General features: G+C 71.1%; 50 protein-coding genes and 3 pseudogenes (2 of these 53 only partly in view). 29 read left to right on the top strand and 24 right to left on the bottom strand.

Annotated elements, in window-relative coordinates; genetic code table 11:
• Positions 1-53 (top strand): annotated as a pseudogene (locus tag BJF79_RS36905) (acyl-CoA carboxylase subunit beta); it begins 1,452 nt to the left of the window's first position.
• Positions 54-91: 38 nt separating this feature from the next.
• Here BJF79_RS36905 and BJF79_RS36910 read toward each other — a convergent pair.
• The gene (locus BJF79_RS36910; protein ID WP_075904377.1) at positions 92-865 is read right to left on the bottom strand and encodes an alpha/beta fold hydrolase; all 774 of its coding nucleotides are present in this window, start codon (positions 863-865) and stop codon (positions 92-94) included.
• 293 nt (positions 866-1,158) lie between these two features.
• Here BJF79_RS36910 and BJF79_RS36915 point away from each other — a divergent pair, with 293 nt between their 5' ends.
• The 7 genes from BJF79_RS36915 (at position 1,159) to BJF79_RS63435 (ending at position 7,630) form a co-directional block, all read left to right on the top strand.
• Positions 1,159-2,652 carry an MFS transporter gene (locus BJF79_RS36915; protein WP_075904379.1) on the top strand — a complete coding sequence of 498 codons (1,494 nt, stop codon included), beginning with the start codon at positions 1,159-1,161 and terminating at the stop codon, positions 2,650-2,652.
• Positions 2,649-4,073, top strand: coding sequence for a hypothetical protein (locus tag BJF79_RS66020; protein ID WP_316043514.1), 1,425 nt, complete (start codon positions 2,649-2,651; stop codon positions 4,071-4,073). Before BJF79_RS36915 ends, BJF79_RS66020 begins: the two co-directional genes overlap by 4 nt.
• Before the next feature lie 334 nt (positions 4,074-4,407).
• Entirely contained in the window at positions 4,408-4,965 is a 558-nt protein-coding gene (locus BJF79_RS66025) for an ATP-binding cassette domain-containing protein (protein ID WP_316043515.1), read from the top strand.
• A 171-nt stretch (positions 4,966-5,136) separates the two neighbouring features.
• Positions 5,137-5,772 carry an acyl-CoA dehydrogenase family protein gene (locus BJF79_RS63425; RefSeq protein WP_262403112.1) on the top strand — a complete coding sequence of 212 codons (636 nt, stop codon included), beginning with the start codon at positions 5,137-5,139 and terminating at the stop codon, positions 5,770-5,772.
• Between the two features lie 96 nt (positions 5,773-5,868).
• Positions 5,869-6,384, top strand: coding sequence for a hypothetical protein (locus BJF79_RS63430; RefSeq protein ID WP_262403113.1), 516 nt, complete (start codon positions 5,869-5,871; stop codon positions 6,382-6,384).
• A gap of 8 nt (positions 6,385-6,392) precedes the next feature.
• Positions 6,393-7,289 (top strand): hypothetical protein, encoded by an 897-nt coding sequence (locus tag BJF79_RS36930; protein ID WP_262403114.1) that lies wholly within the window; start codon positions 6,393-6,395, stop codon positions 7,287-7,289.
• Entirely contained in the window at positions 7,268-7,630 is a 363-nt protein-coding gene (locus BJF79_RS63435; protein ID WP_262403115.1) for a cytochrome P450, read from the top strand. Before BJF79_RS36930 ends, BJF79_RS63435 begins: the two co-directional genes overlap by 22 nt.
• Here BJF79_RS63435 and BJF79_RS36935 read toward each other — a convergent pair.
• Positions 7,617-8,612 (bottom strand): ketoacyl-ACP synthase III family protein, encoded by a 996-nt coding sequence (locus BJF79_RS36935; protein WP_262403116.1) that lies wholly within the window; start codon positions 8,610-8,612, stop codon positions 7,617-7,619. The two genes, BJF79_RS63435 and BJF79_RS36935, sit on opposite strands and share 14 nt — an antisense overlap.
• A 202-nt stretch (positions 8,613-8,814) precedes the next feature.
• On the opposite strand from BJF79_RS36935, the gene BJF79_RS36940 reads away from it, so the two are divergent.
• The 3 genes from BJF79_RS36940 (at position 8,815) to BJF79_RS36950 (ending at position 11,193) form a co-directional block, all read left to right on the top strand.
• Positions 8,815-9,351 (top strand): dihydrofolate reductase family protein, encoded by a 537-nt coding sequence (locus tag BJF79_RS36940; protein WP_075904383.1) that lies wholly within the window; start codon positions 8,815-8,817, stop codon positions 9,349-9,351.
• 145 nt (positions 9,352-9,496) lie between these two features.
• Positions 9,497-10,159 carry a class I SAM-dependent methyltransferase gene (locus BJF79_RS36945; RefSeq protein ID WP_075904385.1) on the top strand — a complete coding sequence of 221 codons (663 nt, stop codon included), beginning with the start codon at positions 9,497-9,499 and terminating at the stop codon, positions 10,157-10,159.
• 89 nt (positions 10,160-10,248) lie between these two features.
• On the top strand, positions 10,249-11,193 hold the full coding sequence (locus BJF79_RS36950; protein ID WP_075904387.1) for a TIGR03621 family F420-dependent LLM class oxidoreductase: 945 nt from the start codon (positions 10,249-10,251) through the stop codon (positions 11,191-11,193).
• 147 nt (positions 11,194-11,340) lie between these two features.
• Here BJF79_RS36950 and BJF79_RS36955 read toward each other — a convergent pair whose 3' ends face one another.
• From BJF79_RS36955 to BJF79_RS63465, 11 genes and pseudogenes are all read right to left on the bottom strand, one after another.
• The gene (locus BJF79_RS36955; protein ID WP_075904389.1) at positions 11,341-11,628 is read right to left on the bottom strand and encodes an acyl carrier protein; all 288 of its coding nucleotides are present in this window, start codon (positions 11,626-11,628) and stop codon (positions 11,341-11,343) included.
• 105 nt (positions 11,629-11,733) lie between these two features.
• Positions 11,734-12,849, bottom strand: coding sequence for a cytochrome P450 (locus BJF79_RS36960; protein ID WP_262403117.1), 1,116 nt, complete (start codon positions 12,847-12,849; stop codon positions 11,734-11,736).
• A 174-nt stretch (positions 12,850-13,023) separates the two neighbouring features.
• Complete coding sequence (locus BJF79_RS36965; protein WP_316043516.1) at positions 13,024-13,479, bottom strand: antibiotic biosynthesis monooxygenase family protein; 456 nt, start codon at positions 13,477-13,479, stop codon at positions 13,024-13,026.
• Positions 13,392-15,962: a type I polyketide synthase gene (locus BJF79_RS63440; RefSeq protein ID WP_262403118.1), complete on the bottom strand. Its 2,571-nt coding sequence runs from the start codon at positions 15,960-15,962 to the stop codon at positions 13,392-13,394. Before BJF79_RS63440 ends, BJF79_RS36965 begins: the two co-directional genes overlap by 88 nt.
• 227 nt (positions 15,963-16,189) lie before the next feature.
• Positions 16,190-17,830: pseudogene (locus BJF79_RS63445) on the bottom strand (acyltransferase domain-containing protein); the annotation flags it as partial.
• Positions 17,742-18,677 carry a polyketide synthase gene (locus BJF79_RS63450; RefSeq protein ID WP_262403119.1) on the bottom strand — a complete coding sequence of 312 codons (936 nt, stop codon included), beginning with the start codon at positions 18,675-18,677 and terminating at the stop codon, positions 17,742-17,744. The gene BJF79_RS63450 and the pseudogene BJF79_RS63445, both read right to left, overlap by 89 nt.
• 79 nt (positions 18,678-18,756) lie before the next feature.
• The gene (locus tag BJF79_RS36975; protein WP_262403131.1) at positions 18,757-19,761 is read right to left on the bottom strand and encodes a condensation domain-containing protein; all 1,005 of its coding nucleotides are present in this window, start codon (positions 19,759-19,761) and stop codon (positions 18,757-18,759) included.
• Entirely contained in the window at positions 19,719-20,123 is a 405-nt protein-coding gene (locus tag BJF79_RS63455; protein ID WP_262403120.1) for a hypothetical protein, read from the bottom strand. Before BJF79_RS63455 ends, BJF79_RS36975 begins: the two co-directional genes overlap by 43 nt.
• 37 nt (positions 20,124-20,160) lie before the next feature.
• Positions 20,161-20,388 (bottom strand): MbtH family protein, encoded by a 228-nt coding sequence (locus tag BJF79_RS36980; RefSeq protein WP_316043517.1) that lies wholly within the window; start codon positions 20,386-20,388, stop codon positions 20,161-20,163.
• Positions 20,389-20,413: 25 nt separating this feature from the next.
• The gene (locus BJF79_RS63460) at positions 20,414-21,319 is read right to left on the bottom strand and encodes a non-ribosomal peptide synthetase (RefSeq protein ID WP_262403121.1); all 906 of its coding nucleotides are present in this window, start codon (positions 21,317-21,319) and stop codon (positions 20,414-20,416) included.
• On the bottom strand, positions 21,271-22,146 hold the full coding sequence (locus BJF79_RS63465) for an AMP-binding protein (RefSeq protein ID WP_262403122.1): 876 nt from the start codon (positions 22,144-22,146) through the stop codon (positions 21,271-21,273). The genes BJF79_RS63460 and BJF79_RS63465 overlap by 49 nt, the downstream gene beginning before the upstream one ends.
• Before the next feature lie 299 nt (positions 22,147-22,445).
• On the opposite strand from BJF79_RS63465, the gene BJF79_RS36990 reads away from it, so the two are divergent.
• The gene (locus BJF79_RS36990; protein WP_075904396.1) at positions 22,446-23,246 is read left to right on the top strand and encodes an alpha/beta fold hydrolase; all 801 of its coding nucleotides are present in this window, start codon (positions 22,446-22,448) and stop codon (positions 23,244-23,246) included.
• A 171-nt stretch (positions 23,247-23,417) separates the two neighbouring features.
• On the opposite strand, the gene BJF79_RS36995 is transcribed toward BJF79_RS36990, so the two are convergent.
• Positions 23,418-24,041: a DUF899 domain-containing protein gene (locus BJF79_RS36995; RefSeq protein ID WP_262403123.1), complete on the bottom strand. Its 624-nt coding sequence runs from the start codon at positions 24,039-24,041 to the stop codon at positions 23,418-23,420.
• Between the two features lie 343 nt (positions 24,042-24,384).
• Between BJF79_RS36995 and BJF79_RS37000 the strand changes: the two genes are divergently transcribed.
• A complete protein-coding gene (locus tag BJF79_RS37000) occupies positions 24,385-25,932 on the top strand; it encodes a 4-hydroxyphenylacetate 3-hydroxylase family protein (RefSeq protein ID WP_158079408.1) in 1,548 nt (515 codons plus the stop codon).
• Positions 25,933-26,044: 112 nt separating this feature from the next.
• Here BJF79_RS37000 and BJF79_RS37005 read toward each other — a convergent pair whose 3' ends face one another.
• Complete coding sequence (locus BJF79_RS37005) at positions 26,045-26,980, bottom strand: methyltransferase (protein WP_262403124.1); 936 nt, start codon at positions 26,978-26,980, stop codon at positions 26,045-26,047.
• A gap of 329 nt (positions 26,981-27,309) precedes the next feature.
• Between BJF79_RS37005 and BJF79_RS63470 the strand changes: the two genes are divergently transcribed.
• The 5 genes from BJF79_RS63470 to BJF79_RS37025 all read left to right on the top strand — a co-directional run bounded on the left by BJF79_RS63470 (position 27,310) and on the right by BJF79_RS37025 (position 30,817).
• Positions 27,310-27,657 (top strand): hypothetical protein, encoded by a 348-nt coding sequence (locus BJF79_RS63470; RefSeq protein ID WP_262403134.1) that lies wholly within the window; start codon positions 27,310-27,312, stop codon positions 27,655-27,657.
• Positions 27,582-28,373, top strand: coding sequence for a VOC family protein (locus BJF79_RS37010; protein WP_262403132.1), 792 nt, complete (start codon positions 27,582-27,584; stop codon positions 28,371-28,373). Before BJF79_RS63470 ends, BJF79_RS37010 begins: the two co-directional genes overlap by 76 nt.
• Positions 28,374-28,488: 115 nt before the next feature.
• Positions 28,489-29,523, top strand: a complete 1,035-nt coding sequence (locus BJF79_RS37015) for a methyltransferase (protein ID WP_075904398.1) — start codon at positions 28,489-28,491, stop codon at positions 29,521-29,523.
• A gap of 9 nt (positions 29,524-29,532) precedes the next feature.
• Entirely contained in the window at positions 29,533-30,315 is a 783-nt protein-coding gene (locus BJF79_RS37020) for an alpha/beta fold hydrolase (protein ID WP_075904400.1), read from the top strand.
• Between the two features lie 157 nt (positions 30,316-30,472).
• Entirely contained in the window at positions 30,473-30,817 is a 345-nt protein-coding gene (locus BJF79_RS37025) for a YciI family protein (protein ID WP_075904402.1), read from the top strand.
• On the opposite strand, the gene BJF79_RS37030 is transcribed toward BJF79_RS37025, so the two are convergent.
• The gene (locus BJF79_RS37030; RefSeq protein WP_075904404.1) at positions 30,717-32,426 is read right to left on the bottom strand and encodes an MFS transporter; all 1,710 of its coding nucleotides are present in this window, start codon (positions 32,424-32,426) and stop codon (positions 30,717-30,719) included. The two genes, BJF79_RS37025 and BJF79_RS37030, sit on opposite strands and share 101 nt — an antisense overlap.
• 352 nt (positions 32,427-32,778) lie before the next feature.
• On the opposite strand from BJF79_RS37030, the gene BJF79_RS37035 reads away from it, so the two are divergent.
• The gene (locus BJF79_RS37035; RefSeq protein WP_075904405.1) at positions 32,779-33,459 is read left to right on the top strand and encodes a TetR/AcrR family transcriptional regulator; all 681 of its coding nucleotides are present in this window, start codon (positions 32,779-32,781) and stop codon (positions 33,457-33,459) included.
• 7 nt (positions 33,460-33,466) lie between these two features.
• On the opposite strand, the gene BJF79_RS37040 is transcribed toward BJF79_RS37035, so the two are convergent.
• Positions 33,467-34,123 (bottom strand): ScbR family autoregulator-binding transcription factor, encoded by a 657-nt coding sequence (locus tag BJF79_RS37040; RefSeq protein WP_083734527.1) that lies wholly within the window; start codon positions 34,121-34,123, stop codon positions 33,467-33,469.
• 210 nt (positions 34,124-34,333) lie between these two features.
• Here BJF79_RS37040 and BJF79_RS37045 point away from each other — a divergent pair, with 210 nt between their 5' ends.
• The 6 genes from BJF79_RS37045 (at position 34,334) to BJF79_RS37065 (ending at position 40,013) form a co-directional block, all read left to right on the top strand.
• Positions 34,334-34,903: a DUF5987 family protein gene (locus tag BJF79_RS37045; protein ID WP_075904408.1), complete on the top strand. Its 570-nt coding sequence runs from the start codon at positions 34,334-34,336 to the stop codon at positions 34,901-34,903.
• Positions 34,900-35,865, top strand: coding sequence for an FAD-dependent oxidoreductase (locus BJF79_RS63475; RefSeq protein ID WP_262403125.1), 966 nt, complete (start codon positions 34,900-34,902; stop codon positions 35,863-35,865). The genes BJF79_RS37045 and BJF79_RS63475 overlap by 4 nt, the downstream gene beginning before the upstream one ends.
• Positions 35,859-36,575: a GMC family oxidoreductase gene (locus BJF79_RS63480; RefSeq protein WP_262403126.1), complete on the top strand. Its 717-nt coding sequence runs from the start codon at positions 35,859-35,861 to the stop codon at positions 36,573-36,575. The genes BJF79_RS63475 and BJF79_RS63480 overlap by 7 nt, the downstream gene beginning before the upstream one ends.
• Before the next feature lie 128 nt (positions 36,576-36,703).
• Entirely contained in the window at positions 36,704-37,630 is a 927-nt protein-coding gene (locus BJF79_RS37055; protein ID WP_143220736.1) for a carboxymuconolactone decarboxylase family protein, read from the top strand.
• A gap of 219 nt (positions 37,631-37,849) precedes the next feature.
• Complete coding sequence (locus tag BJF79_RS37060; RefSeq protein ID WP_075904410.1) at positions 37,850-38,938, top strand: ParB/RepB/Spo0J family partition protein; 1,089 nt, start codon at positions 37,850-37,852, stop codon at positions 38,936-38,938.
• Positions 38,939-39,239: 301 nt separating this feature from the next.
• Positions 39,240-40,013 carry a helix-turn-helix transcriptional regulator gene (locus BJF79_RS37065; protein WP_075904412.1) on the top strand — a complete coding sequence of 258 codons (774 nt, stop codon included), beginning with the start codon at positions 39,240-39,242 and terminating at the stop codon, positions 40,011-40,013.
• Positions 40,014-40,090: 77 nt separating this feature from the next.
• Here BJF79_RS37065 and BJF79_RS37070 read toward each other — a convergent pair whose 3' ends face one another.
• Genes BJF79_RS37070 through BJF79_RS37085 form a run of 5 tightly spaced genes read right to left on the bottom strand, consistent with a single transcriptional unit; the run spans position 40,091 to position 48,246 of the window.
• The gene (locus tag BJF79_RS37070) at positions 40,091-41,473 is read right to left on the bottom strand and encodes a cytochrome P450 (RefSeq protein WP_075904413.1); all 1,383 of its coding nucleotides are present in this window, start codon (positions 41,471-41,473) and stop codon (positions 40,091-40,093) included.
• Positions 41,470-42,006, bottom strand: coding sequence for a flavin reductase family protein (locus tag BJF79_RS37075; protein ID WP_075904415.1), 537 nt, complete (start codon positions 42,004-42,006; stop codon positions 41,470-41,472). The genes BJF79_RS37070 and BJF79_RS37075 overlap by 4 nt, the downstream gene beginning before the upstream one ends.
• Positions 42,003-42,461, bottom strand: a complete 459-nt coding sequence (locus BJF79_RS37080; RefSeq protein WP_075904417.1) for an acyl-CoA thioesterase — start codon at positions 42,459-42,461, stop codon at positions 42,003-42,005. The genes BJF79_RS37075 and BJF79_RS37080 overlap by 4 nt, the downstream gene beginning before the upstream one ends.
• A gap of 2 nt (positions 42,462-42,463) precedes the next feature.
• Positions 42,464-44,464 carry a polyketide synthase dehydratase domain-containing protein gene (locus tag BJF79_RS63485; RefSeq protein ID WP_262403127.1) on the bottom strand — a complete coding sequence of 667 codons (2,001 nt, stop codon included), beginning with the start codon at positions 44,462-44,464 and terminating at the stop codon, positions 42,464-42,466.
• Positions 44,440-48,246, bottom strand: a complete 3,807-nt coding sequence (locus BJF79_RS37085) for a type I polyketide synthase (protein WP_262403128.1) — start codon at positions 48,244-48,246, stop codon at positions 44,440-44,442. The genes BJF79_RS63485 and BJF79_RS37085 overlap by 25 nt, the downstream gene beginning before the upstream one ends.
• Positions 48,247-48,759: 513 nt before the next feature.
• On the opposite strand from BJF79_RS37085, the gene BJF79_RS37090 reads away from it, so the two are divergent.
• The 3 genes and pseudogenes from BJF79_RS37090 (at position 48,760) to BJF79_RS63490 (ending at position 52,926) form a co-directional block, all read left to right on the top strand.
• Positions 48,760-49,695: a hypothetical protein gene (locus BJF79_RS37090; RefSeq protein ID WP_262403129.1), complete on the top strand. Its 936-nt coding sequence runs from the start codon at positions 48,760-48,762 to the stop codon at positions 49,693-49,695.
• 312 nt (positions 49,696-50,007) lie between these two features.
• Positions 50,008-50,972 (top strand): annotated as a pseudogene (locus BJF79_RS37095) (DUF1702 family protein).
• A gap of 1,726 nt (positions 50,973-52,698) precedes the next feature.
• Positions 52,699-52,926 carry an ASPIC/UnbV domain-containing protein gene (locus tag BJF79_RS63490; protein ID WP_262403133.1) on the top strand — a complete coding sequence of 76 codons (228 nt, stop codon included), beginning with the start codon at positions 52,699-52,701 and terminating at the stop codon, positions 52,924-52,926.
• A 1,146-nt stretch (positions 52,927-54,072) separates the two neighbouring features.
• On the opposite strand, the gene BJF79_RS37110 is transcribed toward BJF79_RS63490, so the two are convergent.
• Together BJF79_RS37110 and BJF79_RS37115 are read right to left on the bottom strand one after the other, a co-directional pair.
• Entirely contained in the window at positions 54,073-54,771 is a 699-nt protein-coding gene (locus BJF79_RS37110; protein WP_075904422.1) for a DUF899 domain-containing protein, read from the bottom strand.
• Positions 54,772-54,827: 56 nt separating this feature from the next.
• Positions 54,828-55,118, bottom strand: coding sequence for a hypothetical protein (locus BJF79_RS37115; protein WP_075904424.1), 291 nt, complete (start codon positions 55,116-55,118; stop codon positions 54,828-54,830).
• A 232-nt stretch (positions 55,119-55,350) separates the two neighbouring features.
• On the opposite strand from BJF79_RS37115, the gene BJF79_RS37120 reads away from it, so the two are divergent.
• Positions 55,351-56,896, top strand: the 5' portion of a protein-coding gene (locus tag BJF79_RS37120; protein ID WP_262403130.1) for a Tn3 family transposase. It continues 1,490 nt past the right edge of the window; the window shows 1,546 of its 3,036 coding nt (coding positions 1-1,546); the start codon lies at positions 55,351-55,353; its stop codon lies beyond the right edge, outside the window.

A 56,896-nucleotide genomic window follows, 5' to 3' on the forward strand; every position in this document is an offset into this window, starting at 1 on the left:
GGGACAAGGCGGATCCGCCGCCGCCGCGCAAGCACGGCAACGTCCCGCTGTGAGAGCGGACGCCTCCCCCCGGCGCGAGCCGCCGCCGGGCTCAGCCGCGCAGGAAAGGAACGAGCACGGGCTCGAGTTCGTCCGGGCCCGCGTCGTGGGGCGGGCCGTCCACACTGGCGTGCTCGCCCGCGGGCAGCGCCTCCGCGGCCTTCTCGGCGGTGTGCCGGAGCCACGGGGCGCTCGCCGTGCTCGCGATGACCAGTGCGGGCGATTTGAGGCCGGCCATCCTGTCGGCCGGCCACGAGCGGTCCCCGACGAGCGCGGCGTCGTAGGGAAGCGTGTGCGAGATCGCCTCCAGCCCCGGCCACATGGGCATCTGGCGCATGTGCTCGACGCCCTGCGGCGGGATGTTCATGGCGGCCGTCAGGAAGTGCTCGACCGTCTCGGCACGGCGGCCCTCGGAGGCGAGCCGCTCGAGCCGCTCCCGAAGCTCCGGGTCCGGCCGCGGGCCCTCGTCGAATCGGTAGGGAGGCTCGAACACGGCGACCCGCGGGAGGGGGTTCCGGGCGGCGACCTCCAGGGCGAGGCAGCCGCCGGACGAGTTGCCGTACAGGGCGGCGGAACCGCCGAGCGCCTCGTTGAGGGCTTCGAGATCCTCGATCTCGCGTTCCACGGCGTACGGGGGCGTGTCGCCGCTCGCGCCGCGGCCGCGCCGGTCATAGGTCACCACGGTGAAGTGCGCCGCCAACGCCTCCGCGAGGGCGGCACCGGTGTTCCGGTCGGCGAACGCGCCCCCGACGATGATCACCGGTGGTCCGTCGCCGGACCGTTCGTAGGCGATCCGGGTGCCGTCCCGTGAGATGACTTCCTCCATAAGAACCCCCCGATTTGTCCCGTATGTCGGAATTAGTGCGTCCTGTTGCGCCGCACGATGTCCGGCCGTTCTTGATCAACTTCCCGTCTCACGTTAGTGCATCGCCGACGCGCGATACCGGGAAACACCAGGTAGGCGCACGATTGCGGAGACAAATCCGCGTGTGTGCCGATTTTTTCCGGAAGGTCTGCTCGAAGGCTGTCCATCTCGCGCGTCCCCGTTCGTCGTGCAGGTGGGAAGACGTAACTCCCCTCACGACACTCACGCAGGACTTCGAGTGAAAGGGACAGACGATGGATCCCGTGACCCCGCGGGCGGCGGACGCCCAGCCCGAGCCTGCCCCCGATCCCCGGCGATGGACCGCGCTGTGGGTGCTGTGCCTCATCCAGTTCATGCTCACCCTGGACATGACGGTGGTGAACATCGCGCTGCCGGCGATCCAAAGCGACCTAGAGGTGTCCGATTCGGGGCTGGCCTGGGTCGTGAACGGTTATGTGCTCATGGCCGGGGGCCTCCTCCTGCTCGGCGGCCGGTTCTCCGACATCTTCGGCCGACGGCTGATCTTCGTCGCCGGGGTGGTCACCTTCGGAGTGGCGTCGGCGATCTGCGCCGCCGCGGTGAACCCCGGCATGCTGATCGGCGGCCGGTTCCTGCAGGGCGCCGGAGAGGCGCTGGCGGCGCCCGCGTCGCTCGGGCTGATCGCCGTGCTCTTCACCGACACGAAGGAGCGGGCGAAGGCGCTGGGCATCTGGGGCGGCGTCTCCGGGCTGGGCGGCGTGCTCGGCACGGTCCTGTCCGGGGTGCTGACCGACTTGGCGAACTGGAGATGGGTCTTCTACATCAACATCCCCGTCGCCCTCATCACGCTGTTCATGGCCTCTCGGGTGGTTCCGGAGAGCCGCATGGCGGACCGCTACAGCCGCATCGACTTCCCCGGCGCCGTGCTCGGCACCAGCGGCCTCGTGGCCATCGTCTACGGGCTCCTGCAGGCGTCCACCCACGACTGGGGGGCGTGGCAGGTCCTGTTGCCCCTCCTGGGCGGCGTGGCTCTGCTCGCGCTGCTGGTCCTCGTGGAGGTCCGCACGCGCGAGCCGCTCATCCCGCTCCGGGCGCTCGCCAACCGCACCCGCGCGACGACCAACTTCATCACGCTGTTCCAGGCGTCCGGGTTCTTCTCCTACGTCTTCCTGCTCACCTTGTTCGAGCAGCAGGTTCTGGGATATTCGCCGCTCGAGGGCGGGCTCGGCTACCTCCCGCTCGGTGTCGGCATCGGCGTGGGCGTCGGCATCGGCGCCGGGATGATGGCGAACCTCGGAGTCAAGCCCGTCCTGGCGATCGGCTTCTTCGGATCCGCGGTGGGGCTGCTCATGACGACCTTCATGGTCGACGCCGACAGTTCGTACCTCAGCGGGGTGCTCCCGGGGATGGCGGTGTTCGGCCTCTTCAGCGGGTTGTGTTTCCCGACCACCGCCAACGCCGCCCTGCACAACGTCACCACGGAGAACGCGGGACTCGCGTCCGGAGTGCAGACCGCGATGCAGCAGGTGGGCGGTGCGATCGGCCTCGCCTTCCTGGTGACGCTCGCGCTCCGGGAGACCGCCGATCAGATCGGCGCCGGCGTGGCCCCCGGCGACGCCGCGGCCGACGGGTACTGGATGGCGCTTCGTGTCGCGGCGGTGATGCTCGTCATCGGCGGCGTGCTCATCCTCGCCCTCTTCGAGTCCGTCAGCGGCCGTCCGCGCAACGCGCTGGGCGAGTACATGCCCGAGAAGGAGGCGACCTCATGAGCGGCGGCACATCGCACCGGCGGGACCCGGCCCCGGAGGCACAGCGGAACGGTCCCGGCATCCGCGTCGTCGGCGCCCGCGAGAACAACCTCAAGGACGTCTCGCTGGTCGTCCCGCGCGATCGGATCACCGTCTTCGTCGGCGTGTCCGGATCGGGCAAGTCGTCCCTGGCCTTCGACACCGTCGCGGTGGAGGCGCAGCGCCAGCTGAACGCGGCCTTCCCCGTATCGGTCCGCAACCAGCTCCCCAAGTACGAGCGGCCGCACGTCGAGGCCGTCCTGAACCTGACGGCCCCCATCGTGGTCGATCAGCAGCCGCTGACCGGGAACGCCAGGTCCACCGTCGGGACGATCACCGATGTCTACTCGCTGATCCGGGTGCTGTTCGCGCAGCACACCGAGCCCGGGCCGGTCCATCCCTCCCTGTATTCCTTCAACGCTCCCAACGGGATGTGCACGGGGTGCGAGGGGATCGGGCGCGCCCTCCGGCCCGACCCCGACCTGATGCTCGACAGCACGAAATCGCTCGACGAGGGCCCGATCCTGGTGCCCGGTTATCCGGTCGGCAGCCCCGGCTGGCAGTACTACGCGAACTACGAGGGACTGGACGCGAAGAAGCGGCTGAGCGATTACTCCGAGGAGGAATGGCACACGCTGCTCCACGGCGTCGAGGGCACCGTCGACCTCACCTACAAGAACGGCCGGACGCAGACCATCAAGTACGAGGGACTGGTCGCCGCCTTCACCAAGAAATACCTGAAGCGCGACATCGAATCGCTGGGCGAGAAGACGCGCGAGATGGCCAAGCGGTTCATCGCGGAAGGCCCGTGCCCGGACTGCGACGGTGCCCGGCTCAATCCCACGGCGCTCGCCACCCGGATCGGCGGCCGGAACATCGCCGAATGGTCCCGGATGCAGATCAGTGACCTCGCCGAGCTCCTCGCGGGACTGGACGACGGCGTGCGGGGACCGATGACGGAGACCGTCCGCGAGTCGCTCGTGCGGATCGAGGCGATCGGGCTCGGCTACCTCAGCCTCGACCGGGCCACCACGTCCCTGTCCGGGGGCGAAGGCCAGCGGCTGAAGATGGTCAAGCACCTGGGAAGCGACCTGACGGGGCTGACCTACTTCTTCGACGAGCCGAGCGCCGGGCTGCACCCGCGGAACGTGGGGCAGCTCAACGCGCTCCTGCGCGCGTTGCGGGACAAGGGCAACACCGTCCTGGTGGTGGAGCACGATCCCGACGTCATCGCGATCGCCGATCACGTCGTCGAGATCGGCCCGGGCGCGGGCGACGCCGGCGGCAGGATCGTCTTCGAGGGGCCGGTCGAGGAGCTCCTGGCGACCGAGACGGTCACCGGGACGAGCCTGCGCGGGTCGGGCAAGGTGAAGACCGACTGCGCGAGCCGGACGGCGTCATGAAGATCGAGAACGCCTCGCTGCACAACCTCAAGAACGTCTCGGTCGACGTTCCGTCGGGCGTGCTCACGGTGGTCACCGGGGTCGCCGGCGCGGGCAAGAGCTCGCTGATCCTCGGTGCGCTCCGGGCCGCGCACCCGGAGGCCGTCTTCGTGGACCAGTCTCCGATCGCGAAGTCCTCGCGCTCCACGCCGGCGACCTACCTCGGGCTCATGGACCCGATCAGGAAGCTGTTCGGCAAGGCGAGCGGCGTCAAGGAGAGCCTGTTCAGCTTCAACTCGGACGGTGCCTGCGAGGAGTGCCAGGGGCGCGGTGTCCTCATCACCGAGATCGCTACATGGACCCCATCACCACGCACTGCGACACGTGCGACGGCCGCCGTTTCAAGGAGGAGGTGCTCGCCCACCGCCTCCGCGACCGTTCGATCGCCGACGTCCTGGACATGTCCGCGGCCGAGGCCGCGGAGTTCTTCACCGAGAAGCAGGTCCGCTCGAAGCTGGACGGCATGCTCGAGACCGGGCTGGCCTACCTGGGGCTCGGGCAGTCGCTGAGCACCCTGTCCGGCGGAGAGCGGCAGCGGATCAAGCTCGCCGACCAGCTGGCGAAGACCGGCGGGCTCTACATCCTCGACGAGCCCACCGCGGGACTGCACATGTCCGACATCGACATGTTGCTGAACCTGCTGAACGGCATGGTCGACCGGGGCAACACGGTCGTGGTCATCGAGCACAACCTCTCGGTGATCGCCCAGGCGGACTGGGTCATCGATGTGGGCCCGGGCGGTGGCCGGGACGGCGGAGAGATCATGTTCACCGGGACGCCGGACGAGCTCCTCGCGGCCGAGGCGCCGCTGATCAGCGAGCATCTGCGGGAGTACCGGACGGCCGCGGGCTGAGCCCGCGGGCCCCGTTCCGCCCCGGCCGCGGTCGGTCGGCGGCGGAACGGGGCGACCGGGCCGCACGTGGTTTCCCGGGCCGGAATCCCGGGCGCAATCGCGGAGATGCGCGCCGCGAGGCGGCGATGTGACGCTCGTTGTGAACTTCCTGCACTGTGAAGGAGATGCGCGATGGCAGGCCGAACCACCGTGTGCGGACGAGGGGCGCACGTTCCGCCCGAGCCGGACCTCGCGCCGAGTGAGATCATCGCGCGGGCGGAGGCCATCGCGGCGACGCTCGTCGAGCGGCAGGCGGAGACCGAGAAGCGGACCTACTGCGCCCCCGACACGCACGAGGCCATGGTGAACGCCGGCCTCTACCGGATTCTCGTACCGCGCCGCTACGGCGGATACGGGTTCGGGATCGAGACCTTCCTGCGGGTGTCGATGGCGCTCGCGCGCGGATGCCCGTCCACCGGCTGGATGTACAGCCTGGGCGCGGCGCACGCGCTCAACGTGGCGAGCCTCTTCGGGGAAGAGGCGCAGGAGGAACTCTTCGGCACCGGGGACTTCATCTGCCCCGCGGTGGCGGCACCGGGCGGCAAGGCCGAACAAGGCCCCGACGGACGATGGCTGATCAGCGGAACGTGGCGCTACTGCTCCGGCGCGCCCTACGCGACGCACTTCCTCGGCCACACGCTCGTCTCGCCCGGCGCCGGCTCCCTCCGGAACCGATGGCGTTCATCGTGCCGCGAAGGGACTGGCGGCTCGCCGAGGACTGGGGAGACCACCTCGGGCTCAGGGGAAGCGGGTCGCACAGCATCGTGATCGACGGGGCCAGCGTCCCGGAGCATTTCGCGCTCAGATCCGTGCACGTCGTCAACGCCGACGTGTCCGCGGGCACGCCCGGCCTCGACGTGCACGGTGACCGCCAGTACGCGGGCGGCCTGCTCAGCACATGTGCCTCGGGCTTGCCGCGCTCGCGGTGGGCATGGCGCAAGGCGCCTGGACGCCTACGAGGAGCTGCTCCGCGACCGGCAGACGTTCTTCCCACCGATCACCGGCCGGTCCGACAGCCCCGACTACCAGCTCTGGCACGGCGAGGCGATCGGGACGATCGCCACCGCGGAGGCCGCCGTGATGAACGTCGTCCAGCAGTGGCACGACACCGCCGGACGGGAAGGCGCCTTCACCGGGGACGCGGACCTGCGCCTCGCCGTGATCTGCGGCCAGGTCGTGTCGATGTGCTGGCGCGCGGTGGAGCACCGCCTCTTCCGCACGGTCGGCACGGGCTCCCTGCGGAACGGCGGCCGCATCGAGCGCATCTGGCGCGACCTGTCCATGGTGCACACCCACGCGGGCCCGGTCTTCCTGTCGTCCGCCGCGAGCCGGGAGCTGTCGAAGGCCCGGATGGGCGTGGACGCGGCGCCGATCGTGTGACGGACGGCATGGGCACGGCAGCCGGGATCGACCTCGTCGACCCGGACTCGTACGCGCGCGAGGGGCCCCCGTACGATCACTTCGCCCGGCTGCGCGAGCACTCCCCGGTTCACTGGCACGAGACGGGAGGCGGCGATGGGTGGCCCGGATTCTGGGCCGTCACGCGGCACCGCGACATCGCGCGGGTCTCGCGGGACACCCGCGTCTTCTCCTCGCACCGGCGCCTGGCCCTGTTCGACGAGCTTCCCGCGGAGGCGGCCCGCCGACAGCGACTGATGATGATCAACATGGACCCGCCGCGGCATACCGTGCAGCGCGCCCTCGTCGGCCGCATGTTCACCCCGCGGGCCGTCGACGGGCTGCGGGAGCGGATCGGCGAGATCTGCGCGGGCCTGCTCGATACGGCGGCGCGGCGGGGCGCGGCCGACTTCGTCCGCGACATCGCGGCGCCGCTCCCCGCGCGCGTGCTGTGCGAGCTGATCGGCGCGCCGCGCGACGAGCACGGCCTGTTGGCCGACATCATCGGCCGGCTCGCCGACGAGTCCGGGACCACCGGCGGCGGCCGGGCGGAGGGGGCGGCGGGCCCGGGCGCGTTCCGGCGGGACGCCGCCGCGCAGCTGTACGCCTATGCCGCCGACCTGGCCGAACGCCGCCGGGAGGAGCCGCGGGACGACATCGTGTCGCGACTGCTGGCCGCCGGCGAGCACGGCGAGGCACTGACCACGGACGCGTTCTTCATGATCGTGCTCATGCTGGCGATCGCGGGGACCGAGACGACCGCGCACGCGGCCGCGGGCGGATGCTCGCCTTCTTCGAGCATCCGCACCAGTGGCGGCGGCTGCTGGGCGACCGTGCCCTCCTTCCGGCCGCCGCGGAGGAGATCGTGCGGTGGACGAGCCCGGTGAACCTGTTCCGCAGGACCGCGACGTGCGCGACCGAGGTGGCGGGGCGGCGGATCGCCGAAGGGGACAAGGTCGTGCTCTTCTACAGCTCGGCCAACCGCGACGCCGACGTCTTCGCCGACCCGGCCGCCTTCGACATCGGGCGGGACCCCAACCCGCACCTCGGGTTCGGCGGGGGCGGCCCGCACTTCTGCCTGGGGCGGCGGCTCGCCCTGCTCCAGTTGCGGACACTGTTCGGGCAGCTCGCCGACCGTGCTCCCGGGATCGCCCCCGACGGACCGGCGCGCAGGCTCCGGTCGAGCTTCACGAACGGGATCGAGCGGCTGCCGGTCAGGTTCGGTTGAGCCAGGAAGGAGTGTCCAGGATCCGGACGACGGCGCCGGACAGCAGAACCCCCGGGCCGGTACCGAGCATCAGCAGGTGGTCACCGGGGTGCAGCCCGCCCGCGCTCAGCAAGTGGTCGAGGGCCAGGACCTGGTCGCTGGCGCCGCAGTGGCCGACCGTCGCGCCGAAGTCCCACGTCGATCTGGACATCGGAAGGCCGAGCGCCGCCATGCAGCGCTGCTCGACGATCTCCTTGGAGACGTTCATGAAGGCCACGCGGGTGACGTCCGCGATGGAAATGCCGGACTCGGCCAGTGCCGTGTCGACGACTTCCAGCGTTCTCCGCTGGATCTCGAGCAGCGCGGTGGTGCCGAGGGGCCGGTTCCGCGCTCGCCGCAGGTACTCGGCGTTGCGCGCCCCGAAGTCGAGGCCCCGCCCGAGCGTGATGCCCGGAGGGAACAGATCCTCGTCTCCGCGGTGCATCTCCTCCGCCGAGGAGACGGTGGCGGAGCACACGGAGAGCAGCTCGGCGAATCCGGGCTCCCTGGTGAGCAGCATCGCGGTCGCCGCGTCGCCGGCGATGTACCCGCGGCCCATGTCCCACCGGTTCACCAGCGGCGTGCCGTAATTGTCGGACGCCACCAAGAGGGCGGCGTTCCCTCCCGGCTCCGCCCGGAGGTGGGACGAGGCCAGCCGCATCGCGGTGAACATGCCGTTGCAGCCTTGGCGTATCTCGGTCGCGGGGACGCCGTCGCCCACCAGATGGCGCTGGAGATAGGAATGCGGCAGCCAGCCCTCGGGCCCCTGATGCCAGGTGGTGGCGTACAAGAGCAGGTCCAGGTCCGGGGCTTCGTGCCCGCAGCGCGCGAGTGCTTGCCCGGCCGCCCGGCGGGCCATTTCGGGAGCCGGTTCGCGGCCCGCGACGGCTACCGACGTGATGCCGTGCAGATCGAGTTCGTCGGCGTCATAAAGTCCCTGGGCAACGGCACTTTCGGTGCTCATTCTCTCGGGCAGGTGGATGCCGATGCCTTTGATGTGGGTGCCTGCTAGTCGCACTCGATGTTTCCCCGATGCTCCGGTGGGCATGGTGGGCGGCGGCCGCACCAACCCGATGTTGGACGTCGTGCGACTCGCCCGGCATCCTCGGGCGTGCTCTTCGCCGATTCGGTGGGAAAAATGATCGGCCTGTAATACCCTTGAGTCCATGAGAAAGCTAGCCGCAGGAATGTCAATCACCCTCGACGGCGTCGTGGACGGAGAGCCGGAGTGGGTCGGTCCGTATCACAGCCCGGAGTTCGGTGCGACGATCCGCTCGCTCATGACGGCCGGGGACACGATGCTGCTGGGCCGCAACACCTATGAGTACTTCGCCGGTGTCTTCGGCGGCCAGAGCGGCCCGGAGGCGGAGTATCTCACCAACGTTCCCAAATTCGTCGTCTCGCGCACGCTGAAGAGTGCGGACTGGAACAACTCCACGGTGATCGGCGCGAACCTCGCCGAGGAGGTCGCCGAGCTGAAGCGGCAGCCCGGCACGAAGATCAACGTGAGCGGCAGCATCACCCTGGTGCAGTGGCTGCTGGCGGAGGGGCTGCTGGACGAGCTCCACCTGCTCCTCTTCCCGGTCGCGGTGGGCAAGGGCCGCCGCCTGTTCGAGGGCCTGGCCGCCAAGACGGCCTTCGAACTCGCCGACACCGAGACCCTCCCGAACGGCGTCCAGCACATCACCTACAACCTGGCCTGACCGCGCTCCCCTCATCGTCGCCGTCCGCTCCCCCGCCCGGCCGCCGCGGCCGCTCCCAGCGCATTCCGAAAGATGCCCCCCGGCATTCCCGATGCGATCATAAAACCGGCGGCCAATCCTGATCCGCGACACGGGCGGGGGATCGATGAGACTTCAAGTTATTCTGAACGACACCCTGCAGGATTATATATCCGCCGTTTCGTTGCGTGAATCGGAACTCCTCCAGGAATTGCGGGAGAAGACTGCGGACACGCCTTTCGGGCTGATGCAGGTACCTCCAGAAGAGGGACAGTTCCTGAGCGTTCTGGCCATGGCCTCGGGTGCTCGGCGAACCCTGGAGATCGGGGTTTTCACGGGCTACAGCCTGCTGTCCACGGCATTGGCGATCCCGGAAGACGGCCTGGTGGTCGGCCTGGAGCAGAATGAAGAATGGGCCGATATGGCGTTCGACTTCTGTGAACGGGCGGGCGTCGCCCACAAGGTCGACCTGCGGATCGGTGACGCCCGGCGGTCGCTCGCCTCCCTCCTCGCGGAGCGAGGGGCGGCCGAATCCTTCGACCTCGTCTTCATCGACGCCAACAAAGAGGACTATCAGACGTACTTCGAAGGAGCCCTGGTGCTGTTGCGGAGGGGCGGGTTGATCGTGGTCGACAATGTCCTGTGGCACGGTGCCGTGGCGAACGCCACCGCGCGCGACTCGGAGACCCGAGCACTGCGCGAATTCAACGCGCGGCTGCACCGTGACGAGCGTGTCGCCATCAGCATGATTCCTTTCGCCGACGGAATGACGCTGGCCGTCAAGCGCTGACGGGAACCCGCCCGGCGGGCCCGGACGGGGTACCGCACGCCGCGCACGGCGCGGCGGACATCTACGACACGCCCAGGGGAGGCGGCAGCATGCGCGACTTCAGATTCAGCTGCAACATCTTCGCGATCCGGTCCGCGGACGGTTTCACCGAGTACTGCCGCGCCGCGGAGGAGCACGGCTACGACGCGATCTTCAGCTCCGACCACTTCGAGTCGCCCGCCCCGTTCTCACCGCTGGTCGCCGCCGCCGCGGCCACACGCCGCGCGCGGGTCGGCACCCTGGTCGTCAACATCGGCCTGTGGAACCCGCACGTGCTGGCCCGCGAGGTGGCCACCGCGGACCTGCTCACCGGCGGCCGGCTGGAGCTCGGCGTGGGCGTCGGTCACATGCGCTGGGAGTTCGACGAGGCCGGCCTCCCGTGGGGGCGGCTCGACGAGCGCGTCGACCGGCTCGAGAGCGCCCTGGACGAGCTAGAGAAGATCTTCGGTTCGGGGGGCTACCCCCAGGGCGAGCAGGTCCGGACGATGTTCGACTTCCCCGCGCTGGCCCCGCAGCAGCGACACGGACTGAACGGCACGGGCCCGCCGCTCATCGTCGGCGGGATGGGCGACCGGATGCTGGATCTGGCCGCGCGCAGGGCGGACACGGTGTCGCTGAGCGGGCTCGTCCCGCTCGCCGGAGAGCCCGGGGCCCTGCGGGTGGCGACGGCGGCGGAGGCCGACGAGCGGATCCGCTTCGTCCGGGAGCGGGCGGGCGGCCGGGCGGACGACATCGAGCTGCACCAACTCGTCCAGGCGGTCGTGGTGACCGACGACCGCGTCGGCACGGCGCACCGGATGGTCGAGCAGCAGATGCCGTTCTTCACCGCCGACGAACTGCTCGAGACGCCCTTCATGCTGATCGGGACCGTCGACGAGATCGCCGCCCGGATACGGGATAACGCCGACCGGTTCGGCTTCTCCTGCCTCACCGTGCTCGAACCGCACATGGAGGCGTTCGCGCCGGTCATCGGGCGCTTCCGGGGCGACACCTGATCGTCCCCGCCCCCCGAGCCGGGCGGCGGGCCCGGGGGGCGGGGACCGGCCCGCCGGTCCGGCCCGCCGGTCCGGCGGGCATGGACGTGCGGGCATGGACGTGCGCCCGAACGGGCTCCGGCTCCGTTCGGGCGCACGTCCTCGCGATCAGTCCAGTCCGCGCCCGTCACCGTCCCGAGGCGAATCCAGGAGGCGGCCCACCACGGCGGCGATGCTCCGCACGTCCTGGAAGTTCCGGTACTCGATCATCAGCGGCGGGACCCGGACGCCGTGGCGTTCCCGGATGTGGTTCAGCAGCATCGCCGTTTTCAGCGAGTCGAGCACACCCATCTCGAGGAGCGGGCTGGTTTCGCCGATCGGCCCGATCACGCCCGCGGGCAGCAGGTTCTCCTCGATGTATTCGATGAGGCCGGAGGCCACGTCGTGTTCGGGCATCGGTCGTCCTCCGCCGGTCTCGGTGGGCAGGGCGGGGTGTTCAGCGGGGCGTGACCGCCGTCGGCAGGGCACTGAACCCGTGCACGATGGCACGGCGCACGCGCTTCACGCCTTCGGAGTCGATCTCGTAGTCGGCGACGCGGCGGCGAGTTCGGAGAGGGTCGTCTTGGCCAGCCGCCGGGCGAGGAGGTGTCCGACGCAATGGTGAGGCCCGCCGCTGAAGCTGAGGATCGGCGCCGCGTCCCGGTTCAGGTCGTACCTGTCGGGGTCGGGGAAGACATCGGCGTCACGGTTTCCCGAGGCGATCAGCAGAAGCATCTGCGCCCCCTCGGGGATGGTCCGGCCGTACATCTCGACGTCCTCGGTGACGACGCGGATCGCGAGCTGAACGGACGAGTCGTACCGCAGCGTCTCGTTCACCCAGCCGGGGACGACCTCGCCGTCCAGGGCCGGCTTCCGCTGGTCGGGATGCCGCCACGCCCAGTACCAGGCGTTCCCGAGCATCTCGATCGTGGTCTCGGTGCCGGCTCCCCCGAGCAGATGGAGAAGGGCGACGACCTCGCGGTCCGTCATCCGCTTGCCTTCGACCTCGGCGGCGAGCACGTTCGACAGGAGGTCGTCGCAGGGCCGCCGCCGGCGTTCGGCGACCAGCCCGGTGTAGTAGGCGGTCAGGTCCTCGAAGGCCTGCATCTGCTCCGGGGTGATGAAGTCCGCCCCGTCCTCGCGGTGGATGGTGCCGTCCAGCATGCGCTGCATGTGCGGCCGGTCCTCCTCCGGGATCCCGACGACCATGGCCAGCGCGTCCAGCGGGATCTTCTTGAAGACGTCGGTCATGGCGTCGAACTCGCCTCGCTCGACCGCCTCGTCCACGTACCGCTTCGCCCGCTCCTCGATCTGCGGTTCCAGCGCCGTGACGGCCCGCTGGGTGAAGCTCCCCGAGATCAGCTTCCGGTAGACGGTGTGCCTGGGCGGGTCCATCGCGACCAGGGAATGCATGCCATCCGAATCCGGTTTCCAGAAATCCTTTTCCATCAGCGGCCCGTTGCGGTTGGAGAACCGGGTGAAGTCGCGCAGGCATTTCTCGATGTCGCGGTAACGGGAGAGCGCCCAGAAGTCCAAATCCTCGTTGTGGTAGAGCGGCGCCTCCTCCCGGAGGCGGGCGTAAACGGGATATGGATCGTCCTGAGTCCGGTACTCCAAGGGATTGAACACGAGGTCCATGTGGAACTCCGCTCGGTCAGGATCGGTGGCTTGCCCGGGGCCGGCCGTACCCTGGCCGCCGGCCTTTACAGATTCATGATTGCCAACCGAAAGCCGCGCGGCATCTCCCGAATTGCCTGCCGCTCCCCTCCCCGGGGCGGCCGGACCCGGACCGGCCGCCCCGGGGCGCCGGGGTCAGACCGGCCGCGGCGCGCCCTGGTCACGGAACGGAGGGCCGACGGCGCCGATCTCGTACATGTGGACGTCCGCCCTGAAGCCCTCCGGCTTCGGCGGCGGGTCCGCGACCGCCCGCCAGGCGTCGAGCTCCGCTTCGGTCTCCCAGCACTCGTACATGTTCACGCGATCCCTTTCGAGCGGGTCGGCCGACAGATAGAGGTCCACGCATCCCGGCATCGCCCGGGCCCGGGTTATCGCGTCGCGATGGTCGGCCACCCAGCGGTCTCGCACTTCCGCCGGCACGTACATTTTCCCGGCTATGATCACCATGCGTCGTCTCCCTGCTCTCTGTCCGACGGTGTCCCCCGCATCACATGTTCTCCGCATCATGCCCCGGCGCCGTTGTCCGCGTCCGCCGCGGAGAGCAGATCCGCCAGGTATTCGGCGATGGCGGCGACGGTCGGCCGGTTCCATAGCAGGGTGGTGGGCAGGCCGACCGCGAACCGCCTTTCCAAACGGCGCCGGATCACGACGGTCATGATGGAGTCGAGCCCCTGCTCGACCAGCGGGCGCCGGGAGTCCAGCTCCCGTACGGGCAGCCTCATCTCTCCGGCGACCTGAGCGGCGACGTCGTCCAGCAGCCGCGAGCGCAGCTCCTCCGGCGCCAGGTCCGCCCACCACTGCGCACCGCCCCCGTCGCCGGAGCCCACCGGGCCGGACCCGTCGGCCGGGCGCTCCGGATCCGGGTCGGCGGACGGCCCCAGTTCACGCAGCAGCGGCGGGCGCCGCCCGCCGCCGGACGGCGCGGCCAGGCCGAGCACCGCGTAGTGGGCGCCGCCCCGCGCGGCCGCGTAGTCCCACGCGGCGAACGCCTCGGCCGCCGAGACACGGGTCACGCCGCGTGCCTCCAGCTCCATGCCGACGATCTCGCCGGCGCCCATGCCCATGCCGCGCCACGACGTCCAGCCGAGGCTCATCGTCTCCCCGCCGCCCTCGGCACGGCGGTGCGCGGCGAGGGCGTCGAGGAAGGCGTTGGCGGCACCGTAACCGGCTTGGCCCGGGAGGCCGAGCAGGTGGCCGCAGGACGAGAACAGGACCAGGAAGTCCAGGCTGCCCGGGGGGAAAAGGCGGTGCAGAACCCATGCGCCCTCGACCTTGGGGCGCATGACCCTGCGCAGCGACTCCTCGTCCACGTCCATGACCGGCCGGTCGTCCAGGACCCCGGCGGCGTGCACCACCCCCCGGATCGGGGGCAGCCCGAGGGCGTCCGCCGCGAGGACGCGCGCGGCTCGCGGGGCATCGGCGATGTCGAGGGCCACCGTCCGCACCACCGCCCCGAGCGACTCCAGCGCACGGACGGCGTCGACGCGCGCGCGGGCCCGCTCACCGCCCCGTCCGTCCGGGGACTCGGCCGACGGGGCTCCCCGGCGGCCGGCCAGCACGATGTGGCGGGCGCCGCGCTCGGCGAGCCGTCGCGCCACCTCCAACCCCAGCGCTCCGAATCCTCCGGTGACGAGGTACGTCCCGTCCGGGCGGCATTCGACCGGCGCCCTCACCGGCGGCGCCGCCGGACGCACCAGCCGCGGCACGGTGGCCGTGCCGCCGCGGAGGGCGATCACGTCCTCGTCCGCCGGCGCGGACCGCAGGACACGCAGCAGGAGTTCCGCCGAGGCGCCGACGCGGTCCGCGGGAAGGTCGATCACACCGCCCCACAGTTCCGGGTGCTCGCCCGCGGCGACCCGGCCGGCGCCCCACAGCGGGGCGTGCGCCAGCCGGGACGGCGACGCGCTCTCGACGACGCCGGTCGTGACGCACCACAGCCTGGCCGGGAATTCCGCTCCCAAAGCGGTGAGCCGCCGGACGGTCTCGACGAGCAGCGACGTCGACCGGATCGCCGCGGCCGGGACGCCGTCCCCCGAAGCCGGGGCCAACAGCAGCACGTTCGCGGATTCGCCGCCTCCCGCCGGGACGCGGCCCAGGGCGGCCGGGTCCGGCAGGACCGTGCACGCGGCGCCGACCGCCGCCAGCCCCGCGCGAAGCTCCTCCGCCGCGTCGGGGTCGGGGTCGACGAGGAAAAGCCGTCCGGACGGGCGGCCGTCCTGAGCCTCCGGCAGCGGCAGCGGACGCCAGACCGTCTCACCGACCAGCTGCTCCGGGCTCCGGGCGATCCGGCCGCGGTCCGGTTCCGCGTACCGGACACCGACCAGCCGCGCGACCGTCCCGCCCGCCCGGTCGGCGATGCGGACGTGCACCGTGTCGCCCGCGGCCGGATCCGCACCTATCTCGATATCGGCATCCGCCGGCGGCGGCCCGCCTACGGAGACGCCTTCGACGTGCGCCACCATCCGCAGCACGGCCTCGCCCGGGAAGACGGTCGGTGCGATGGAGAACGCGGCGTCCAGAACCGGGGCCCAGGACGGCGGGGCGCCGGGCGGCGCCGCCGCCAGCACGCGGGCCCGGGTACGCCCGTCCACCCGCACCAGTTCCTTGATCGTCCAGTCGAAGGCCATGTCCGGGACGCCCACCGAGGCGAGGTACCGCCGCACCGACTCCGGATCCTGCGGCACCGCGCGGTCTGCGCTCGCGACGAACGGTTCCGGCGCCGCCGCGCCGAGACGGTCCGCGACGGCGGCGGTGGCGTGCGTGATCCATGCCCGGTCCCCGTCGTGGCCGTCGTCCAGTGCCCGGGAGGCCACCCGCAGGCCGCCCGCCTCGCGCAGCACCTGCACCTCCCGCCGTCCGGCGACGGTGAGCGGGAACCGCAGCGACACCCCGGTCAGGGGCGGCGGCCCGCCGTCCGACGCCGCCGCGAGGAGCACGTCGAGCAGTGCCGCGGCCGGGACGATCTCGACGCCGTCGATCGTGTGGCTGCCCGGATAGGGGCGTCGTTCGGCGTCCAGCACCGTCCGCCAGAGCCGCGGCGAGCCGCCGGCGATCTCGATCTCGGAACCGAGCAACGTGCGAGCGCCCCGTCGTCGGCCATGCCGTCGCCCTCGCTGTCGCCCGTGGTGCGGGGCGCGCCCGCCGGTGTGCTCTCCCGCCAGAGGCGACGGCGCCGCCAAGCGCCTCCGGGCAGATCGACGAGGCCGCCGCCGGGATGCAGAGCGGCCCAGTCGAGCGGCACCCCGTGGCAGTGCAGTGCCGCGGCCGCCGCCGCCAGCGCCGCGTCCGCCGACCGGCCCCGCCGCAGCGACGCCCCGACGAACGCGCCGGTGACGCCCCGCGCGGAAAGGGTCTCGTCGATCGAGTGGGCCACCACCGGATGCCCGGATATCTCCAGGAACGCTCGGTGACCGTCCTCCGCGGCCGCCTCGACGGCCGCCGCCAGCCGCACCGGGTCGCGCAGATTGGCCGCCCAGTAGACCCCGTCGCCCGTCACCGGCGCCCGCGGGTCGGACAGGGTCGTGGAATACATGGGGATCTCCGGCGGCGCGGCGGCCAGGTCCGCCGCCGCGGCGGCGAGCTCGCCCAGCAGCGGCTCCATGTGCGCGCTGTGGAAGGCGACGTCCGAGGCCACCCGGTGGACGACGACGCCCTCCTCCCGCCACCGCGCGACCAGCTCCCCGACCGCGGCGGCGTCCCCCGACACGACCGTGGACGACGGGGAGGGCACGATCGCCGCCACCACGTCGTCGCGCCCGGCGAGCCGCTCCCGCACCCGGTCGAACGGCAGGACGGCGAGCGCCATCGCCCCCCGGCCCGCCGCACGGCGCAGCAGCCGCGATCGGCGGCAGATCAACCGGGCGCCGTCCTCCGGCGTCAGCACTCTGCACGTGACCGCGGCGGCGACCTCCCCCACCGAGTGGCCGATCACCGCGTCGGGGGCCACCCCCCATGACCGCCACAGCCCGGCCAGCCCCAGTTGCACCGCGAAGATCATGGCCTGCACCTGGTCGACCGCGACGAGGTCACGGCCGTCCAGGAGCCGCCGAGGCGAGACGCCGAGCTCCGCGCGGTAGACCGGCTCCAGCGAGTCGAGCACGGACGCGAAGGCGGGCTCCGCCTCCAGCAGCTCACGGCCCATGCCGTCCCACTGCGACCCGTGACCGGAGAAGACCCAGACCAGACCGGGCGGACCGTCCGGGGCGGAGCCGACGAACGTCTCGGGGCCCTCCTCACCGCGGGCGACCCGCCGCAGGCCGGTCGCCAGCTCGCGCGCGTCGCCCGCCACGACGACGGCGCGGTGCCGCAGATGGGATCGCCGCCGCGCCAGGGTGTGCCCGACCGATGTCATCGGAACGCCGCCCTCCCATCGCGAAATCCGGTCCGCGAGGCGTTCGCAGTGCTGCCGCAGGGCCGCGGGCGACGCCGCCGACACCGGGACCGGGCGGGCGGCCGTGGTCGGCCTGCCCTGTTCCGACTCCCCGAGCGGGCGCTCTTCGGACGAGTCCTTCTCCGGTGGCGCCTCCTCCAGCACGACGTGGGCGACGGTTCCGCCGTAGCCGAACGCGGACACCCCCGCCCGGCGGCATCGCCCGCCGCGCGTCCAAGGCGTGCGCTCGGTGACGACCCGCAGCCCCGCCGCGTCCCAGTCGACGGCCGGGTTCGGTTCCGTGACGTTGAGGCTCGGCGGAATCTCGTCACGGCCGAGGGCGAGGACGGCCTTGATGACGCCCGCGATGCCGGCGGCCGCCTCCAGATGCCCGATGTTGGGCTTGACGGAGCCGACCAGGCAGGGACGGTCCGGCGGCCGCCCCGCCCCGTAGACCGCGCCGATCGCCGCGGCCTCCAGCGGGTCACCGAGCCGGGTGCCGGTGCCGTGCGCCTCGACGTAGTCCACCGTCTCCGGCGCGACCCCCGCCTGCAGGCAGGCGCGTTCGATCACGCCGCTGCGCCTCCCCGCTCGGCGACATGATGCCGTCCGTGCGGCCGTCCTGGTTGACCGCGCTGCCGCGGACGACCGCGAGAACCCGGTCGCCGTCCCGCCGGGCGGCGGTGAGCGTCTTGAGCACAAGGACGCCGCAGCCCTCGCCGCGTCCGTACCCGTCGGCGGACGCGGCGAAGGACTTCGAGCGCCCGTCCGGGGCCAGCGCGCCCGCCGCGTCCAGCGAGACGGTCTGCCCCGGTGAGACGATCAGGTTGACGCCCGCGGCGATCGCCAGCGGGGCCTCGCCCGCGCGCAGGCTCTGGCAGGCCAGGTGCAGCGCGACCAGCGACGCCGAGCACGCGGTGTCGACGGCGAGGCTGGGCCCGCGCAGATCCAGCACGTGGGACACGCGGTTCGCGGCGGCGCACAGCGCCGCGCCGATGCCGGTCCACGCCTCGATGCGGGGCAGATCCTCGAGCATGCGCCGGCCGTAGTCGTCCGAACCGATTCCGACGAACACGCCGGTCTCGCCGCCCCCGAGGCTCAGCGGAGGGACACCGGCGTGCTCCAGCGCCTCCCATGCCACCTCCAGCAGCAGCCGCTGCTGGGGGTCCATGAACTCGGCCTCGCGCGGGGATATGCCGAAGGAACCGGCGTCGAAGTTCTCGATCCCGTCGAGGAAACCGCCCCAGGGCGTGGCGCGGTGCAGCGCCGCGGCGAACTCCGCGCCGCGGTCCGCGTAGCCGCTCCACCGGTCCGGCGGAACCCGGGTGATGCCGTCGCGGCCGTTCTTCAGCAGATCCCAGAACGCGTCCGGGGAATCGGCGCCTCCGGCGAACCGGCAGCCGACTCCGATCACGGCCACGGGTTCCGCGCCGCGCCCCGGCGCCCGCACGGACGGAGCCGCATCGACCATCGGGTCTCCCACGTCGTACGGGACCGCGTCAGACGGCCGAGTCCGGGGTGGTGACCACGCGCCTGAGCAACCGCTCGAATCGCTCGACCAGACCGGCGGGGCCGGACTGGTCGAACTCGTTGCGGTCGTAGCGCACGCAGCCGAAGATCTCACCGGACGGGTCGATCTCCATGGTCCACAGCGCACCGTCCGGGATGTCCGACCCGGTGGACTGGAAGAGCACCCTGCGGCGCAGCTCGGTGTACTCCACACTTCCCATCCGGCCGCCGTTGGGCCCGTTCTGGAACGCCTGGAAGGCGCACACCGCGACGCCGTCGTCCCCGAACGTCTCCATCAGCTCGGGCGCCTCCGCCAGGATGTGGGCGAACGGAATCTCGTGGGTCTGCGCTTCGATGCACGTCGCGCGGGTGCGGGCCAGCACGTCCCGGACGGTCTCGCATCCCGTGAGGTCGGTCCGCAGGGGGACGAAGTTGAAGAACGGGCCGACCGTGTCGTCGAACCGGGGATGACCGCGGCCGAACGTGATCGTCGGGATGACGATGTCGGCGTCCCCGGTCGTGTCGCGCAGAAGCAGGTTGTAGGCGGCCAGCAGCACCATGAACGGCGACGAGCGGCCGTTGCGCGCCGCGGTCAGGAGGGCGCTGGTCAGCTCGGCGTCGAACACGAAGCGGTGCACCGCGAAGACGGGCGTCGCGTCCTCCGGCCGCCGCCGTCCGACCGGCACCCCGAGCATCCGCGCCCCGTGGAGCTTCGCGCGCCAGTACTCGCGGGCCGCCGCCAGCGACTCCTCGCCGAGGTCCGCCTTCTGCCATGCCGAGTACTCGCGGTACTGGGCGACGTCGGCCGGGGCGGCGCCCCGCCCCGCGCGCGCCGAGTACGCGGTGACCAGGTCTCGCATGATCAGCTGCATCGACCACCCGTCGATGGCCACATGGTGGGCCTGGAGGGCCAGCACCGCGTCGCGCTCGTCGAACCGTCCGAGCACGGCTCTCATGTGGGGGATCTCCCGTGAGCCGAACTCGGTGTCCTCCAGCCCGTTGAGGAACTCCTCCGCCGCCCGCTCGCGGGACGCGGTGCCGTCTCCGGGAGGTCCCGGACCAGCAGCGCCGGGCTGCTCGGCGGCTGGATCTCCTGGCGCCAGGAGTCACCGTCCTGGTACATCAGGGTGCGCAACGACTCGTGGCGCGCCACGACGTCGTCGAGAGCGCCGCGCAGCAGCCCGAGGTCGAGCTCGCCGTGCAGGCGCAGCCCCCTGACGACGTGGTACCTCGGCCCGAACGAACCGGTGTCCCCGCCACTGCTGAACATGGTCAGGAACTCCTGCGTGAAGGAGAGCGGGACGTCCGAAAGGCCGCTCCGCGTCTCCGTCGCCTGGGCGTCGCTCATGGTGATCATGCCTCCGTGTGAAGTTCCGTGGGTTTGCGGCGCGGCCTCAGCCGCTCGCGGCCATGCGGGCCGCGAGCGAGCGCGGCCTGATGTCGGTCCAGTTCGCGCGCACGTACTCCAGGCAGGCCACGCGGGTGCCGGGGCCGTGCACGAGGTGCCAGCCCGCCGGAGGCACGCCGGCCTCCGGCGTCACGCCGGTCGGCCAGAGCGAGTGCTGGCCCTCGTCGTTGGCGAGCACGAGGAACGAGCCTTCCTCGTCGTCGAACGGATTCATCGGCATAGTCCTCGGTCGGTGCGGATCACGCGGAATCGCCCGTGTGCGCCGCCACGAGCATTTCCAGCCGCCGGGCCAGCAGGGCCGGAGTCGGGTTGTCGTAAAGGTCGGAGACGTCGGGCCGGGTGCCGAGTTCCTGCTCGATCCGCATCGTCAGCCGGATGGCCTGCATCGACTGGCCGGACAGTTCGAAGAAACTGTCGTCGATGCCCACGGACGGCACGTCCAGGACGCTCTGGAAGATCGAGCAGAGGGCCTGCTCGGTCGCGTTGCGCGGTCGGCGCGCCGCGGGTCGCCGATCGGGGTCGGGAACCGGGAGCGCGTCCCGGTCCAGCTTCCCGTTGAGAGTCAGGGGCAGGGCGTCCAGGACCGTGTACGACGACGGGAGGGCGTAGTCCGGTAGGAGGCCGATCATGTGGGACTCCAGAGCCGCGACGTCCACTCCCGCCGACTCCGGGACGACGTACGCGGCGAGCCGCTTCTCGCCGTCCCGGGCGCCGTGCGCCGCGACGGCGACGTGCGCCAGGCCGGGGAAACCGGCCAGCGCCGCCTCCACCTCGGCCGGCTCGACCCGGAATCCTCGGATCTTCACCTGCTGGTCGGCGCGTCCGACGAAGTCGACGAGGCCGTCCGGGGTCCAGCGAGCGAGGTCGCCGGTGCGGAACATCCGCTCTCCGGGGCCGCCGAACAGGTCGGGGACGAACCGTTCCGCCGTCAGGTCCGGACGGCCGAGATACCCGCGAGCCACGCCCAGTCCAGCCATGTACAGCTCGCCGATCGCACCCTCCCGGACCGGCCGCAGCCGCTCGTCCAGGATGTAGGCCCGCATCCCGTGCATGGGACGGCCGATCGGCACGCTGGTCCCGGCGCGGAAGGGGGCGATCATCGGCGAGTGCGTGGCGAACAGAGTGGTCTCCGTCTGCCCGTACATCGCCCGGACGACGATGCCGGGGCACGCCTCGAACACACGCGCACGGCGCCGGGCGAGATCACGTCTCCGCCGGTCATCACCTCCCGCAAGGGGGCTAGCACCGCCGGATTCTCCTCCGCGACGACCCGGAACAGCCCGGCGGTCAGGTGCACGACCGTGACCGCCTCCTCCACGATCAGGCGGTGCAGGACCGCCATGTCGAGATCTCCCGGCGGGGCCGCGACGATCAGGCCGCCGCGCAGGAGCGGGACCCACAACTCGTAGGTGGACATGCCGAAGGCGTACGGCGCGACCATGAGGACGCGCTCGTGGGCCCCGCCGTCCCAGCACGGGTCGAGCGCGAGACCGAGGGCATCGCGGTGGGTGACCGCGATGCCTTTGGGCTCGCCCGTGGAACCCGACGTGTACATGACGTAGGCCAGATTCGCCGCCGACGTCTCGACCATCGGGTCGGGCACCGGTGACGGCGGGGCCGGCTCGTCGGCGTCCACCAGAACGACCCGGCACGTCTCCGGCAGAGCGCCGCGCGCCCGCGTGTGCTCGTCGACGAGCAGCAGCGGGCTGCCGACCTGGTCCGCGATGCGCCGATGCCGGTCGGGCGGATGCGCCGTGTGCATCGGCACGTAGAAGCTCCCGGTCTTCAGCACGGCGAGCGTCGCGACGACGAGTTCGGCGGAGCGCTCCATCAGTACCGCGACCGGGATTTCCGGCCCCGCGCCCAGTTCGAGCAGCCGGTGCGCGAGCCGGTTCGCCCGGTCGTCCAGTTCCCGGTAGGTGTATCTGTTCTCGCCGGAGACCACCGCGGTCGCGTCGGGAGCCCGAGCCACCCGGTCCGCGAAAAGCCGCTGAATGGAACTCGTCGAGGACATCAGATCTCCCATCGGTGTCGCAGAGCACCCGGAGGTGCGTTCCGCAGGACGGCAGCCGGGAATCCAGAATGCATCGCGTTCGGGCGGCGGCCATCTCTTCGGTTGCTGAACCGACTCGTCGCGATCCGACGGCCCTGCCGAATCCGCATGGCGGAAGATGCGGCCGCCGGGCATGGTGACCACGCTTATTCCGTATAACGCGGAACGTGCGTCGACGAGGAACTGGAACATTCATGAGCGGGTACCCAGTAGAACCCATGTACAGCACATCTTCGAAGGACGGCACATTCATCGCCTACGACAAGGTCGGAGAAGGGCCGCCACTGATCCTGGTCGAGGGGGCGCTCAACGACCTTTCCACCACTCTTCCGCTCGCGGCCCAGCTCAAGAACGATTTCACGGTGTACGCCTATGACCGGCGCGGTCGTGGAGCGAGCGGGAACACCGATCCCTACTCCGTCGAGCGGGAACTCGAGGACCTCGACGGCGTCATCGCGGCGGCCGGCGGTTCGGCACTGGTGTTCGGGAACTGCTCGGGCGGGGTACTGGCCCTGCAGGCGGTCGCGGCGGGTCTCGATATCGCCGGGCTGGCGATGTTCGAACCGCCGTACATCGTGCCCGGCACACGTTACCGCCCGCCGGATTACGGTGAGCGGCTCGCCGCCCTGCTCGCTTCCGGCCGGAAGGAGGACGCGGTCGAATTCTTCATGCGATTCGACGCCGTGCTCCCCGACGAGCAGATCTCGATGGTGCGCGGCTCGCCGATGTGGCCGGCGCTCGCCGATCTCGCCCCCTCGCTCGACAATGACGCGGCCGTGCTCGGCGACAGCGTCATGCCCCCCGCCGACTGGATCGCCTCGATCAAGGTGCCGACCCTGGTCGTGGACGGCGGGAACAGCAACTCCTGGGCGAGGGAGTCGGTTCGCGTCCTCGCCGAGTCCCTGCCGGGAGGCCGGCGCGTCACCCTCGAAGGTCACGACCACGTCCTGGCGCCGGAGGCGCTGGCGCCCGTCATGAAGGAGTTCTTCGCCGCCCTGCCGGCTCCGGCCGGGGAATGAACGAGCAGCCGACTCCGGGACCGCCCGTCGGCCAGCAGGCGGGCGGCCCCGGTTCCATGGCCGTGTACCGGTCCATGGTGCCCGTTCGCTGTGCCCGGGACCGGTGAGGTGCCTGGACGAGGGCCGGGACGCGTCCCGTCGAGCGGCGGGACGCGTCCCGGCGGCCGCTTCCTACGAGAACTCGTACTCGTCGTGGTAGTGGACCCAGTCGTGTTTCCAGGCGAGTCCCTCCTCCTGCCGGCCGAGGGGCGTCAGGTCGAGGTAGTGGTAGGTCCCGTTGAGCATCTCGCCGCCGTACTCCAGCGTCGAGTAGGTGTGGTAGACGCTTTCGCCGTCGCGCGCGAAGACGCTGATCCCCGGCATCATCACCTTGCCGTCCGGAGAGGTGAAATGCAGATCGCTGTAAAAGTCGGTTCCGGCGGAGGAGACGAAGGGGAGCGTCCAGCCCATTCGTTCCTTGTGGGCGAGGATATCGTCCAGGGGTACCGGGCAGTCCACAACCACAGAGGTGTCGCGCGCGTGGAAGTGCGCGAGATGGCCGATGTTGTCGATCCAGAACGAGCAGGACACGCAGAACTTCCCGCCCGTCATGGACGGAAGCATGAAGTGGTAGACGATGAGCTGTTTCCTGCCGTCGAACAGGTCGAGGAGCGTCCGCTCGCCGTCCGGTGCCTGGAAGACGTACTCGCGGTCCATCTTGACCCACGGAAGTTCACGTCGCTCCGCGCTCAGCGAGTCCCGCACGCGGAGGAGTTCTTCCTCCTTCGCGTAATGCTCCAGGCGGCTTTCAGCCATTCCTCTCGTGTCACCGCTTCCGGTGGGCGCAAGGCGACCTCCAAGGGGGTGTTCGGGGACCGCCGGACGGGCGGCCCACGGGCCGGTGCCCGTGCGGTAATCCCACATCAAGGGTAGTTCCGGCCGCATGCGGCGTCTTGTTCTAGATTGCCTCGCCCGGGAACGGGCGGCCGCGTGGTGCCGCAAAATTCCCGAAGCGCTGTTCAAGTGACTGAAAAATACTATCGAGCAAATGAGAAGAAGTTCACGGAAAAGGGTCGAATATATGCTGCGGCCGTCGGCTCGCCGGTACCACGGTCACCGGAGCACGCCGGTCCGCGCACCACCACCGGAAGAGGGATCCATGCCCGAGAGCACGCACTCCACCCGCCCGATGACCGGTGACGAGTACATCGAGAGCCTGCGCGACGACCGGGAGATCTACCTGTACGGCGACCGGGTCGGGAACGTCACCGCGCACCCGGCCTTCCGCAATCCCGCCCGCATGGTCGCCCGCCTTTACGACGCCCTGCACGACCCGGCGAAGCGCGAGGTGCTCACCGCGCCCACCGACACCGGCGGAGCCGGCTACACGCACCGCTTCTTCACCACTCCGCGCAGCGCCGAGGACCTGGTGGCCGCCCAGCGGGCCATCGCCGAGTGGTCCCGGATGAGCTACGGCTGGATGGGGCGCAGCCCCGACTACAAGGCGTCGTTCCTCGGCACGCTCGGAGCGAACGCCGACTTCTACGAGCCGTTCTCCGACAACGCCCGCCGCTGGTACAAGGAGTCTCAGGAGAAGGTCCTTTTCTGGAACCATGCGCTCGTCCACCCGCCGGTCGACCGCAACCGGCCCCCGGAAGAGGTGGCGGACGTCTACGTGCACGTGGAGCGGGAGACCGACGCGGGGGTCGTCGTCAGCGGCGCGAAGGTCGTTGCGACCGGGTCGGCGCTCACCCACTACAACTTCATCGCCTCCTGGGGGCTGCCCGTCAAGGAGAAGCGGTTCGCGCTGGTGGCCACCGTGCCGATGGACGCGCCGGGGATGAAGCTGATCTGCCGCCCTTCGTACAGCGCCGCCGCGGCGGTGACGGGAAGCCCGTTCGACTATCCGCTGTCGTCCCGGCTGGACGAGAACGACAGCATCCTGATCCTGGACGAGGTGCTCGTCCCCTGGGAGAACGTCTTCGTCTACGGTGACATCGGCAAGGCCCAGATGTTCACCGGGTACTCCGGGTTCAACGAGCGTGCCATGTTCCAGGGATGCACGCGGCTCGCGGTGAAGCTGGAGTTCATCGCCGGGCTGGTGGCGAGGGCGCTGGAACTGGCCGGCACGATCGACTTCCGCGGCGTGCAGACGCGGCTCGGCGAGATCCTGGCCTGGCGCAACCTGTTCTGGGCGCTGTCGGACGCGGCCGCGCGCAACCCGATCGAGTGGCGCAACGGGGCCGTCCTGCCCAACCCCCAGTACGGCATGGCCTATCGCTGGTTCATGCAGATCGGCTACCCGCGGGTCAGGGAGATCGTGCTGCAGGACGTCGCGAGCGGTCTCATCTACGTCAACTCCAGCGGCGCCGACTTCCGGAACCCCGCCATCCGTCCCTACCTCGACCGGTTCCTGCGCGGATCCGACGGCAGCGACGCGGTGGAGCGGGTCAAACTCATGAAGCTGCTGTGGGACGCGGTCGGCACCGAGTTCGGCGGCCGGCACGAACTCTACGAGCGCAACTACTCCGGCAACCACGAGAACACCCGGGTCGAGCTCATGGTGTCGCAGATGGTCTCGGGCCAGGTCGAGGCGTACAAGGACTTCGTCGCCGAGTGCATGGCCGAGTACGACCTCGACGGCTGGACGGTCCCCGACCTCGGCTCCTTCGGGGACCTGCCCAACCTGCGCGACCTCGGCCTCTAGCGCTATTTGCGGCCGACGACGAGGGTGTGGCCGAACCCGAGGTTCTCGTGACGCTCGGAGGCGTCGAAACCGGCGGCGAGCACGGTGCGCTCCATGTCGGCGGCGGAGTAGATCATGCCCTCGCCGGAGGCCAGGCTGAGGAAGTACGGCGACAGGAGCCCCGCGCGCAGCGGCCCGGTGCCGGCGCGTCGGAAACGAAGTTGTAGACCAGGCACACGCCGCCGTCGGTCAGCGCGTCCCGGCACTTGCGCAGGAGGGCGGCGTTGCGCTCCAGGGACCAGATCTCGAAGATGTGGAAGTACATGATCGCGTCGGCCCCGGAGGGCAGCGGGTCGTGGAACAGGTCACCGGGGTGGAAGTGCACCCGGTCCTCCACGCCGGTGCCCGCGACCCGTTCCCGCACGATCCGTTCGAGGCTCGCGTGGTCGTAGACGGTCACGTGGAGGTCCGGGAACCGGCGCGCGAGTTCCAGCGCGCTGGTCCCGTCTCCCCCGCCGAGATCGATGACGTGCCGCACCTTGGTGAAGTCGTAGCCGTTGAGGACGTTGTCGAAGACGGCCGCCGAGACCTCGCCCATGTTCGTGTAGAAGACCTCCTGCAGCTCCGGGTGCCCGGACAGCCGCTCGTACAGCGTCGTCCCGGTGCCGCTCAGGGAGCGCAGGCCGACGTTGGTGTTCCTTCGTAGCGACTCGCCGAGGTCGGTCAGGCCGGCGTTCATGACCCGTCCCTGGAGCCGGACGAAGGAACCGAGGTACCTGGTGCCGGAACGCAGCAGTCGGCGCCTGGTCATCTCGGTGTTGACGTACCGGGAGTCCCGCTTCTCAAGGAGGGACAGTGACGTCAGGCCCAGCAGCAGGATGCGGGCGGGCTGCTCCTCGATCCCCAGCGCGGCGGCCGCTCCCGGCACGTCCAGGCCGTCCGCCTCCTCCACGCGCTCGAACAGTTCCAGTTCCAGACCCGTGTGCAGCAACTCGAACGCGGTCGTGCCGAAACTCAGCAGGCGCAGGTAATCGGCTTCTCTCAGGGTGACGTCGCCGCTGCCGGTCATCCACTTCTCCTCTGCCGATCAGGCGGGTGCCCTGACCAGGGCACGTCTTCGCACAGCCGAGCATCGTTCGCGTCCTCCGTGTCCCGCATCTCGCCGAATGCTCGGTAGGGCCCTGACAGCACTACCGGAGTTGCCGCCGCGATCGCGCCGATGTGACGGTCGAATCGCGCGCCGCGCCGGCTGGGTGGGCCGGACCGCTCGACCGCCCCCGTCGCGACGGTCGTGGCGGACCTGGCGGTCCCCGGGCGCGGCGTCCGCGCCTCCGTTGAAGCCGACGCACCGGACGGACCGGTTCTCGGTGCCGCCCATACCTGGAGATGTGACACGTGATGACGGTGGACACGATGACGGCGGACAAGGACCCCTTCGCGAACGTGGCCGTGGACCATGTCAGGTTCTTCGTCGGCGACCTGGTGGCGGCCAGGGAACGGCTTGCCGCGGGTTACGGCTTCGAAGTGCTCTCCGCGTCGGCCAAGACCGAGGCGCGCTCGGCGCTGCTCGGCCAGGGCTCGATCCGGCTGTCGCTCGTCCAGCCGCTGGCGGACGACCATCCCGGAGCGCCTACCTGGACGAGCACGGCGACGGGGCGGCCGACATCGCGCTGCGGGTCGCCGACGCCGCGGCCGCCTACGACCTGGCCGTCCGGCGCGGCGCTCGCCCCGTCTCGCCCCCCGTGACGCGGGCCGGGACCACGACCGCGACGATCATGGGCTTCGGGGACGTGACGCACACGTTCGTGCAGCGGTCCGGAGGCCGGCCCACGCCGGTGCCGCCGGCCCGTTCCGGTGCGGGCCCCGGCCTGACGGCGCTCGATCACGTCGCGGTGTGCCTCGAGGCGGGTGCGCTGGGGCCGACCGTCGAGATGTACCGGGCCGTTCTGGGCTTCGACCTGGTCTTCGAGGAGCGCATCTCGATCGGGGCCCAGGCGATGGAGTCCAAGGTCGTGCAGAGCGGCAACGGCGCCGTCACGCTGACGCTGCTGGAGCCCGACGTTTCCCTCGAGCCGGGGCAGATCGACGAGTTCCTCAAGCAGCACGGCGGGTCGGGCGTGCAGCACCTCGCCTTCAGCGCCGCCGACATCGTGCACGCCGTGGCGACGATCGCCTCCCGCGGGGTGGAATTCCTGCCGACGCCGGGCGCGTACTACGACCGGCTGCCGGAGCGGCTGCGCCTCTCCCGGCACACGATCGACGAGCTGCGGCGGCTGAACGTCCTCGCCGACCAGGACCACGACGGGCAGCTCTACCAGATCTTCGCCCGGTCCGTTCACCCGCGGAGCACCTTCTTCTTCGAGCTCATCGAGCGGTTCGGTGCCCGTACCTTCGGCGGCGGCAACATCAAGGCGCTGTACGAGGCGATCGAAGTGCAGCGGACCGCCGGCGACCGCCTGTAGCGGTGGACGGCAGGACGGCACGGCGCATGACGGGAGATGCCCCCGGCGGAGCCGTGACGGACGCTGGACGCGGCACAGACGGCCGCGAGATTCCGACGACCAGCGGGGAGCCCAGATGACCGTTCCTAGCCAGGTGGCCTCCGGCCCGGCCAATGACGTCCAGGCCCTGCGGCGCCTGAACGAGATGGCCGACTACATCGTGCCGTTCACCCTGCGCGCCGTGTGCGACCTGCGGATAGCCGACCATCTGGCGGACGGCCCGCGGACGATCGACGAACTGGCCGAGCTGACCGGCACGCACGCCCCGTCCCTGTACCGCGCGATGCGGGTGCTCGCCACCAAGGACGTCTTCACCGAGACCGGCCCGGGGGTGTTCGGGATGACGCCGCTGGCCGAGCCGCTGCGCGGGGACCACCCCCAGTCCCTGCGCGACGCCTATCCGCTGCTGGCCCCGGACGTCCGGGCATGGGCCCTGCTCGCCCACAGCCTCCGTACCGGGGAACCGGCCTTCGACGAGGCGAACGGCAAGGGCGCATGGGAGTACTTCGCCGAGCATCCCGAGGAGAGCGCGCGCTTCGACGCTTCCCAACGCGCGGTCACCCGCCGGGAGATCAGGGCGCTCATCCCCGCATACGACTGGGCCTCCCTCGGCAGCGTCGTCGACGTCGGCGGCGGCAACGGGGCGTTCGCGGCGGCGATCCTCGCCGCGCATCCGGGGCTGGCCGGCACGGTGTTCGACCAGCCGCACGTGGTGGCGGGGGCGGACCCGGTCCTCACCGAGCACGGGGTGGCGGGCCGTTGCGCGGTGGTGGGCGGCGACTACCGGCGCTCGGTGCCCGAGGGCGCGGGCGGTTACGTCCTCAAACGCGTCATGTACAGCATGGACGACGAGCAGGCGGTGGCCGTCCTGCGGCTGGTGCGGGCCGCGATGCGCCCGGACGGCCGCGTGCTCGTCATCGAGCCGGTCGTGGTCCCCGGCAACGACTTCGACTGGGGGAAGCTGTACGACCTGCTGCTGCTGACCATGAGCGGAGGCGGCGGGCGGACCCGCGAGCAGATCGAGCGGGTGCTCGGCGCCGCGGATCTGGAACTGGTGCGCGTCATCTCGACCAAGAGCCTGCCCATCATCGAGGCCCGGCCGATCCAGTGAGGAGATCCCATGCAGAACCTGGTGTCCAAGGACGGGACCGTTCTGGCGTACGACCGACAAGGGGAGGGGCCGCCGCTCATCGTGATGGGCGGCGCCCTGAACGACAGGCAGATCACCGCGCCGGTCGCCGAGGCGCTGGCCCGCCGGTTCACCGTGTACAACTACGACCGCCGAGGGCGGGGAGCCAGCGGCATCACGCTGCCGTACCGGATCGACGATGAGGTCGACGACCTCGATGCGCTGATCGCCGAAGCCGGCGGTTCCGCGATGCTGTTCGCCAACTGCACCGGCGGCATGCTCGCACTGGAGGCCGTGGCGCGGGGATCGGCCGTCACGAAGCTCGCCCTGTACGAGCCGCCGTACATCGTCGGGGAGAACCCGCTCCGGCTGAACGAGGAGTTCCGGACGGAACTGGCCGACCATCTGGACAACGACCGCCCGGGCGACGCCGTCGCCCACTTCCTCACCCGGACGGTCGGGCTGCCGCCCGAGGTTCTGGTGAAGTTCCAGCAGTCCCCGATGTGGGGGGCGCTGATCGGCATGGCCCCGTCGCTGCGCTACGACGTGGAGATCGCGCGCGACAACTCGATTCCCGTGCAGGACCTGTTGGACCGGATCGCCCTGCCCACGCTGGCCGTCCGCGGCCTGGCCAGCCCGCAGTGGCAGGTCGACTCGGTCAAGGTGCTGGCGGACGCGCTGCCCAACGCCCGCTGTCACTCCCTGGAGGGGCAGAACCACAACCTGGACGCCGAGGTGGTCGGCCCGCTGCTCGAAGAGTTCTTCGCGGACTGAGCCGTCCGGCCCGGGCGAGGGCGCGAGCCCTGCCGCGGGACGCCGCCTGCGGCGTCCCGCGGCATGATCGTCTGCACGGGTTGACTGTTCCGGCGGGGGCTGGAGACCCTTGTCCGGTGTGTTCCCGGCCCGGTCGGGGACCGGCACGGGAGGCGCCATGAAGTACATGCTGATGTTCTGCAGCGACCAGGCTTCCGGACTCGAACCCGACGAGGAGGAGTCGACCGCGATGGCCGGCTGCGACGAGTGGGCGGCCGAGATGCAGCGGCGCGGGATCCTCCTCAGCAGGGAGGGACTGCAGCCGGTCAGCGACTCCACCACGCTGCGCGTCCGCCAGGAGCAGGTGCTGCTGTCGGACGGCCCCTTCGCCGAGACGAAGGACCAGATCGGCGGTTTCAGCCTCATCGAGTGCCCGGATCTGGACGGCGCCATCGAAGTGGCCGCCAGCCACCCCTGGGCGCAGATCGGTCAGGTCGAGATCCGACCCGTCTGGCAGCCCTGACCCGGCGCCCGCCGCCGTCATCGGGCGGTCCTGCCGGTCGGCCCCGGCAGGCCCCGCCGAGTTCGCCGACCGTGATGTCCTCCAGGCTGCGGCGTCGCGTCTCGACGGCGACGACGATCGCCGCCGCCGTCGCCAGTGCCATGGGCGCCGCACCGATCGCCGCGGTCGCCCGCAGCGAGGGAGTCGCGACGGCCGCCGCGACCGTCGCGAGGATCAGGACGCCCCCCGCCTTGGTCATTCCCGCCGCCAGCCCGCCGCCGCGTGAGCGGATCCGGGTCGGATAGACCTCCGCGGCGTAGGCCGACAGAACCGCGACGACCGAGCTGGAGCCCCAGATGGGGATCACCAGGAGCGCGTGCAGGACGACCCTGTTCTCGGCGACGGAGTCCCCGAGGACGGTGAACACCAGCAGCGCCGCGGTGACCAGCGCGCTCAGGCCGATGAGGGTCCACCGGGTGGAACGGTGGTACAGATAGGCGACCGCGAGGTTGAGCGGGAAGCCGATCAGCGCGGAGTCGCGCAGAACGCGGTCGGCGCTCACGCCGTCGTAGCCGAGCTGGCGGAGGTTGCTGGGCAGCCACATCTGGAAGCCGTACAGCATCAGGCCGATGCCGGCCCCGAGCAGCGCGAGCACGGCGGTCAGGCCGAGGAAGGGCTGCCGCAGCAGCTGCGAGTAACGGCTGCCCACCGTCTCCTCTGCGGCCAGTTCCGACCGGTCGATGCTTACGATCTCGGCGTGGTAGCGGGCCAGCACCTTCCGTGCTTCGTCCTCCTTGCCGACCGAGAGCAGGTAGCGAGGGGACTCGGGCACCCAGCGCGCCAGGAAGATGAACAGCACACCGGTGGGGATGCCGATCAGCCACAGGACGCGCCAGCCGTAGGTGGGGGTGAGCGCCTCGGACGCCCAGCTGGTCAGCACGTATGCGCCCGCGACGTCGCCGCCGATGAGGACCATCAGCCAGCCTCGGTGGCGTGCCGGGATGGTCTCCGACAGGAGGGTGAAGGCGACCGGCAGCATTCCGCCCGCGCTCAGCCCCATGACGAAGCACATGATGACGTTCCACCAGAAGCTGGGCATGGTGCCGCAGACCGATGTGCCGACGAACAGGATCCCGGCCAGCAGCATCGCCGCGCGGCGCCCCATCCGGTCTCCCAGCCAGCCCCAGATCAGCGACCCGAGCACCGTCCCGGTGATGCCGCTCAGCGGCAGCAGAGCGACCGGGACGCCGCCGTCCGGATGACCAGGGGAACGGAGACCGTACTCCTCGGCGACTCCCGGTGCCACGAACGCCAGCGTGGTCGGCTTCATCACGTCGATGGTCACCGCGGCCGCCAGCACGAGCAGCAGGCCGACATGGGTCGCGCCGATCCCCGCGTCGTCGAGCGCGCGGACCTTCAGCAGAGCCGCCCGCTCGTGAACGGCGCGCCGTGGCACGAGGCCCCAGGCCGCCACCACCGATCCGATGACGATGAGCCCCATGCCGGCGAGCATTGCCGCGTCCATCTTCATGCCCGCCATGCGGTAATGCATCTCGGCGGCCTCGACGTACATCGGGAGGTGCAGAACCGTTCCCACCGTGACCAGGACGGTGCCGAGCCAGAACGCCACGGGGCGGCGGCGGGCGTCGGTTCCGCCGAATTCGTGATGTGAGGGGTCCGGCGGGGGACGATGTGTTGTCATGGCGGTGAAAATAACAGCATTATGCTAACCAAAATAGGCTTGATGGGGCATTGGGGTCATATCGAGCAATATGCAATAAAAGGGAAATGGGATCGCGGTGCCGGGCCGGCGCGCCCGCGGCCGGCGGTCCCTGCACGGGCTCGTCCGACCCGTGCGGGTAAGCATCCTCGAAGCAGAAGCCGCCGACCTCGCTCCGCTACCCTCGCCTTGTTGATCAGCTTCTTCGGCCGCCGGCGGTAGGGGAGGTCGTGGTGGAACACGCGAAGGCGAGGGACCGTCGATGAGCCCGCGTCGCTCCGATCCCGGCGTGCGTCCCGCGATGGTCGAGATCGCCGCCCGCCTGATGCACGAGGAGGGGCCCCGTGCGCTCACCGCGCGGCGGGTCGCGCAGGAGACGGGGCGTTCGACGATGCTGGTGTACACACACTTCGGCGGGATGAGCGGCCTGGTGCGCGAGATCGTCCACGTGGGCTTCGCCAGGCTGGAGGAGTACTTCGCGCGGGTGCCCGACTCCGCGGACCCGGTGGCCGACATGGCACTGTTCGGCCGGGCGTACCGGCACAACGCGATGGTGAACCCGCACCTGTACAGCGTGATGTTCGGTGCGTCCTCGCTCCCGGTGTTCTCGCTGTCGGAGTCCGACCGGTTGTACGGCCGGTACACGCTGGTCAAGGTGGCGCACTGCGCGAAGCGCTGCGTCACGACGGGCCGGTTCCGCTGGGACGACGCCGACCTGGTCGCCAACCACATGTGGATCGCCGTGCACGGCCTGGTGAGCCTCGAACTCGGTGGCTACCTCGCGGATCCCTTCGACGCCGACCGCTGCTTCGAGGCGCAACTGGCCGCGCTGATGGTCGGCGTGGGCGACGACGAGCGGGCCGCGCGGGAGTCGGTGCAGGCCTCCCGTGTCCGCTTCGAAGCCGAGTTCGGGCCGGGGCGAGACGCCGAAGGCCTGCTGTAGCGGCGGTTCACCCCCGGACGGGCGCGGGCGGCGACGTCCGCACTCTCTCGTCGAGGAGGGCGACCAGGCCGGGGAGCCGATCGGAGCGGACCAGGCCGGGCAGCATGCAGCGCCACATCGCGGCGACGCACTCGTCGGGCGACGCCCCCGGTCCGCCGTCCGCCATCGCGACCTGCTGGAGCCCGGTGAACGAGGCCACCATGAACCACGCGACGTTCGCGACGTCGACGCCGGGCGCCAGGTCGTCCTGCCGGGCGGCCTCCTCCAGCATCTCCTCGATGCAGGCGGTCCAACGCTCGTAGGGCGGCGGTGTCCGGGATTCGTACAACCGGGTCTCCAGTACCAGGCGGATGCCGGCCCTGGCCATCACATCGTCCCGGAAGGCCGCGCCCACCGCCCAAGAAAGCTCGATCAGCAGCTCGACCGCGCGGGGGTGGCGCGGACGGAGCCGGTCGGTCAGCCGTTCCCAGAGCCCGGAGTACTCCCCGACGATGGCGGCGGCCAGCGCCTCCTTGGCGGAGAAATGAAAGTACAACGCCCCCTTGCTGACGTCCTCGCGAGCGGTGATGTCCTGGAGTCGCGTCGCGCCGTATCCGTTGACCTCGAAGGCGGCGGCCGCCGCCCGCATGATGGCCTCGCGAGTGCGCTGTGCTCGTTCCTGCATCGGCTACCGACCACATCCAGTTCGGTTCTGCAAGCCAGACGTAATGGAGGCAAGGAAGCGTGTTCGTGAAGTTTTGAGGGTGGTTCGCCATTGTACGGCCAGCGTGCTTGACCCGTCAATTACTCGGCGGCAATTTCAGAGATGCGGTCGCCGTCCGGGGAACCGGATGATTTACCTGAATTGGACGCTGGGTGGAAGTGGGAGGTTCGCATGGAATCGGCGGATCCGACCGGGCGGGACGGCAGGACGATGACCCTGGAGGCGTTCGCGGACACCATCGTCCCGGGTGAGAGACGCACGCCCGGCGATCGGGCGGTGGTGGGCGCCGCTCCCGGTCCGGGCGCCGTGGCGGCGGGCGCGCTGGAACTTCTCCGGACCCCCGCCACCGGGATCACCGACGGGCTCGACGGATACACCGACGCGCTCGACGGGCACGCCACCCGCTACGCGGCCGAGCACGACCTGACCTTGGACGCCTCCGTCCCGCCGTTCGTCGCGCTGGAATACGCCGATCGCGCGGCGCTGGTCCGCTCGCTCACGTCCCCGGGGCATCCGGAGAAGGAACTGTGGGTGCTTCTGGCGCTGTTCAGCATCATGGCCTTCGACACCGGTGCGCACATGCGGACCACCGACGCGATCGCCGCCGGACATCCGGGGCTGGCGACCATGCGGTTCGCGTCGCCGGACGAGGACGGGTTGTGGCGCTTCCCGGAGTTCTCGTACCGGCGCGAGCTGGCCCGGCTCCACCCTGACACGGCGGACAACGGGAGCCTGGCGTGAGCGGCACGGAACGCGGAGGCGCGACCCCCGAGAAGACCGACGTCGTGGTCATCGGCAGCGGGTTCGGCGGCGCGATCGCCGCTTACCACCTGGCCGCGGGCGGAGCGAAGGTGGTCCTGCTCGAACGCGGTCCCTGGGTGGCCAGCGATGAGTTCGAGCACGACTTCCTGCTCGGCTCCTCCTACACACGGATCTTCGACTTCGTGGTGGGCGACGGGATGAGCGTGCTCGGCGGCAACTGCGTCGGGGGCGGCAGCGTCGTCTACTTCGCCGCGATGCCGCGCGCCCCGCGGTTCGTGTTCGAGCGGGCCGGGAACATCGGGCGCCGCATGTGGCCCGCCGCGATCGACCGCGACGCGCTGGAGCCCTGGTACGACCGGGTCGCCGAGGCCCTGCCCATCATCAGGCAGGACTGGAACGACGTCACCTACTCGGGCGGGCTGTTCGCGGCGGCCTGCGCGCACGCCGGCCGCACCGCGAACCCGGCACCGGCCGCCATCGACCGTGAACTGTGCACCAACTGCAACTGGATGATGGCGGGCTGCCGGTTCGACGCCAAGCGGTCGCTGCTCCTCAACTACCTGCCCGCGGCGGTGGCCCACGGCGCCGAGATCAGGCCGCTGCACGAGGTGCAGCACCTGTCCCGCACGGACGACGGCGGCTACCGGGTGCACTACAACGTGATCGACGATGAGGACTACCGGATCACCGCGGGCGGAGGCACGCTCGACGCCCGGCTCGTGGTCGTGGCGGCCGGCGCCGGCGCGACGCCGGTGATCCTGCAGCGCTCGGAACACGCGCTCGGCCCGATGCCGCCCGCCGTCGGCCGGTACTTCTCCGGCAACGGCGAACGGCTCAACACGGCGTCTTCGACGAGGAGAAGATCCGGACGGTCCTCGGTCTGGACCGGGGAGGCGAGGCGTACGCGGCCTCGCAGATCGGCAAGGGACCCTGCGTGGTGAGCTGGGACCGGCTCGATCCCGCGCTGCCCGAGTACTCCCGCTTCACCCTGGAGCAGCTCTACTTCCCGCCGGGCTTCGGCACCATCCTCGCGCAGGTCCCGGGCGCGGACGGCCGCCCCGCCTGGTTCGGCCCGGAGAAGAAGGAGATGCTGAGCCGCTGGCAGTCCTGGCTGACCGTCTTCACCATGAGCGAGGACGACAACGAGGGCGTGTTCGGCCCGCCGCCTCCCACCGGGAACGCCACCAGGATCTCCCAGCAGATGCTCGGACGGGGAGCGCTGCGGTACGCCCCGTCCGCGAACACCCTCCGGGGCTGGATGGAGTCCGACGCCGAGGTGAAGGACATCCTGGAACGCGACGGTCTCGCGCAGGTGCTGCCGTGGACCAACGACCTGGTGGGCGCCTACACGGTGCATCCCCTGGCGTCCTGCCGGATCGGCGACGACCCGGCCACCTCCGCGCTGGACGACCGGCACGAACTGCGCGGGCATCCGGGCATCTTCGTCACCGACGGGTCCGCGGTCCCGGGCGCGCTCACCGTCAATCCCGCGTTCACCATCGCCGCGCTCGCCGAGCGCGCGATGCCGGGGATCGTGCAGGCCGCACGGGAGCGGGGCGTCGACGTCCGGTACGGGGCGCCTTCCCCCGAGGGCGCCACCAGCGCCCGCCGGGCGGCGGCTCCGCTCGTCCCCGGCCTGGTCCGCGGCTAGCGGCTTGGAGACCCGGTGACGAGCAGAATGCTCCAGCGCGCGCTCGGCAGGTCGCTCGGCCAGATCAGGTACGTCTCGCCGGTCCGGCCGCGGCCGCCGACGGCGTCGTCGCCGCCGTCTACTCCCAGATGGAACGGGACTTCGGAATGCTCGCGCCGCCGGTGGCGCTGCACTCCCCCGCACCCGGGACGACGGCCGCCGCGTGGATGATGCTCCGCGAGACGCTGGTGGCCGGGGACCCGGCCGGACGACCGGACCGGGAGGCGATCGCGGCCGCGGTGTCACACGCGAACTCGTGCCCTTACTGCACGGCGGTGCACGAGGCGGCGCTGGGCGCGCAGACCTCCCGCCGTGCCCCGGCTCCGGCGGACGGCCCGCGCCGGGAACGGATCGTCTCCTGGGCTCTCGGCATCGGGCGGACCGACGAGGAGCGGACCCCCGTCCCGTTCGATGAGGAGCACGTACCGCGGTTCCTGGGGGTGGCGGTCACGTTCCACTACCTCAACCGCATGGTCAACGTGTTCCTGGCCGACTCGCCCGTTCCGGCGGAGGTGCCCGTCCCGGTTCGCCGGCCCATGATGTCCCTGCTCGGGCGGATCATGCGCGAGTCGTCGGTGGCCGGTCCCGAGCCCGGTGCCGCATTGGACCTGCTGCCGGAGGCGTCCCTGCCCGACGACCTCGCCTGGGCACGCGGCGACCGGTTCGTCGCCGCGGCCTTCGCGCGCGCGGCGGCCGCCGTCGAGGCGGCGGGCCGCCGCACCGTGCCCGAGCCCGTCCGCGAGCTGGTCGCGGACCGGCTGGCTCGCTGGGACGGCGGGCCGCCCGGCCTCGGGCGCGGCTGGGTCGACGAGGCGGTGCGGGGCCTGCCCGACGACCAGCGCCCCGCGGGCCGACTTGCGTTGCTCACCGCGTTCGCCTCCTACCGGGTCGGCGTGGCCGACGTGACGGCCTTCCGCCGGACCGATCCCGGCGACCGGGCGCTGGTCGAGCTGACCGCGTGGGCGGCTTTGACGGCCGCCCGACGGATCGGTGCCCTGCCGAATAACGCCAGGTGAATGGTCCACTCAGAGGTTCTCCCAGGTTCACCGGAGACGAACCGGTGTTGCGTCGAATGCGGCCGGGCTTGAAGTCAAGGCTTGAAGAAAACCGGTTCGTCGGTTTGTATTGAGCAGTGGAGACCGCCGACGGATCAATGGGGGCGCGGTCAACTCCGCGCTTGCTCTGTCGACTGGCACCATCTTTTGTAGCCATTTCGATCGAGGTGGAGGGCAACGATGGAGGGCGGCGCCGTTTCACGTTGTCCCGGTTCCGGGAACGCCGAAGCAGGGGGCGGTACCGCGGGCCAGGGGGAAGGCGTCTATTCCATCGCGATCCGGTCGCTGCTGCCGGCTGACTCCGCCCGGCTCGAAGGTGAGGACAGGGACCACATTCTTCGCCTCACCGAGGTGGGGACGCCGTTGCCGCCCATTCTGGTGCACCGCCAGGTAATGCGGGTGATCGATGGGATGCACCGGCTGCGGGCGGCGATGCTGCGCGGCGAGGAGGACATCGAGGTCACCTTCTTCGACGGCAGCGCGACCGAGGCGTTCGCCCGCGGGGTCGAGATGAACGTCGCGCACGGCCTGCCGCTGACGCACGCCGACCGCCGGGCCGCGGCCGTCCGCATCATGGCCGCGCAGCCGCAGCTGTCGGACAGGGTGGTGGCCGAACGGACGGGGCTGGGCGCGCGGACGGTGGCGTCGCTGCGGCGTTCGACCGCGCAACTCGCGGGGTCGGACAGGCGGGTCGGAGCGAACGGTCGTTCGTGGCCGGTCGACCAGGCGCGGGGACGCCGGCTGGCCGCGGAGTTCATCGCCGCACACCCGGACGCCTCCCTGCGGGAAATAGCCAGGGCCGCGGAGATCTCCCCGTCCACCGCGCAGGACGTGCGCAAACGCCTGCAGCAGGGGCGCGATCCGCTGCCCCGCGGGCGCGCGTCCTCCGGCGCGTCCCCGTCTCCGGCCGTGCCCGAGTCGGGTGCCGTGCCGCAGGCGCCGGCGGTGCCCGAGGTCCCCGCCCGGCCCGCGTCCGCATGGTCGCCCGACTCCGGCACCGCGAAAGTCTGGCGCACGGCGGCCGAATGCGGCCTCGCGTGCGCCGACCGCCCGGAGGTCATGCGCCGGCTGATGAAGGACCCGTCGCTGCGCCACACGGCGCACGGTCGTGAACTGCTGCGGATGCTGAACGCCCAATTCGCGAACGCGGGCGACTGGAGCGGGCTGGCCGACACCGTGCCGACGCACTGCGCGGAGGCCGTCGCCGGCCTGGCCCGCGAGGCCGCGGCCGCCTGGGAGCGGTTCGCCGAGGCGCTCGACCACCGCTAAGCGGCATTTCAATTACCGCTGCCGTTCCACCGGGTTACATTCGCGTGACGCGCGCCTTGAGCGCGCGTCACTGCCTTGCGAAATAACGCAGCGAATTTATTCCGCTACTCTTTGAAACTGATTTCGGTCACGGTTCTATTTTGGTGTGGCCATATCACGACGTTATTGTTCGGGCCGTTAGCGTTGACCCCATCGGATCACCCCTTTAGCGTTATCACGACCGAGTCAAAGGGCCGGCAGGGCTGGAATGTGTGATTCGCCGCCGGGTAATTCTGTCCGCCCAGGATGAAGGGTTGCTCCAATGGAATTGGTTTCCGACCAGGCCGTAGAGCGCGTCGTCCGTACCATGTACGAGAACTTCGGCGAGCAACTCACCATGGACGACATGGCCCGAACCGCGCTGTTCAGCAAGTTCCATTTCTCGCGGGTCTTCCGGCAGGTCACCGGCATCTCTCCAGGGCGTTTCCTGTCCGCGGTACGGCTGCAGGAGGCCAAGCGCCTGCTGATCTCGACCTCACTGACCGTCGCAGAGATCAGCAACCGGGTCGGCTACACCAGCGTGGGAACCTTCAGCACGCGTTTCAAGAACAGCGTCGGGGTCGCGCCCACCCTGTACCGGCAGAACGGCGGGTATCGGCCGCTCATCCCCATCGACCCGCGCCGGGACGGATGGGGCTCCCGCTCGGTGACGCTCGGAGGGCGGGTCTCCCCGCTGCCCGGAGGCGACGCCGGCCCGGTCTTCCTCGGCCTCTTCCCCGACGCGATCCCGCAGGGAGCGCCGGTCCGCTGCTCGGTCCTCGAAGAGCCCGGCGCATACGAACTCGCGAACGTCCCCCAGGGGACCTGGTACCTCCTGGCGTACTCGGTGTCGCAGGACGACGACGTGGTGGTCCCCGATCCCACCGTCACCGATCCCGCGCCGTGGGTGGGGTCGCGGGGGCCGATCACCGTCGGCGCGGACACGGACGTCCTCTCGGTCGACGTGGAACTGCGACCGATGCGCGTCATCGACCCGCCGCTTCTGATGGCCCTGTTCGACCCGCGGATGGCGAGGGTGGACGCGACCGGGAGCTGACGGCCTCTTCTCCCGGTGCGGAAACCCGCGCCGGGCCCCGGACGTCCTCCGCGTCCGGGGCCCCGGCGGTTATGGAGTCAGGAGGGGTGAACGGTCATGGGCAGCCCGCCCCGGATCCGCAGGGAGAGCATGGGCTCCGGGGTCACCCGGCGGCCCGGCACTCCGACCAGGCGGAGATCCCGGGAGACGAGCGCCAGGACGAAGGTGGCCTCCATCAGGCCGAGATTGCTGCCGACACAGAACCGCGGACCGGCGCCGAACGGGATGTAGGCGTACCGCGGCCGTTCCCTGGGACTCCCCGGCTCCCCTGCGTTCTCCGGGGCGAAACGCTCAGGGACGAAACTGTCGGGCTCCTCCCAGTAGTCGGGGTGGCGGTGCAGCGTGTAGGGGCAGATCAGGACGTCGGACCCGGCCGGTACCCGGAAGCCGCCCACCTCGTCGTCGTTCACGGCCTGCCGGGTCAGGATCCACACCGGCGGATAGAGACGCATCGCCTCCTGGATCACCGTCGAGGTGTAGGTCAGGCGTCGCAGGTCGTCGTACACGGGCAGCCGGTCGCCGAGCACCTCGACGGCCTCCTCGTGCAGCCGCCGCCGCACATCCGGGTGCCCGTCGATGAGATGGAGGGACCAGCCCAGGGTGCTCGCCGTCGTCTCGTGCCCGGCGAGCAGCAGGGTGACGAGCTCGTCGTGGAGCCGCCGGTCGGCCGCCGCCGGGTCGGCTTCCTTCCGCACGGCGGCGACCAGCCGGGACAGCGCGTCATCGGCCTCCGGGGACCACCCGGCGCGGCGGTCGGCCACCAGCCGGTCGACGACGCGGCGCAGTTCGGCACGGGCCCGGCGGAACCGGAGCTGCCGGGGCAGCGGCACCCACATCGGCACCATGCTCAGCGACACCATCTCGAACATGGCCTGGTCCTGCACCCGCTCGAACGCCCGCCCGATGGAGGAGAAGCCGCCGAGGTCTGCGTCCAGCAGCGTGCGGCCGAGGACGCCCAGGGTGAGCCCGGTCATCTCCTCCACGACGTCGACCGTCCCCAGCCCCCGCCGTGCCTTGAGCCGTTCTACCAGGCCCGACGCCTCCTCGGCGACGGCCGTGGCCTGCGCGGCGATCCGCGCGTGCTGGAACACCGGCTGGATCGTCTTGCGCTGCTCGCGCCACCGCTCGCCCTCGCTCGTCAGCAGCCCGTCGCCGAGCGCGCGGCGGGCCTGCTGGAGGCCGATGCCCTTCACGTAGTTGCCGCTGTTGTCGGCCAGCACGTGCTTGGCGTGGTCGGGATGGTTGAAGATGTAGAGGGTCTTGGGCCCCGCCGCGACCCGCACCGCGTCGCCGTACTCGGTCACCGCCGACGTCATCAGGCCGAGCCTGTCCCGGACGAGCTTGCCGAAGACGCCCGGCATCGCGCGCCGCGGCGGGCCGGGCGGGACCCGGGCGGGGCCGCCCGCCGACCGGCCGCTCACAGCGGCACCTCCGTGGACTCCGTGGCGAACCGGCGGAACCTCCCGCCGGAGAAGAGCAGGGCGTCCCGGGAGAGGTGTTCGCTCATCGACAGCAGCCGGCCGGTGAAGATGGTGTGGTCGCCGCCGTCGTAGCTGCGCCACGGCCGGCACTCGAACGCGGCCACCGCCCCGCCGATCAGCGGCACGCCGGTGACCGGGCCCGACAGCCAGTCGACCGCGTCGAACTGGGCCGCGCCCAGCGGGCGCCGCCGGTCGGCGAAGTGCCGCGCCACCGGCTCTTGATCGGCGGCCAGCACGGAGATGCCGAAGTGCTCGCAGCCGTGCAGGGCCCGGTGCATGTTGGCGTCCCTGCCCACGCACACCAGGACCAAGGGCGGGTCGAGCGACACGGAGGCGAAGGAGTTGGCGGTCATCCCGTGCGGTTCGTGCCCGTCGCAGGTGAGCACGGTGACGCCGGTCGGGAAGGCGCCGAAGGCGCGGCGGAGCCGGTCCCGCTCGAACACCTCGCCGACCCGGTCGGACCCGGCATTCACGCCGGCCTCCCGATCTCCGCGAGGGGGGCCGGCGCGAACGGCGCCAGCGCCCTGGTGAGCGACTCGGGCACGCGGGAGGGGGCGGTCGCGCCGTTCGGCCCGCGCATGCACGCCACGCGCTGCCGCCCGCGGGCGACGAGGGCCTCGCCGCCGTCCGGATCCAGCCGCACGTAGTCGAAACTGAACTCCAGCTGCGTCTGGGCGAGCTCCACCAGGCGCATGCGGATCGACAGCTCGTCGAAGGCGGTGATCTCGGCGAAGAACTCGCAGTCGACCTTCAGCGTGAACAGCTTCAGGTCCGCCTGCAGATCGTCCAATACGCTCGGCGCGAGACGCTTGAGGAACATCTCGCGGCACCGTCCCTGCCAGCTCAGATAGTTGACGTAGTAGACGTTGCCGACGAGGTTGGTCTCCTCGAAACCGACGGTGTGCCGGTACTCGAAGTAGTCGTTCATGGTCACGACCGCCCTTCTCCGGTCAGGACTGCGAACACGACCGGGCCGGTGACGCCCCGCACGGTCGTGGCGAACGTGGCGACGCGCAGATCCCCCGAGGCCAGAACGGCCCAGCCGCTCCGGTCGGGGACGCCCGCCGCGGGTGCCGACGCGGTGAGGGGGGCGTCCTGCGGCATCCCTGCCTTCTGCAGGCACTCGACGGCGGTCCAGACCCGCGTCGCCGCGACATCGGCGTCCTCGCTCCGCTCCCGCGCCAGCAGGTCGGCGAGCGCGCGGTGCGGGCCGAGCAGTCCGTCCCATCCGCCGGGCGGCTCGGCCACGGACTCGACGTCACAGGCCGCCGGGCCGTCCGCGGTGACGCACAGGGTGAGGCCCGGACCGTGGGAGGCCGAGACCGTCTTCTCTCCGTCGACCTCCGGGTGCCCGTCCGGCCGGTACCGGACGCCGACCCGGCGGCCCGCGGCCCGCCCGGCCGCCAGGGCGGTCACCGTTCTGCGGTCGTCGCGTCCCGCGACGCCACCGGCCGGATGCGGCTCCACGACGATCGCCGCCCGGACCCCGAGAACCTCTTCGACCGCGCGTTCCAGGTAGGGGCCGAGGAGCGGCGCGGCCCAGGGGCCCTGGCCGTCGGACCTGCCGACGGCCTGGAGGCGGAGGCCTTCCCAGCGCTCGACGACCCGGCCGTCCGCGCCCCTGACGGCGATGTCGTAGACGTAGGTGTCGCCGTGGCGTTCCCGTTCCGTCGCGCAGTACCGCAATCCGGTCGCGCCCGGCGCCCGGTCGGCGACCGGCCAGAGACGCTCGATGCCCGTTGGGAGCAGGGTGGCGTCGGGCACGCACACCTGGTTGCCGTGCATCAGCGCGTCCCGCATCCCGGGATCGCCGAGCAGCAGCCGTCCCGGAAGGAACCCGGCGAACCAGTCCCCCTCGCCGGTGGCCACGTCGGCGTCGACGCGGCGGGCCGCAGCGTGGTGGTAGCCGCGGAGCCTCTGGAACCTGCCGCCCTGGAACAGCACCGTTCCGTACATATCGGCGGCGGGATCCAGCGCGACCATCGGCAGGTCGCCGTCCACCTGCTCCGGCGGGCCCGCAGGGGCGTCCCCGGCGCCGAAACGCAGGCGGGCCCTGAAATGGTCGGCCGCGAATCCCGTCTCGGCGCTGCGGACGACGGCGTCGACGGTGCCGTCCTCGGCGACGACCGCGGCGATCCGGATCGTCGTGCTGCCGTCCGGCGGGACCACGACCGGGCGCGGGAACTCGGCGTGCTCGATCACGGGGGCGTCCTCGCGCCCCGCGGCCGCCGCGCCCACCTGGGCCATGGCCTCCATGCCGAACACGGCGGGGAACAGGAGATTGCCGTCGAAGGCGTGGTCGGCGAGGTAGAGGTCGGTGCCCGGGTTGAGTTCGACCTCGGTGACCAGCTCGATGCCCGGGTAAGAGACCAGGGGCCGCTCCAGGAACCGCAGCAGCGGCGGCTCCGGGCGCTCCCGGCGGACCGTGTCGATGCGGCCCGTGCGGCCGCTGACGACGACGACGCGCGGGGCGTCCGGATCGCCGGCCAGCCGGCGCATCAGCTCCACGCCGGTGTCCGGCGGGATCGCGGTGATGCCGTCGCGGCCGAGGGCGTCCACGACCGAGAGGCGCTCGCCCATGCCGACCCCCGACCACACCGACCACTCCAAGCACAGGCAACGGCAGCCGGGATGGCGTTCGGCCACCTCCTCGGTGAGCCCGGCCAGCCACTCGTTGGCCACGGAGTAATGCGCCTCGCCCGCGAGCCCGGCCCGGCCGATGATGCTGCCGAACGTGACGAGCATGCGCAGCCGCTCCGGGGCGACGGCGTCCAGCACGGTGCGCAGCCCGCCCACCTTGGGGGCGAGGGCGCCGCGCAGGGCCGCCTCGTCGAGGCCGGCCAGCGCGGCCGGTTCGTTGCGTCCCGCCCCGTGCAGGATCGCGGTCACCGGGCCGAGGTCACGGGTCACCTCGGCGACGGCCTCGCGCACCTGGTCCGGATCGGTGACATCGGCGCGGACGAACAGGTCCGCGACCCGTGCCCGGCCATCCGTCCCAGGTTGGCCGCCAGCTCCGCGTCCTCGGCGGGGTCGGACCGGCCCATGATCGCCAGCCGCGCGCCGGTGTCGGCGGCGAGGGCCATGGCGCACTCCGCGGTGATCCCCTTGCCGCCGCCGGTGACCAGCAGGACGTCGTCGCCGCCGAGCGGCGGGCGGGGCTCGCCGGCGGGGGCCGGCAACGGCCGCAGGGTCGGCACGCGCCGGACGCCCGCCGCGTCGTAGACGGCCTCGGAGAATCCGGTGGTGGCCGCCGTCTCGCCGACGATCCACGGCACCGCGTCCGGTGTGCCCGGTACGGTCACCACCGTCACGCGGACCCCCGGTGCCTCCTGACGGAGCGTCTTGGCGATGCCGGCCGCTCCGCGCCCGTGCTGGACGAGGACGAACCGGGTGCCGGTCAGCGCCGCCTTGGCGCCGTCGAGCGCCAGGCGCAGGTCCGGCTCGGTGCAGTCTTCCGGCAGGCAGACCAGCACGCCCGCGCCCAGGCCCGCGGTCTCGAGTCCACGACGCAGCCGGTCGGCGAACGGGTGATCCGCGGAGGCGAACACCTGCCAGGCCCCGTTCTCCCCGGCCGGGCCGGGCCCGGGCGGCGGTTCCTCGGCGAGATCGATCGCGAAGGGGCGCACCCAGGACGCCGCGCCCTCCACCACGGGCGCGAGGTCCGCGCCGGAACCCGTCGCGGCGAGCGTGTCGAGGAACTCGGCGAGCTCGGCGAGGGTGGCCGTGGCGAAGCTGGCCGGTGCGGCGCCGGGCTGGAGTCCCAGCGCGAGCGCCGCCTGGTTCATGATCTGGCCCACGGTGATGGAACTCAGATGCAGGTCGTCGAGCAGCGTGCTGTCACCGCGCACGGCCTCGGCGGGCAACTCGGCGCGCTCCGCCGCCAGGCGCCGCAGGACGTCCAGCGTTCCCTCCCCGTCCGCCGGCTCGACGCCGGGGGCCGGACGGGGCTCGGGGACGAGAACGGTCGCGGGTGCCGGGTCCGGGACCTCCAGCCGCACCTCGGGCGCCTGCTCGCACGGGCTGGCGAAGAAGGAGAACTCGGCGCCGACCTCGAGCGGCCGGACGAGCCGCCCCCGGAAGAGGGCACCGTGGTCGAAGGGCGCGCCGGTCACGTGCGCCGCCGCCGCGACGCGCAGCAGCGAGCCGATGGACTCGTCGTCGGTGTCCAGCGCGACCCCGGGGACGTCGGCGATGTCGGACGCCAGCGCGGTGAGGACCCGGCCGGGACCGACCTCGACCAGGAGGTCCACGTCCTTCGCGAGGAGCCGGAGCGCCTGGCTGAACAGGACCGGGTCGGTGATCTGCCGGCGCAGCAGCGCCGAGACGTCGGTACGGGCGGGCAGGGCCTCCCCCGTGACGGTGGAGACGACCCGCCGCTCGACGAGCCCGAACGAACGCCCGTCCAGCCACTCGCCGAAGGTGCCGGCCGCCGGCGCGACCAGCGGTGAGTGGAAGGCGTGGGAGACCGGGAGGCGGGTGCAGTGGACCTCCGCCCGCTCGGCCCGGCGGGCCGCCTCGGCGATCGCCTCCACGGGGCCGGCCACGACCGTCTGGTTCGGCCCGTTGTGCCCGGCGATGACCACCGGGAGGTCCTCGATCAGAGGGACCACTGCGTCCGGGGACGCGCCGAACCCGGCCATGCCGCCGGCGGTGGCGTGCTCCGCCATCGCGCTGCCGCGCGCGGCGGCCATCGCCGGGAGCGTACCCGCGTCGATCGCGCCCGCCCAGTGCAGCGCCGTGAGCTCACCGAGGCTGTGCCCCACGGCGGCGTCGGCCCGGATGCCCAGCTCGTCCAGGACCCGCAGGCCGGAGAGGGAGCCGGTCACGATGCGCGGCTGCGCGACCTCGGTGGCGGCCATGTCGCCCGTCGCGGGCAACGCGGCCCGCGAGTAGACGTCCTGGGCCGCCGCGAACCGGCGCCGCAGCGCGCCGCCCGTGGTACTCCGGCCCGAACCCTGGCCCGGGAACAGGAAACCGATCCTGGCGGGGCGCGTGACATGTCCGAGGAAACCGGCCCCGCCGGGGGTGACCGACGCGGTCTCCCCCGCGTCGAGGGCCTCGACCAGCCGCCGTAGCCGCTGTTCGGCCTCCGCTGGAGAGGTCATGATCACCGCGGCCCGGTACGGCAGGCCCGTCAGCCGCCGCTGGGCGGCGGCGGCCAGGTCCGCGAGCTGCGCGTAGGAGAGCCCGGGCGTCCAGTCGGCCAGCTCGGCGAGCCGCTCGCGGAGCTCGGCCTCCGAGTCCGCGTCCACGAGCAGCAGCTCGGCGTCCTGCGGCGATGCGACCAGTGCCCGCGCGGTGCCGTCGAGCGACTCCCGGCGCGGTCCGGCGCCCTCCAGCACGATGTGGGTGTTGATGCCGCCGAATCCCATGGCGGTGACGCCAGCGCGCAGCGGGGCTCCGGCGGGCCACGGCTCGCCCTTGCGCAGGACGCGCAGCGCCGCGCCCTCCTCGGTCAGCAGGGGATGCGGGTCCACGCTTCCGGTGCTCGGCGGCAGCACCTGGGCGTCGACGGCCATCACGGCCTTGATGAGCCCGGCCACCCCGGCGGCGGCCTTGGTGTGGCCGATCATGCCCTTGATCGATCCGATCACCGCACGTCCCGCGTCCGGGGCGCTCGCCCTCCGGGCCTCCGTCAGCGCGCTCAGCTCGGTGCGGTCGCCCACCTCGGTACCGGTGCCGTGCCCTTCGAAGAGCGGCACCGTGCCGATGTCGAACCCGGCACGCGCGTAGGCGCGGCGCAGAGCCAGCCGGTAGCCGCCGACCTCGGGCCGCGTGATGCCGCCCTTGCCGTCGGAGGAGATCCCCCATCCGGCGACGGTGGCGTAGCGGCGCCGGTTCTGCAGGCGCGCGTCCGCGTCCCGCATCAGCACGACCATCCCGCAGCCCTCTCCGGGCCAGAACCCGTTGGAGCCGCGGTCGTAGACGCGCATCTCACCGCGTGCGAGCGCGCCCGTCTTGGCGAACCCGATGATCTCGAACGGGTCGATGGACAGGTCCACGCCGCCGGCGACGGCGACGTCGATCTCGCCCTCCTGAAGGGCCCGGCACGCGGTGGCGACGGACAGCAGCGAGGACGAGCACGCGGCGTCGACGGTGTAGCCGCCGCCCTTGAGGTCGTAGAAGTTGCAGATCCGGCCGGCGATCGTGTTCGACAGCCCGCCCGCGAGGGTGTCCTCGTCGACGGGCGGGAACGGGCTCTTGTACCGGCGCTCCAGGTCGTCCATGAACGGAGCCAGCCGCTCGTCCTCCCAGCCGTTCTCGCGCAGTGCCGCGGCGAGCGTCCGGCGGACGTAGGGCCATCGGAGCCGCATCAGGTTCGCCCGGGTGAACTCGCCGGTGAGCGTGTTGCCGACGACGACTCCGGTGCGTTCCGCGGGCAAGCCCTCCGCCGCGGGGAACCCCGCGTCGGCGAGCGCCCGGCCGGCCACGTCCAGAGCGAGCCAGTGGGTGAGGTCGGTGGAGCGGTAGGTGCTCCCGGCGATCCGGTGCCCGACGCGGTCGAAGTCGTAGCCCTCGATCACCGCGGCGTTGGTGGCGTAGAAACGGTCCGGCGCCGCCGGGTCGGGATCCCAGTAGTCCTCGAGGCGCATGCGCTCTTCCGGTAGCCGCCGGAAGGCCCGGCGTCCCGCCAGGACGTTCTCCCACAGTTCGCGCGGCGAGGACGCGTCGGGGTACCGGCACGCCATGCCGACAACGGCGATGTTGGTCATTCGCACTCCCCGTCCGGCGCCGGCCGGTGTCCACCCCGGGTCTCGGGGCTCGTCACCTGGAAGCCATGGGCAGCCGATTCCTCCGGCGTCACAGTGATGCTGCGCGTCTTGCGCCGCTGATTGGCCAAGGCCTTCTCCCTGGATTCGGACCCAGTCGGGTGTCTAGGAGCCGAATCTGCCGTACCGCCGTTCATTCGGCCACTTCGGACGTGCTTGAGCGTGCAATGGAGCAAACGGTCGAGAAGTTCGGCGTGAAAGCGGCAAGAATTTCGGCAGCAATTTTGCGGAAAATCACTCGCAGCGTGCTCTGGTGCCCATGGTGCCGCGGCTCCGGCGGGAACGACGTCCGCGCCGTTCTCTGCAGAGCCTCATGATTCCGCACGGTCGGCCTATTGCGGCCGATGGACCGAAAAAACGCACGATCCGAGTTGGTGGCCCCTGCGGATCTGGATTTCTATCGGGTGGAGTCGGCCGCATCCCATGAGGCGTGCGGTGAGCGAGAGGAAAATGCGAATGGCAGAGGTCGAGAACGTCAAGGCGGTCTCCGGGGTCCGTCCCCCGGAGGTGTTTCCGGCCAGGCGCGGGCTCGCGGTGGTGCTCAGCTTCCTGGCCGGATTCCTCCTCACCGTGGTGTGGTCGGCGGAGTTCGTCGACGACGTCATCGGGCAGAACACCACCAGCACCCTGCTGGGGCACGAGGCGGAGGGGACACAGATCGGGGGGCTGATCGCGGGGGCCGCCTTCGCGTTCGCGTCGGGTCTGGGCGGCACGTTCACCGCCTGCAACATCGCGGCGCTCGGGGCGGTGGCCCCGGTGATGGGGCAGGGCTCCTCACTCGGGCGACGCTTCCGGGCGACGGTCCGGCCGCTGCTGTGGCTGGCCGCGGGGGCGATCTTCGTCTCGGCCGTCTACGGCTGCGTGGTCGCGGTCGCCGGCACGCACATGCCGCAGTACTCGACCACCCCCAGCGGGAGCGGCCTGTCTCCGCGCAGCATCCAGTCGATGGTCGTGTTCGGCGTCATCGGGCTGGTGCTCGTCTACCTGGGGCTGGCCGCTCTGGGTCTCGTCCCGGACCCGCTCGGCCGCTTCCCCCACGGGCGCATGCTCGTCATGGGCGGACTGATCGGGGGCTTCCTCATCGGACGTCCGTACGGGCTCTACCGGCAGTTGTTCCGCGACGTGGCGGACGAAGGCAACGTGCTCTACGGAGCCGGCGCCTTCGCGCTCCAGTCGGTGGGCAACATCGCCGTCTTCTCCGTGATCTTCGTCGCCCTGACGCTCGCCGCCGGACGACGGCTCAGCGGCTGGCTCGTGGCCAAGCCCGGGCGGATCGCGCTCATCACCGGCGCGATGCTCATCGCGGCCGGCGTCTTCACCGTCCTCTACTGGGACGTCCGCCTGCTCGCCCGCCGGGACCTGATCTGGTACCCGCTCGCGCCCTGGACGTGAGCCCGCGGACCGCGCGGACGATCGAGGCGGGAAACGCGCCGTCCCGAGGCGGAGAACGCCCGCCCACCGGCCCTCGGACCGGTTTCGAATGGGCGCCGGGATCGCCGATGCCGGTCCGAGGTCGCAGATCCCCATTCAATCCTGTACCGGAGGTGACCTGTTCCGAATTCTCGAACGTGCTCAACAAATACGCACAGAAAGAGTAGCGGGGCGCTGACCCGTCCTGCCTAGATTTAGGCGACATCTCGTTGCGGCCGGGGACGGTCAGCGGATTCCCCGGGCCTCGGATTGGGGTATGGATTGACCGCAGCATTGCGAAAGCTGGCTCGCCGCGTACTCACGCCCGACGAGTCGGAGACCAGCCTGGCGAAGCGGGGTTTTCACGTTAAGAACTCCGAGGCCAAGCGGGTACTGGAAACGGTCGGTCACAATTTCTTGGCCGGCTACGCGCATGCCGTCGAAGCGGGGACGCCCGAAGCGCTTCCCGCACGCCTGGACTCCATCCCGGCCCGTTACCGGGGATTCGCCTACGAGGGCGCCGGGATGGGCTTCGCGATGGTCGATGCGCTGACGTTCTCGCGCTCCCGTCGAGTCCGCGCCTTCCTGACGGGAGCCGGCGAGCCGCACATCTACATGGCCTACATCGGTGTGGGCTGGGCGATGGCGCGCCTGCCGAGGTTCCTGTGGCCGAAGCCCCCGCCGGACCCTCTCCTGCAGTGGTTCGTCCCGGAGGGATACGGCTTCCACCAGGCCTACTTCCGCACCGACGAGTATGTCCGGCGGCACCGGCGGAGCACCGTCCGCTGGCCGTTCGACGACCCGCACGGGTACGCGGGCCACGCGTTCGACCAGGGGATAGGACGGGCTCTGTGGTTCGTCGGCGGCACCGATCCCGACGTGGTGGCCGGGCTGGTCGAGGAGTTCGGACCCGAGCGGCGCGCGACCTGTACTCCGGTGTCGGTCTCGCCGCCACCTACGCGGGGTCCGCCACCGAGGACGAGCTGGTGCTGCTGCAGAAGCGGGCGGGCGAGCACCGCCGCTGGCTGGCGCAGGGAAGCGCCTTCGCGGCGGAGGCCCGGCGGCGCGCCGGGCTCGAGACGCCGCACACGGCGGTCGCCACCGGGGTCTTCTGCGAGACGCCCCCGGACGAGGCCGCGCAGATCTGCGTCGACCTCCGCCCGGCGCCGGGCCGAGGCGACGACCACGGAACCGGCCCCGCCTTCGAGCGGTGGCGGCAGGACATCGCAGGCAAGTTCGCATCCCAGGGGAGGTACTGATCCGTGACCACGACACGACGTCTGGTCCGCCAGCTACCGGGGGCCATCGCCCTCGGCCTGGTGGTGGTCATGTTCTTCGTCGTCCGGCTGCCCGAGGCTCCGGCGGCGGACAAGAGCGCGGTGGCGGCCCGCTACGGGTTCGCGCCGATGAACATCGCGCTGCCCGGCGGGTATCCGCAGCAGACGATCCGGAAGGTCAACAAGGACTACGAGCACATCGACGCCTGGATCTCCTCCGTCGGAGCCGGGGTCGCGATGAACGACCTCGACGGTGACGGGCTGCCGAACGACCTGTGCATCAGCGACCCGCGGATCGACAAGGTGGTGGTGACCCCGGCGCCCGGTGAACGTTCCGGACGGTACGCGCCGTTCGCGCTGGGCACCGGCTCGCTGCCCATGAGCGACACCATGGCCCCCATGGGCTGTGCGCCCGCCGACTTCAACGAGGACGGCCGCATGGACCTGCTCGTCTACATGTGGGGCCGGACACCGATCGTCCACCTGGCGAAGCCCGACGCGGAGAAGTTCGGCGCCGGTGCGTACGTTCCGACGGAACTCGTCCCGAACGTCGGCGACCAGGCGTACACCGGGCCGCAGTGGAACTCCAACGCCGTGGCGATCGACGACTTCGACGGCGACGGGCACTACGACATCTACCTGGGCAACTACTTCCCGCACGGCCCGGTCCTCGATCCCCGCAAGAGCGGCGGCGTGGCGATGAACCGTTCACTGTCCAACGCCACCAACGGCGGGGATGACTACTTCTTCCGCTGGACCGGCGCCACCAGCGGCGACCGGCCCTCGGTCCGGTTCCAGCAGATCGACGGCGCGCTGCCGCGCGACATCTCCAAGGGCTGGGTGCTCGCCGCCGGTGGCAACGACCTGGACGGCGACCAGCTCCCCGAACTCTACATAGCCCAGGACCACGGCAAGGACGCCCTGCTCTACAACATCTCCAAGCCCGGCAAGATCGAGTTCGAGGTCGTGCACGGGGCCCGCGGACCCGGACTGCCCAAGTCCATGCGGATCGGCGACGACTCGTTCAAGGGGATGGGCATCGACTTCGCCGACTTCGACCACGACGGCCTCTACGACATGTTCGTCAGCAACATCACGACCTCGTTCGGCATCCAGGAGAGCAACCTCCACTTCTTCAACACCGCCAAGAACCAGGCGGAGCTCCGGGCCAAGCTGCAGGACGGCGACGCGCCCTGGACGGATCGCAGCGCGGAGCTCGGCACCGCGTGGTCCGGGTGGGCCTGGGACGCCAAGATCGCCGACTTCGACAACAGCGGCGACCCCGCGATCGTCCAGACCACCGGTTTCGTCAAGGGCGACGTCAACCGCTGGCCGCAGCTGCAGGAGCTCGCCGCGTCCAACGACATGGTGCTGGATAACCCGTACTGGTGGCCGCACGTCACCGCGGGCGACGACATCGCCGGCAACCAGCGGCTGGCCTTCTTCGCCAAGGAGAAGGACGGCGACTACCAGAACGTGGCCGACGTCCTCGGCCTGGCGATCCCGGTCCCCACGCGAGGGGTCGCCGTGGGCGACGCGGACGGCGACGGGCGGCTCGACATGGCTGTCGCCCGGCAGTGGGACGAGCCCGTCTTCTACCGCAACACGAGCCCGGCCTCGAACTCCTATCTCACCCTGGACCTGACCCACGACACCGACGCGGCAGAAGGCTCGGGCCGCGAGCCCGGTGGTCGGCGCCCAGGTGACAGTGACCACCCCCGACGGACGCAAGCACCTCGCCCGCGTCGACGGCGGCAGCGGTCACTCCGGCAAGCGCAGCAACGAGGTGCACATCGGCCTCGGGCCGCGGGTGAGCGGCCCCGTCCAGGTCCACCTGAGCTGGCGGGACCGCGACGGCCAGGTCCGAGAACAGGACCTGCGGCTCGCCCCCGGACGGCACTCGCTGCGGCTCGGCACACAGGCCAAGGAGGCGTGACGGACATGTCGTCCACCAAGTCGTCCACCAAACCCGCACCCCCGCGCCATGACCCGAAGGTCGCCAAGGCGCTGCGGAACTTCGCGATCTCCATCTCGGTGTTCAACATCCTCGGTTACACCATCCTCGGATTCGAGCAGCCGTGGACGTGGCCGTTCATCGCCATCGTCGCCGCCTACGCGTTCGAGACGCTGCTGGAGGCCATCGGCGCCTGGGCGGAAGGCCGCCCGCCCCGCTTCCTCGGCAACGGCTGGCGGGGCGTCCTCGAGTTCCTGTACCCGGCGCACATCACCGCCCTCGCGGTGAACATGCTGACCTACGTCAACGACAAGGTCTGGGTCATGGTCTTCGGGGTCCTGGTCGCGGTCGGCGCCAAATGGGTGCTGCGCGCGCCCGTCCGGGGACGGATGCGCCACTACATGAACCCGTCCAACTTCGGCATCACCGTGATCCTGCTGCTGTTCCCGTGGGCGAGCATCGCGCCGCCGTACCACTTCACCGAGCGGTTCGGCCCGCCCGTCGACTGGCTGGTCCCGGCGATCATCCTGGGTGCGGGCACCATGCTCAACGCCAAGCTCACCGGACGGATGTGGCTGATCGCCGGCTGGCTCTCCATGTACGTCGTGCAGGCCATCGTCCGCGGCGTGTTCCTGGACACCTCGATTCCCGCCGCGCTGATCATGATGACGGGCGTCGCGTTCGTGCTCTACACGAACTACATGGTGACCGACCCCGGCACCAGCCCGTCCGCACCGGCCTCGCAGTTCGCCTTCGGCGGCGGCATCGCGATCGTCTACGGCTGCCTCACCGGCGCCAGCATCGCCTACGGCCTGTTCTTCGCGACCGCGCTGGTCTGCCTCATCCGCGGCCTGTTCCTGTGGGCGCTGCACCTGTCCGCCAAGTCGCGAGAGCAGCGCGCCGCCATGGAGGCCGCCGCGGCCGGCACCGGACCGGAGGTCGCCGGTCCGTCCGGCAACGGCCGTCCCGACACCGGCAGGGAAGCCGTCCCCGCGTGACTCTGCTCCACTCCACCTGACCGCAAGTGCGTGCCCCGGCTCACGGGAGCCGGGGCACGCCACGCTCGTGTCCGGGACGACCCGAAAACTTACTACGTAAAGGCGTCCGGCCGGTTCAAGGCGAACACCCTCAGTAACGGTCGTGATGAAGGAACTCGTTCACGTACTTCTGCCTGCCGAGCGGTGCGAGGTCGAGGTAGTGATAGGTGCCGAGGAGCCCTTCGAGGCCGCGCCCGTAGGCGGAGTACGTGTGGTGCACATCGTCGCCGTCCCGGAGGAACACGCTGGCACCGTGGGCCTCGCCGCTCGCGAAGTGCGCCAGCCCCTGCCGCTCGAGCGTCTCCGCGTCCTTGTAGTTGTACTCGACGGGGGCGATGGCGGCGTCGTTCGAGACGTGGAAGTCGTAGTTGAAGTCGCTCTTGTACGAGGAGAGCCACGGCACGGTCCACCCCATGCGCGCCTTGAAGGGCTCGATCTTGCTCAGCGGCGCGCGGGACACCAGGACGAGTGACGTGTCGGCACCGTGCAGATGAGCGAGGTGGCCGATGTTGTCCACGAGGAGCGAGCAGCTCGGGCAGCCTTCGTCCCAGCTCGGGTCGAACATGAAGTGGTAGACGATGAGCTGCCGGCGTCCCTCGAAGAGGTCCGCCAGCCGTACCGGACCGGACGGACCTTCGAGCTCGTATTCCTTGTCGAGCCTGACCATCGGCAGCGCACGGCGCTGAGCGTCGACGGCGTCCTTCGCCCGGGTGGCCTCCTTCTCCTTCGCGAGCAACTCCTTGCGGGCGCGCAGCCATTCCTCACGTGACACGACCGGGGGCAGCGGCATGTGGCCTCCTTCGAAGGCTCTCGTTCGCGTGGACCGACTCCGCGGGCGACGGGAACTCATCGCCCCGAGAGCGGGGGATCACGACACCGATGTGCCCGCTCGGGTGCGGCAGATGGGGCGGCTGACCGCTTCCGGACGGCGGGCACGCCGTTCCGGCCGCTGCGAACCGCGCGGCCCGCCGCAGACGAGTCGCCGAGGAGCCCGCCGAACGCGGCGGTGTCGGCGAGCCGGGTGCGGCGGGTGGCGGCGGTCTTTCCGGCGCGCAGCCACGCCGCGACCGTCGGCCAGCTCGCGCCGGGCCCGGTGCGGGGCAGCCGGTCGATGAGGTCGACGTCGGCACCGGGCACCTCTCCGGCGTCGCCGCGCCGCCGGGGCGACAGGGGGTGTCGGTAAGACTCGTGCAGCCAGGTACAGGGGTTTGGGTTAGGCCAGGTCAGCGGGGCGTCGGGGCATCTTTCGCGGTTCGGGTGACGTGCTGGATCTTGTGCGGTCAGTATTGATCCGGATTCGTAGGGTTTGCGGCGGTCGGCGGGAGGGCAGCCGCGGCTTGGGAGAGAGTCGGATGCCGTGGCGCGCACGTTGGATGAAGACGAGCTGGTCGGGAACTGGACGCTGGTCGGGGGCGAGTTGGCGTTGTTGTCGAACCGGCGGGCGCCGACGAAGCTGGCGTTCGCGTTGATGCTGCGCTTTTACGCGTTGCATGGCCGGTTCCCCAAGGGTCGGCACGAGCTGCCGGATCAGGCCGTCGGCTATGTGGCGCGGCTGGTCAAGGTCTCCGAGGCGGATCTGGCGTTGTATGAGTGGGATGGCCGGACGAGCAAGGGGCATCGCAGGGAGATCCGCGACTATTTCGGGTTCCGGGAGTGCGGCCTCGCGGACTCGGACAAGGCGGCGTTGTGGCTGGCCGCGAACGTGTGCGACAAGGAGCGGCGGGCGGATCGGGTTCGGGAGGCGCTGCTGGCGCACCTGTGGGAGGAGAAGCTTGAACAGCCCGCCCCGGACCGCATCCGGCGCATCATCGGTTCTGCGATCAGCCAGGCGGAGAAGGCGCAGACCGCGTTGATCGCCGGCCGGGTACCGCAGGAGGCGGCGGCCCGGATGCTCGCGCTGATTGCGCACAGCGCGGACCCGGGCGCTGAGGAGGACGGCGGCGGTCAGGACGGGGATGCGTTGTTCGACGCGGCGGAGGTGAGTGGTGTCGACTTGTTCACGGCGATCCGCGAGGAGCCGGGCAACGTCAGTGTGAAGACGATCGAGCGGGAGGTGTTCAAGCTCCGCGCGATCCGGCAGATCGGCTTGCCGGATGGGTTGTTCGCTGATGTCGCACCGAAGATTCTCGCGTCCTGGCGGGCGCGGGTGGCGGCCGAGGCGCCCTCGCATCTGCGCTCCCATCCGCCCGGCATCCAGGTGACGCTGCTGGCGGCGTACCTGTACTGCCGGGGCCGGGAGATCACCGACACGCTGGTGGACCTGCTGATCGCCACGGTGCACCGGATCAACGCCCGTGCCGAAACCAAGGTCGTCGGTGACTTCGTGGCGGAGCTGAAGCGGGTGTCGGGCAAGGAGAACATCCTGTTCAAGATGGCCGAGGCCGCGCTGGAGGCGCCGGAGGAGCGGGTCGAGGACGTCATCTATCCGGCGGTGCCCGGCGGTTGCAAGACGCTGGTGTCGCTGCTGCACGAGTACAAGGCCAAAGGCAGCTCGTACCGGCAGCACAAGCAGCGGGTGTTCAAGGCCTCCTACACCAACCACTACCGCACGGGCCTGATCCAGATCATCGAGGCCCTGGAGTTCGGGTCGACCAACACGGTGCACGCGCCGATGATGACCGCGCTTGCGTTGATCAAGCGGTACAAGGCCGAGGCGGGCAGCAACCGGGTCAAGTGCTACGCGGTTGGCGAGAGCGTCCCGGTCGAGGGGATCGTCGCGCCCGAGCTGGTGGAGTTGCTGTACCGGGCCGACAGCAAGCGGCGTCGGCGGATCCTGCGCAGTGTGTACGAGTGCGGGGTGTTCCAGACGCTGCGGGAGAAGCTGCGGTGCAAGGAGATCTGGGTGGAGGGCGCTGACCGGTGGCGCAACCCCGACGACGACCTGCCCGCCGACTATGAGCAGCGGCGGGCCGAGA

Source organism: Actinomadura sp. CNU-125, assembly GCF_001942465.1.
Taxonomy (GTDB): Bacteria; Actinomycetota; Actinomycetes; order Streptosporangiales; family Streptosporangiaceae; genus Spirillospora.

Excerpts from the sequence above, each read along its gene's own strand:
- BJF79_RS36910 (WP_075904377.1), bottom strand. The coding sequence starts at position 865 with ATGGAGGAAGTCATCTCACGGGACGGCACCCGGATCGCCTACGAACGG.
- BJF79_RS36915 (WP_075904379.1), top strand. The coding sequence starts at position 1,159 with ATGGATCCCGTGACCCCGCGGGCGGCGGACGCCCAGCCCGAGCCTGCC.
- BJF79_RS66020 (WP_316043514.1), top strand. The coding sequence starts at position 2,649 with ATGAGCGGCGGCACATCGCACCGGCGGGACCCGGCCCCGGAGGCACAG.
- BJF79_RS66025 (WP_316043515.1), top strand. The coding sequence starts at position 4,408 with ATGGACCCCATCACCACGCACTGCGACACGTGCGACGGCCGCCGTTTC.
- BJF79_RS63425 (WP_262403112.1), top strand. The coding sequence starts at position 5,137 with ATGGCAGGCCGAACCACCGTGTGCGGACGAGGGGCGCACGTTCCGCCC.
- BJF79_RS36930 (WP_262403114.1), top strand. The coding sequence starts at position 6,393 with ATGGGCACGGCAGCCGGGATCGACCTCGTCGACCCGGACTCGTACGCG.
- BJF79_RS36935 (WP_262403116.1), bottom strand. The coding sequence starts at position 8,612 with ATGAGCACCGAAAGTGCCGTTGCCCAGGGACTTTATGACGCCGACGAA.
- BJF79_RS36940 (WP_075904383.1), top strand. The coding sequence starts at position 8,815 with ATGAGAAAGCTAGCCGCAGGAATGTCAATCACCCTCGACGGCGTCGTG.
- BJF79_RS36945 (WP_075904385.1), top strand. The coding sequence starts at position 9,497 with ATGAGACTTCAAGTTATTCTGAACGACACCCTGCAGGATTATATATCC.
- BJF79_RS36950 (WP_075904387.1), top strand. The coding sequence starts at position 10,249 with ATGCGCGACTTCAGATTCAGCTGCAACATCTTCGCGATCCGGTCCGCG.
- BJF79_RS36955 (WP_075904389.1), bottom strand. The coding sequence starts at position 11,628 with ATGCCCGAACACGACGTGGCCTCCGGCCTCATCGAATACATCGAGGAG.
- BJF79_RS36960 (WP_262403117.1), bottom strand. The coding sequence starts at position 12,849 with ATGGACCTCGTGTTCAATCCCTTGGAGTACCGGACTCAGGACGATCCA.
- BJF79_RS36965 (WP_316043516.1), bottom strand. The coding sequence starts at position 13,479 with ATGGAACCGGCCGACCGTCGCCGCCATCGCCGAATACCTGGCGGATCT.
- BJF79_RS63455 (WP_262403120.1), bottom strand. The coding sequence starts at position 20,123 with ATGATCACCATGAGCGACGCCCAGGCGACGGAGACGCGGAGCGGCCTT.
- BJF79_RS36980 (WP_316043517.1), bottom strand. The coding sequence starts at position 20,388 with ATGAATCCGTTCGACGACGAGGAAGGCTCGTTCCTCGTGCTCGCCAAC.
- BJF79_RS63460 (WP_262403121.1), bottom strand. The coding sequence starts at position 21,319 with ATGTACGGGCAGACGGAGACCACTCTGTTCGCCACGCACTCGCCGATG.
- BJF79_RS36990 (WP_075904396.1), top strand. The coding sequence starts at position 22,446 with ATGTACAGCACATCTTCGAAGGACGGCACATTCATCGCCTACGACAAG.
- BJF79_RS36995 (WP_262403123.1), bottom strand. The coding sequence starts at position 24,041 with ATGGCTGAAAGCCGCCTGGAGCATTACGCGAAGGAGGAAGAACTCCTC.
- BJF79_RS37000 (WP_158079408.1), top strand. The coding sequence starts at position 24,385 with ATGCCCGAGAGCACGCACTCCACCCGCCCGATGACCGGTGACGAGTAC.
- BJF79_RS37005 (WP_262403124.1), bottom strand. The coding sequence starts at position 26,980 with ATGACCGGCAGCGGCGACGTCACCCTGAGAGAAGCCGATTACCTGCGC.
- BJF79_RS63470 (WP_262403134.1), top strand. The coding sequence starts at position 27,310 with ATGACGGTGGACACGATGACGGCGGACAAGGACCCCTTCGCGAACGTG.
- BJF79_RS37015 (WP_075904398.1), top strand. The coding sequence starts at position 28,489 with ATGACCGTTCCTAGCCAGGTGGCCTCCGGCCCGGCCAATGACGTCCAG.
- BJF79_RS37020 (WP_075904400.1), top strand. The coding sequence starts at position 29,533 with ATGCAGAACCTGGTGTCCAAGGACGGGACCGTTCTGGCGTACGACCGA.
- BJF79_RS37025 (WP_075904402.1), top strand. The coding sequence starts at position 30,473 with ATGAAGTACATGCTGATGTTCTGCAGCGACCAGGCTTCCGGACTCGAA.
- BJF79_RS37035 (WP_075904405.1), top strand. The coding sequence starts at position 32,779 with ATGAGCCCGCGTCGCTCCGATCCCGGCGTGCGTCCCGCGATGGTCGAG.
- BJF79_RS37040 (WP_083734527.1), bottom strand. The coding sequence starts at position 34,123 with ATGCAGGAACGAGCACAGCGCACTCGCGAGGCCATCATGCGGGCGGCG.
- BJF79_RS37045 (WP_075904408.1), top strand. The coding sequence starts at position 34,334 with ATGGAATCGGCGGATCCGACCGGGCGGGACGGCAGGACGATGACCCTG.
- BJF79_RS37055 (WP_143220736.1), top strand. The coding sequence starts at position 36,704 with ATGGAACGGGACTTCGGAATGCTCGCGCCGCCGGTGGCGCTGCACTCC.
- BJF79_RS37060 (WP_075904410.1), top strand. The coding sequence starts at position 37,850 with ATGGAGGGCGGCGCCGTTTCACGTTGTCCCGGTTCCGGGAACGCCGAA.
- BJF79_RS37065 (WP_075904412.1), top strand. The coding sequence starts at position 39,240 with ATGGAATTGGTTTCCGACCAGGCCGTAGAGCGCGTCGTCCGTACCATG.
- BJF79_RS37080 (WP_075904417.1), bottom strand. The coding sequence starts at position 42,461 with ATGAACGACTACTTCGAGTACCGGCACACCGTCGGTTTCGAGGAGACC.
- BJF79_RS37085 (WP_262403128.1), bottom strand. The coding sequence starts at position 48,246 with ATGACCAACATCGCCGTTGTCGGCATGGCGTGCCGGTACCCCGACGCG.
- BJF79_RS37090 (WP_262403129.1), top strand. The coding sequence starts at position 48,760 with ATGGCAGAGGTCGAGAACGTCAAGGCGGTCTCCGGGGTCCGTCCCCCG.
- BJF79_RS37110 (WP_075904422.1), bottom strand. The coding sequence starts at position 54,771 with ATGCCGCTGCCCCCGGTCGTGTCACGTGAGGAATGGCTGCGCGCCCGC.